Below are 56267 nucleotides of genomic sequence, written 5' to 3'. Positions count from 1 at the left end.
TCTCGAATCTCACCAGCATCGAATAATTCAGTTTTATCGTACGGAAAGCATCGTAAGCTTCTGACTGTGATGAACTCACATTGCTCTGAGCTGCAAAATACCGGGGATAACCTGCACTTTCCTGCGGTTCGACAATGCGGATGACATCTCCCAGGCGTTTGCCTAATGCTTCCACCAAATATCCTGCTTTCTTTTGTGCAGCTTTCAGTGCCTCTATCTTACCTTGTTGCCGATAAACCTGCATATCTTTATTCTTCAGTTCTCCGATGCGCATGTAGCTGATGCCTTTCATATCGATAACCTTTAGAATCTCATCAATCTGACTAAAATCGGTCAACGTAATATCAAACCGTTTAGATACCAGGAATTCAAATCCGCGTTCACGCCAATAATCACCTACCTCTTGTGTACGGATGGCGTCTTCCGGAATCCCAATCTTTCGCAAGGCAGCTCTCAAATTTCTCTCTATTCCGATCAATGGCACTTTAGTCCGATAATTCTCCGGTTTGGACTTTCCGTCAAATTCCTCTTCCCAATATTCTTTAATCTCGATAAGATAATGAATCTCGTCGGGCACAAGAGTTATTTCCGAAGTTCCGGTAACTTCGATATACTTCGCATTATCAGCCTCCTGACTGAATGCAGTGCTACAAACCAATAGAAATACGGCAAATAATAAAAATCTAGTTTTCATAATAGTATGTTCTTTTGAGAATTATACTTGCAATGATACAAAAAAAGAGGATATTGTGATAATCATCTACTCTCATTTCAAGAATTCATACAAGAAATGTGATATCCTGAGATAACGGCAGAGTATTTTTAGTTCTTATTTTTAATTGCCCATTCTTTTTCGATAGCTTGGCGAATCATTTCCAGATTATCCCAATTCCTGCCACCGGAAGCGTGCCAACGATTATTAGTAGGATTACAACGGCTATTATAAGCCATGTGCGGATTTCCGAAAATGACGACAACACGTACATGCCAACGCATACACATATCATCCGCTACAAATTGTCGCTTATTGCACAGAATTATTTTCCAGCGATTTTCCTTTGCCAGTCGCATCAATACATTTTGCTGTTCTTGCGGAGTAAGAGCTGTGTTGATGTAATGCAGTTTGAGTGTATTCTTCTTATTCCAATAAGTGATGTAAATGACCGCAACAGAGACGGCAGGAAACAATACGGAAAACCATAAAAACTCCGTTTCTATAATCTCCCCCTTGAGCCTTGCCATCAATGGCATTAGCAGTACGATAGCAGAAGCAAACAAGAGAATAAAAAGATTCTCTTTAGGATAATAATCCTTTTTCTCCTGATTCGTCAGTTCTATCCGGCGGTTCTTTAGTGTTCGTTCTAGTAATTCCTGATTCATATCGGGTTCTTTGATTTACAAAGTTACGGATATGACAGGGAAAGGACAAATTTCAATCAGAAAAAGATTATAACTGGAACTTGTTTTTACCATGAACGAGGTAAACTGACGTTAATAAATAAACTACCAATGTTCTCTTGAAAAAACTTTTTCTTTTTTTCTACGCATTTCTTAATTAAATGATTTCTTTTAGAGGAATGAATTAAGTCCATAAAAAGATCTGAAATCTTAACATCTAAATTAACTCATTAATAACCGCAAACAACGTTTTTAAAGAATAATCAGAACGTTTTTTAAGAACGTATCCAATGTTTATTAACAGCACAGAAATATACTTTCAATCCCAATTTAAATATATATCAACAAAAGAAGGTGGCAAATCCTTGTGAGGAAATACCACCTTATCTTCTTTTTTGCCTATTATTATTCCAAAAACGAAACGTCTGAAATAACTATAATCGATTTAATTTGTTACCGAGTAAATCACCCATAGGTATCCGGCAGACAGCCTGCTTTAGATGAAACATTTGTCAAATTAATGCACCATCCAGAAGTGCTCCAAAAAGAAAGAATAACTTTTGCCATTTCACCAAGGGTTTAGGTTTATAATAAAACTTAGCTTAAAACGTCTACAAATATACGACATTGTAAAGGCAAAATCAAGTGTTTCAACCGATACTTTACACTTTACCAGCTATCTTCCGATTTGTTTTTCCCGATAAGTACCATCACCCGTTTTTTATAAAGGTCCGCTGCCAAGGCAATATTCTTTTCCGCATCGGGTGTTCCCATACCATACACCACAAAAGGAGTCTGCCATATCATTCCTGCATGTACAGCACCACACTGATAAGGACGCAAAAGTTCATCCACCGTGAAGCGGTTTCTTCCTCCGCTTCGGTACGCATCAAATTCGGAACCGGTAGTGGTGGCTACCAGTAAAGGCTTACCAGCTACTGCCGGAGTTTTTGCCAAATAGGTAAATATCCCGTCCTGCCATTTCTTTAATAAAGACGGTGCCGACATCCAATAAAATGGGAATTGATATATCACTGCATTGGCATGAGATATAATCCGGCTCCATGCATCCATATTAAGGATATTCTCATCCGGCATCTCATATAAATTGAAAATAGCCACATCATCCATTTCCTTTATGGCATCAAACAGGGCTTTATTGGCTTGTGAGTTTTCCATGTTGGGGTGTGCCAGAAGCACCACAACCTTTTTTAGATCTTTGTCCATACTATTATTTTTGATGTTTTGGTGAATAATCAATTACGACAGGCAAAAATAGTTTTTTTCTATTCAATAATATCTTTTCTCTAACTTTTTTGTAACTTTGCACCCTTAAAATAAGGAGGGTCGCTTTAGCACGTCTCAAAGTACCCCCTTAATCGTTAAATTGTAAATAGTTAAATTGCAAATAAGATGGGTAAGAAGTTTGCCGAATATTCGCAGTTCGACCTCTCAAAGGTAAACGCGGAAGTGTTGAAGAAATGGGACGAGAACCAGGTTTTCGCCAAGAGTATGACAGAACGTGAAGGCTGTCCTTCTTTCGTTTTTTATGAAGGACCGCCCTCTGCCAACGGTATGCCGGGCATTCACCACGTAATGGCTCGCTCCATCAAAGATATTTTCTGCCGTTACAAAACCATGAAAGGTTTCCTGGTGAAACGTAAAGCCGGATGGGACACACACGGACTTCCTGTGGAACTGGGAGTGGAAAAAGCAATGGGTATCACCAAGGAAGATATCGGTAAAACGATCTCCGTAGCCGACTATAACGCTGCTTGCCGCAAAGATGTGATGAAATTCACCAAAGAATGGGAAGATCTGACTCACAAGATGGGGTATTGGGTAGACATGACCGATCCTTATATTACCTACGACAACCGCTACATCGAAACCTTGTGGTGGCTGTTAAAGCAACTCTATACGAAAGGGTATCTTTATAAAGGATATACCATACAGCCTTATTCTCCCGCTGCCGGAACAGGTCTGAGCTCACACGAATTGAACCAGCCCGGTTGTTATCGCGACGTGAAGGATGTGACCTGTGTGGCACAGTTCAAGATGAAGAACCCGAAGCCGGAAATGGCAGAGTGGGGGACTCCATATTTCATTGCATGGACCACCACTCCATGGACATTGCCTTCAAATACCGCGCTTTGCGTAGGTCCGAAGATAGATTATGTAGCCGTACAAAGCTACAATGGATACACCGGAGAAAAAATCACCGTTGTACTTGCCAAAGCTTTGCTCTACACACACTTCAATAAAAAAGCGGAAGACATCGCTCTGGAAGATTACAAACCGGGAGATAAGCTGATACCGTTCAAAATTGTAGGAGAGTATAAAGGTCCGGACCTTGTGGGTATGGAGTATGAGCAACTGATACCGTGGGTAAATCCGGGTGAAGGTGCATTCCGTGTAATCTCAGGTGACTATGTGACTACGGAAGACGGTACAGGTATCGTACATATCGCTCCGACATTCGGTGCGGACGATGCCCAGGTAGCGAAAGCCGCCGGCGTTCCGCCTTTGCAACTCATCAATAAGAAAGGTGAACTCCGCCCGATGGTGGACCTGACTGGTAAGTTCTATAAATTGGACGAACTGGATGAGAACTTCGTGAAAGAGCGTGTAAACGTAGACTTATATAAGGAATATGCAGGCCGTTTCGTGAAGAACGCTTACGACCCGAATCTGACCGATCAGGACGAAAGTCTCGATGTAAGTCTCTGCATGATGATGAAAGCCAACAACCAGGCGTTCAAGATAGAGAAGCATGTGCACAATTACCCGCACTGCTGGCGTACGGACAAACCGGTATTGTATTATCCGTTAGATAGCTGGTTCATCCGCTCTACCGCTTGCAAAGACCGCATGATTGAACTGAACAAGACAATCAACTGGAAACCGGAAAGCACCGGTACAGGACGTTTTGGCAAGTGGCTGGAAAATCTGAACGACTGGAACCTGAGCCGTTCACGTTACTGGGGTACTCCGCTGCCTATCTGGCGCACGGAAGACAACAGCGAGGAAATCTGCATCGGTTCGGTTGAAGAGCTTTATAATGAAATAGAGAAATCCGTAGCTGCCGGATTCATGAAGTCCAATCCTTATAAGGATAAAGGTTTCGTACCCGGTGAGTACAATGGAGAAAATTATGATAAGATAGACTTGCACCGTCCGTATGTGGATGATATCATCCTCGTATCCAAAGACGGCAAGCCCATGAAGCGTGAAGCGGACCTGATAGACGTATGGTTCGATTCCGGTGCCATGCCGTATGCACAAATCCACTATCCGTTCGAGAACAAAGAATTGCTGGATAGCCATCAGGTTTACCCCGCCGACTTTATCGCCGAAGGTGTGGATCAGACTCGCGGTTGGTTCTTTACGCTCCATGCAATCGCTTCAATGGTATTCGATACTATCTCCTACAAGGCTGTTATCTCTAACGGATTGGTACTTGACAAGAATGGTAACAAGATGTCCAAGCGTCTGGGCAATGGTGTAGATCCTTTCTCAACTATCGAGAAATACGGGTCCGACCCCTTGCGCTGGTACATGATCACCAATTCTTCTCCGTGGGATAACCTGAAATTCGACGTAGACGGCATCGAAGAAGTTCGTCGTAAATTCTTCGGTACATTATATAATACGTATTCTTTCTTCTCACTCTACGCCAATGTAGACGGATTCGAATACAAGGAAGCTGACGTGCCGATGGCTGAACGCCCTGAAATCGACCGTTGGATACTCTCTGTACTGAATACACTGGTGAAAGAAGTGGATACTTGCTATAGCGAATACGAGCCGACAAAGGCCGGACGTCTGATATCCGACTTCGTAAATGACAACCTCTCCAACTGGTATGTTCGTCTGAACCGTAAACGTTTCTGGGGTGGTGAATTTACGCAGGATAAGTTATCTGCTTACCAGACTCTGTACACTTGTCTGGAAACCGTTGCCAAATTGATGTCGCCCATCGCTCCGTTCTATGCCGACAAGCTCTATATGGACTTGGTTACTGCAACGGGACGCGACAACGTGGTATCCGTACACTTGGCTAAATTCCCCGAATATAAGGAGGAAATGATAGACAAGGAACTGGAAGTCCGCATGCAAATGGCACAAGACGTAACTTCTATGGTATTGGCTTTGCGCCGCAAGGTGAATATCAAAGTACGCCAGCCGCTGCAATGTATCATGATACCGGTAGTAGACGAGGAACAACGTGCCCACATCGAAGCTGTAAAGGCACTTATCATGAGCGAAGTGAACGTGAAGGATATCAAGTTCGTAGACGGTGCCGCCGGTGTGCTGGTGAAGAAAGTGAAATGTGACTTCAAGAAGATGGGACCGAAATTCGGCAAACAGATGAAAGCCGTAGCTGCTGCTGTAGCAGAAATGTCACAGGACGCTATCGCCGAACTGGAAAAGAACGGTTCTTATACTTTGCAACTGAATGGTACGGATGTGCTTGTGGAAGCTACTGACGTAGAAATCTTCAGCGAAGACATTCCGGGATGGCTGGTTGCCAACGAAGGAAAGCTGACTGTTGCCCTGGATGTAACCGTAACAGAAGAGCTTCGCCGCGAAGGTATTGCCCGTGAACTGGTTAACCGTATTCAAAATATTCGCAAATCAAGCGGTTTGGAGATAACAGACAAAATAAAGATTACATTATCAAAAAATCAGCAAACAGATGATGCGGTAAACGAATATAAAGACTATATTTGTAACCAGGTTTTAGGAACCTCACTGACGCTGACCGATGAGGTGGAAAACGGCACGGAACTTAACTTTGACGATTTCTCTCTGTACGTAAGCGTTGTAAAAGAATAATAATACTAACGATTTAACACGTAAAGTTATGGCAGAAAAAACAAGATACTCGGATGCTGAATTGGAAGAATTCCGCGCCATTATTAATGAGAAGTTAGAATTGGCACAACGCGATTATGAATTGCTGAAAGCCAGTTTAACCGGAGCCGATGGTAATGATACTGACGATACGTCTCCTACGTACAAAGTTTTGGAAGAAGGTGCCAACACCTTATCCAAAGAAGAAACGACACGCCTGGCTCAACGTCAGTTGAAGTTTATCCAGGGTTTGCAGGCCGCATTGGTACGCATCGAGAACAAAACGTATGGTATTTGCCGTGAAACAGGTAAGTTGATTCCTGCCGAACGTTTACGTGCTGTGCCTCATGCTACACTGAGCATTGAGGCCAAAAATAACAGTAAGAAGTAAGGATGAACAAATACCTCACGAAAGGTCGCATTGCGCTGCTCGTTATTTTCTCGGTATTAATTGCTGACCAGATAATCAAGATCTATGTCAAGACTCACATGTATTGGCATCAGAGCGAAAACGCCATAAAATGGCTTTATGAGAAGCTGGGCATGGTAGATGCAGAACCGCCTACATGGTTTTATATTTACTTTACCGAGAATAACGGTATGGCGTTCGGTATGGAGATTTTCGGTAAGTTATTCCTTACCTTGTTCCGTATTGTTGCAGTAGGAGCGATAGGGTGGTATTTAACGAGAATAATCAAGCAGGGCTTGAAGACAGGTTATATCGTATGCGTATCTCTTATTCTTACAGGAGCGTTGGGTAACATCATCGATAGTGTGTTCTATGGTGTGTTGTTCAATGAGAGTACACATTCGCAGATAGCTTCATTCCTGCCGGAAGGCGGAGGATATGCTCCTTTGTTCTACGGAAAGGTGGTGGATATGTTCTATTTCCCTATCATTGATACGAACTGGCCTCAATGGATGCCGTTTGTAGGTGGGGATCATTTCATATTCTTCAGCCCGATATTCAACCTTGCCGATGCCGCTATCAGTTGTGGTATCATTGCCCTGTTATTATTTTACAGCAAATATTTGAATGACTCTTATCATGCAATAAAGAAATCATGAAAGGTCTGCATCGAATTCAATGGTTTAGCATATTCCTGTTAGCATTTTGTTTGACAGCCTGTCAGGTGAAAAGACCGAAGGTGGTTATATCGGATGCTAAGATGGAAAATGTGCTTTATGACTACCATATAGCAAAGGCTATGGGGGAAGAAGTCCCTTATACCGATGGCTATAAAAGGGTGTTGTACATTGAATCGGTGTTTAAAAAACATGGTATTACGCAAGCCGAATTTGACTCTTCAATGGTTTGGTTCACGCGTAATCCGGAAGTACTCACCAAGATTTATGAGAAAGTAAATGCAAGGCTGAAAGCGGAGCGGGATGTTGTCAATCATTTAATTGCCATACGTGACAATAAACCGAAGGAAAGTCTTCCGGGGGACAGCATTGATGTATGGGCATGGCAACGTATCTATCAGCTGACAGGTATGCCGATGGACAACAAGATTACTTTCGTATTACCCTCAGATACCAACTTTAAAGACCGCGATACTTTGCGGTGGAACGTTCGTTTTCGCTTCCACAACGGTGCGCCAGATTCCTTATATGCTCCCGTCATGGCTATGCAGATTGTTTATAAAGACAGCATAATCAGTGATATTCAGAAAGTATACAAATCGGGTATGGAAACGGTTTCCCTCTTTGCCGATACGTTGGGAGAAATCCGGGAAATACGTGGGTATATCTATTATCCTGCAGCACAGGCTACCCATACATTGCTGACCGACCGCATTTCACTGATGCGTTATCATGCTACGGATACACTGTCGTTTGCTAAGAATGATTCTATTCAGAAAGATTCTGTTAAGACAGAGAAAATAGAACCTCAGGAACTCAAGAAAGAGGAACTGAAACCTGTGGAAGAGAAGATAAATGATAATCCGCGCAGACGTGATGCTGCCCGTCCTCGTCCATCTTCGGAACCTACACTGAAGAAGTTGGATAATCCAGAGCACGTTCAATTCCGTAAAGATAACCCCTGATGATCAAACGATTTGCTTCACACTTTATTTTTCTGCCCGGACATGGTTATCTCAAACAATATGTGGTAGGGGTGGAAGAAGGACAAGTTGTGTCCGCCTTTTCCTTGACAGAGGAGATTGAAGGAGTGGAATGGTTTCCCGGAGTCATTGCTTTATTGAATAATGAAGAAGATATTTCCGAAGGGTACTCCGGTATATTTCAGAAAGTAAATGAAGTATTACAGGAACTTCCGGAAATTTTCTGCCAAGAAACGTTTCCTTCCGGAATAAATGCTTATCTACTTTATCCTTTCGATTTTACAACGATGCTGCCTGTCGACGGAACTCGGCACAGACTACTGCGGTAGCAATTGCCACATTCAGTGACTCGGACGTTTCCCTCTCTGCGGGATAATTGGGAATATAAAGTTTGCGGTTAATGAGTTGCTCCACTTCTTTCCCGATTCCTTTGCCTTCATTACCCATCACAATCAATCCGTTGGATGATAATTTCTGTGTGTACATATTTTCTCCATCGAGGAAAGTGCCGTAAACTGGTATATCCTTCAGGCTTTGAATGAGGTCGGGCAGGGGAGTATAGTGCAGTTTCACACGGGCAATGCCTCCCATGGTGGCTTGAACCGTCTTTGGATTATATACATCTACGGTGTTCGGGGAACAGAAGATATGCTCTATTCCAAACCAGTCTGCCAGACGAATGATAGTACCCAGATTTCCCGGATCTTGCACATCGTCCAACGCCAAGCAAAGCGAGTGGCTGATGACGGAAGCATCCGTTTCATATTCCGGCTGCTCGAATATGGCAAGTACCTGTTGGGGAGTTTTCAATAAGCTGGCACGGGAAAGGTCTTCATCAGACACTTCCGAAACATCTTCTACCGGAAGCTTGGGATGTTGCGATAACCATTCGGGCGTCGCTGCCAGAAAGCGGCAGGGAAAATGTCCTAACAAATCTCCTACCAGTTTAGGACCCTCTGCCAGAAAGACTTTTTCTGTTTTACGATTCTTCTTCAGCTCCAACGAGTGGATATATTTGATGCGGTTTTTGCTCAGTGCCATAGCTTAAATGTTATCGTTTGGCAAAAGTACGTGATTATTTCTATATAATCAAAAAACGGAACACACTTCATCCGGTTTTTTATTTCGGAAAAGAAAAAATAGATTTATATTTGTAGTCAATTATGCGCAATTTATTAATTCTGGTATGAAGAAAGGCTTCCACTACGCACTACTTACTGCTGCCATACTTACATTAGCTTCCTGCTCGACCACCAAATATGTGCCGGATGGTTCATACTTGCTGGATGAAGTGCGCATACATACTGATAATAAAAATGTGAAGCCTTCTAATTTGTCCATATATGTGCGGCAAAATCCGAACTCCAAATGGTTTAGTCTGATTAAAACCCAGTTGTATGTCTACAACTGGTCGGGACGTGATTCTACCCGCTGGGTGAACCGGGCTTTACGCAGGCTGGGAGATGCCCCCGTTATCTATAGTAAGGAAGAAACCGAACGTTCACGGGAGGAAATGACGAAAGCCGTTCAGAATATGGGGTATATGGGTGCTACCGTAGAGTACGTTCCCAAAATCAAGAAGAAAAAGGTAAAACTGGCTTATAAAGTAAACACCGGAGAGCCGTATATTGTCCGTAACCTGAAATATGATGTTCAGGATGAAAAAATCTGGGAATATATGCAGAAAGATTCTGCATCGACCTATTTATCCGAAGGTATGTACTTCAATGCCAACATACTGGACAGTGAACGCCAACGGATCACGGGCAACCTGCTTCGCAACGGTTATTATAAATTCAACAAAGATTATATTTCTTATACGGCGGATACGGTACGTGGCACATATCAGGTGGATCTGACCTTGCATCTGGCACGATACAGACAGCATTCCGGTGCTGAATTGCAGGACCATCCACAGTATACGATTAATAAAGTGAATTTCATTGCGGACTATGACGTCCTGCAATCTTCAGCTCTCAGTAGTGTGGAAATCAATGATTCGATACACTATAAAGGGTTTCCCATATATTATAAGGATAAATTGTACCTGCGTCCTAAAGTATTGACTGATAATTTGCGGATAACTCCGGGAGATCTTTACAACGAACAGGATGTGCAGCGCACTTACTCTAACTTCGGACGTCTGCCGGTATTGAAATATACCAATGTACGTTTCTTCGAAACACAGGTAAGTGATAGCGCAAAGCTGAATGCCTATGTTATGCTGACGAAGAACAAACATCAGTCTGTATCTTTCGAACTGGAGGGAACGAACTCTGCGGGTGATTTGGGTGCCGCGGCATCTGTATCTTTTCAGAATCGCAATGTATTCAGAGGTTCCGAAACTTTCTTGGTTAAGCTTCGGGGAGCTTACGAAGCTGTTTCCGGTTTAGGGTATAAGAATGACAACTATACGGAACTTGGTGTGGAAACCAGTATAAACTTTCCCCGTTTCATGTTTCCGTTCATATCCAATGACTTCAAGCGGAGGATAAGGGCAACCACGGAATTCGGGCTGCAATATAATTATCAGATGCGTCCCGAGTTTACACGCATCGTTGCATCCGGTTCATGGAGTTATAAATGGGGCTTGCAGAGACAACGTTCGCAGCATCGTATAGACTTACTGGACATCAACTATTTGTATATGCCGTGGATAGAACCCGAGTTTAAAAACAATTTCCTGAACGATGAGAAGAACTATCTGCTGGAGTATAACTATAAAGACCGTTTGATTGTCCGTACCGGGTATAGCTATATCTATAACAGCGCAGGACAAGCATTGATGAACAACGCAGTGATTGGTAATTCTTATAGTATACGTTTCAACTTTGAGTCTGCGGGAAATCTCCTGTATGTGCTTTCTAAAATGAGTAATTTAAAGAAGAATGATCAGGACGAATATACCATCTTGAATATTCCGTATGCACAATATATAAAAGGTGACCTGGACTTTGCCAAAAACATCGTCATTGATAACCGTAACTCCATTGCATTTCATATTGGAGGAGGTATTGCCATTCCTTACGGAAACGCACGGATGATTCCTTTCGAGAAACGTTATTTCTCGGGTGGAGCAAACAGTGTACGCGGATGGTCGGTACGTAGTCTTGGTCCCGGTACTTTCTCCGATGAAAAAGGTAACTTCATGAACCAGTCGGGTGACATCAAGTTGGATGCCAGTATAGAATACCGCACACGTTTATTCTGGAAGTTCAGAGGTGCTTTGTTTGTAGATGCGGGAAATATCTGGACGATTCGCGAATATCAGGATCAGCCGGGGGGTAAATTCAAGTTCGACCAGTTTTATAAGCAAATAGCCGTAGCTTACGGTGTGGGATTACGTCTAGATCTGGATTTCTTTGTACTTCGCTTTGATGGTGGTATGAAGGCTATTAACCCTGAAAAGGGAAAGGATCGTTATCCCATTCTGCGTTCTGACTTCGGACGTGACTTTGCTTTCCACTTTGCAGTAGGTTATCCATTCTAAAAAAACGGAGGGTATAAAAAGCAACGGGCGAATGATTACTCATCCGCCCGCATATTCAAATTCTTTTCTTAATTAGCGTGCAGCGTAATAAGTGTTGATCATCGTTGCCTGACGAGCAGCAGCTACGCCTTGTGCATCCAATGTCACATTCATTGCTTCACCATTCGGCAGATACATATGTGCAGTACCGTCACCGTTCATTTGCAACAATTCAGTGCTAACACCTTCTGCAACAACATTCCAAGTGTTCAATTCTTTGTCGTAAACCAGCTCCATAGCAGTGGTCTCACCTTCTTTTGTGATAGAGTAACCGTTCTCCAATGTTTTTACGAGATAGTTTCCGTTTTCACCTTTCACTTTCTTCACATCACCCACGTTAGCCATCGGATTGGAACCGCTCCAGAATTCAATGGAGTTGATTACCAACGCATCTGCCAGATAGCAAACAGGATATACGGGGATAATGTTGCAAGCCAGATAAACAAGCTCATTAACAAACTTTGTACCGATACTTTGGTTCCAATTTACCAATTTACTGTGCAGGCCGAAAGAACCAATACAAGAACTGAAAAGAAATGCGCCACAAATCATTACGGTTGCAGCCAAATTCAAATTACTCTTTTTCATAATTACTTTCTTTTGTTTTACTGAGTTTATTGATTTAACTCTTTGCTCTTTTTTTCGGGCAAATATAAGTGCTTTTTGTGAAAAATACACTTAAATAAGAGACAAAAACAAATTTTCAGTTAAACAGCCCTGGTAAAATTAAGGCTTTTTGGGAGTCAAAGCCTTACCCAGCCAGTGGTCTACGGCAAACTTTCCGGGACCGATAATATACATCAGTACGTATACCACCAGATATATGAAAGCTAGTTCTTTGACCGCAAACGGATCGTTTCCGTGAATGACAAAGAATGCCATCCCCATTGTAAATATCATCGGCAGCATTGCCAGACGATAAAGGAAACCAATGATAAATGCCATAGAACAAGCCAATTCACCGAATATGGCTAATCCCAGTGAAAGAGGACTGCCCACACCCAGCGGGTCGGGAAATACAGCAGATAACTCCTGATAATTAGACCACTTTTCGATACCGTGATTCATTAATAACACACCAAATATAATTCTCACTATTAATAATATAGCAGACGTTGCTGCTCCATCCGGTTTAGACGGAAATAAAAATTTGTAAAGCATAGTCGTTCGTTTTAAACATTTATATTTAATATAACGAAAAATAAGGTATTATGGTTTATCTCTGCGCAAAGGTTTTATAATTACCCGCAAAGAAGGATCGTATGTAAAGTAACTCCACATCCAGTCTACAAAGATAAACAGACGGTTCTTTACACCGACAATACTCATTAAGTGGATGAATAGCCATACTGCCCACGCGGGGAAACCACCGAAACGAAGGTTTTTCAGTTCCACCACTGCGTGATTACGTCCTATGGTAGCCATGGAGCCTTTGTTGTGATAAACAAAAGGTTGCATTTCAAGTCCCCGTTCCTTTCTATCCAGATTCTGGATCAGATTACGGGCTTGCTGAATGGCTGGTTGAACTACTTGTGGATGTCCTTTCGGGTATTCCTTGGAAATCATAAGTGCAGTGTCACCGATGGCAAAAATATTGTTATAACCCTGAACACAGTTGTAAAGATCGACAAGGAGACGATTACCGGGACCATAGGCTTCCTCTGCAAGTCCCTCTATGCTGTTGGCGCGTACACCTGCAACCCAAAAGACGTTCATTGTTTCCAGAGTACTGTTATCACTCAGTGTCATCGTTCCATTCTCATAATTCGTAACTTGCACACTGGTTATGATCTCTACGTCACGTTTTAATAAGTAATTTGCCACTTCTTCCGAAGATTTTTCAGAGAAAGCGGAGAGCAGACGGAGAGCACCATCCACAAGAATAATGCGCATCAGGTTCATATCAAGATCGGGATAGTCTTGCGGAAGCACAAATTTTTTCATTTCTGCCAATGCACCGGAAAGTTCTATACCCGTAGCACCGCCACCTACGATGACAAATGTCATGAGCCGTTTCCTTGTCTCCAGATTGCTGGTATTCTGTGCTTTTTCAAAGCTTTCCAGAATCTGGTTGCGATTAAACAGAGCTTCTGCAGTGTTCTTCAGGGCCATCGTTCGTTGAGACAGCCCATCATTACCAAAATAGTTGGTACGGCATCCGGTAGAGACAACCAGATAATCGTATGAAAGAGCTCCGATGGAAGTCTCCAGAATATTATCTTCGGGAATTACCCGTTGCGCCTCACAAATACGTATATGGAAATGTTTTCTCTTTTTAAATATCTTGCGGTAAGGAAAAGAAATTGCACTCGGTTCAATACCGGCGGTTGCTACCTGATAGAGTAGGGGTTGGAAAATATGATGATTATTCTTGTCCAATAACACTATCTGGAATTTATCACTTCTCAATTTTCGTGCCAACTTCAATCCACCGAAGCCACCACCCACAATTACAAGTCGTTTTCGTCCCTCTTTATCGGGAATATCCATTTTTGTTTTCATAATGAAGTTCGTTATTCGTTCTAAAAGGATAACGTTAAAACGGGAATAAAGTTCTGAAATTCTTATTTCTTCCCCCTTTTTTCTTAATGGAAGAAGTTTGAACAAAACACTTCACAAAATTGTTGTTATATGGTTAAAATAAAACTAAATTTGCCGACGTAGTTTTCTACAGGTATAATCATGGACGCTAAACTAATGAAATGGGTATTACCGGTGCTGTTATTGATAATAGCCACCGATATATGGGCACAAGGTCCCACAGGAACAGATGTTTCAGTCGAATCTTCTGTGTCTGTAACTGACACTTTACCACAAAAGAAAAGTTTCTTCAAGAAATTCCTGGACTATTTTAATGATGCCAACAAAGAGAAAAAAAACAAGAAGTTTGACTTCAGTGTTATCGGAGGACCTCATTATTCCAGTGACACCAAGTTCGGTATCGGCCTGGTAGCCGCCGGATTATATCGTACAGACCTGAATGACACCATCCTTCCGCCATCTAATGTATCTTTATACGGCGATGTATCTACGGTAGGTTTCTATTTGTTGGGGGTACGTGGAAATCATCTCTTTCCACAAGACAAATACCGTCTGAATTACAATCTTTATTTCTATTCGTTCCCCAGCTTGTATTGGGGAAAAGGATATGAAAACGGTTCTAATGACGATAATGAAAGTGATTACGACCGCTTCCAGGCACAAGTAAAGGTAGACTTCATGACTCGTGTAGCGCGCAACTTCTATATCGGTCCGATGGCTGTCTTTGATTATGTCTACGGCCACGATTTTGAAAAGTCCGAACTGTGGGAAGGAATGAAAGCACGGACTACCAATATAAGCCTCGGATTCTCATTACTCTATGATTCACGGGATTTCCTTACAAATGCCTATAGTGGCTATTACCTGAGAATAGACCAACGATTCAGCCCCGCATTCCTCGGTAATAAATATGCTTTCAGCAGCACAGAACTGACTACCAGCTATTATCATCCTGTATGGAAAGGGGGAGTATTGGCTGGGCAATTCCATACGTTGCTGAATTACGGTAATCCGCCTTGGGGATTGATGGCAACATTGGGGAGTTCTTATTCCATGCGTGGCTATTACGAAGGGCGTTACCGTGATAAATGTGCCATGGATGCGCAGATAGAGCTTCGTCAGCACGTCTGGAGGCGAAATGGCATAGCTATATGGGCAGGAGCGGGAACCGTGTTTCCTAAATTCTCCGGCTTCGAAGTTAAACACATCCTCCCTAATTATGGTTTTGGTTATCGGTGGGAGTTCAAAAAGAGAGTAAACGTAAGGTTAGATTTAGGGTTTGGAAAAGGCCAGACCGGATTTATATTCAACATCAATGAAGCTTTTTAAAAACATAAAGAAATGGTTGGAAAATCAGGAGCATTTGTTCTATCTGTTCCTGCTGATCCTGATAGTACCCAATATCATCCTCTGTTTTACAGAGCCGATGCCTGTGGTGGCAAAAGTGTGCAATGTACTGTTGCCATTTGCTTTCTATTATCTATTAATGACTTTGTCGAGAAACTGTGGAAAGATGTTCTGGATACTTTTCTTATTCATCTTCTTCGGAGCTTTCCAGATAGTACTGCTTTATCTCTTCGGACAGTCCATTATTGCTGTGGATATGTTCCTGAACTTGGTAACCACTAATTCGAGTGAAGCTATGGAGTTGCTGGATAATCTTGTTCCGGCATTAGTGAGTGTGATTATCCTTTATATACCGGCATTGATTCTGGCTGCAATCTCCATTATAAAGAAGCGGAAATTATCTTCGGAATTTATCCGTCGGGAACGGAAAAAGGCATGGATTGCCTTGCTCATAGGTTTTATTTCACTGGGCGCCGCTTATGGACTGGATAAACGTTACGAGCTGAAATCGGATTTGTATCCTGCCAACGTGTGTTATAATGTAGCACTCGCATTCCAGCGTAATGTCCAAACAAGGACGTATCACCGCACATCAGAGAACTTTACTTTTAACGCCCAACCTTCCCATCCGGAAGACAGACGGGAAATTTATATTATGGTAGTGGGCGAGACATCCCGCGCCCTGAACTGGAGTCTTTACGACTATGATCGGGATACGAACCCTGAACTTTCTAAAATAGAAGGAGTAACTTCTTTCTGCCATGTTCTGACGGAATCGAATACTACGCACAAGAGTGTACCCATGCTGCTTTCTCCTGTTTCTGCACAGAATTTCGATTCCATTTATTATCGGAAAAGCATCATTACCGCTTTCAAAGAAGCCGGTTTCCAGACAGCCTTCTTCTCAAACCAGCGGTATAATCATTCTTTCATCGACTTCTTCGGAATGGAAGCGGATACTTATGATTTTATCAAAGAAGATTCGCAGGATTCCCAATACAATCCTTCGGATGACGAACTGTTAATGTTGGTAGAAAAAGAACTTGAGAAAGGAAATCGGAAACAGTTCATTGTATTGCATACTTATGGATCCCACTTCAATTACCGGGAACGTTATCCGGAAACTGCTGCTTTCTTCTTACCGGATTTCCCCGTAGATGCAGAAGTGAAATACAAAGATAACCTGATGAATGCCTACGACAATTCCATTCGGTATACGGATAATTTCCTGGCACGTATCATCCACCTATTGAAGCAGCAGCAAGTAGATGCCAGTATGCTTTACACGTCCGACCATGGGGAAGATATCTTCGACGATGGCCGACACCTGTTTCTTCATGCATCCCCCGTTCCGTCCTACTATCAGCTACACGTACCTCTCCTGCTGTGGACATCCGACAGTTATAGGGAAGAGTATCCCGGGATAGAGAAAGCTGCTTCGATGAACCGACAGAAAAATATATCTTCCAGCATTTCTTTCTTCCAGACCATGATGGAATTGGCCGGAATAGAAACTCCGTATCGCAATGACAGTCTATCTGTCACCAGCCCTCTCTATACAGAGAAATCGAGGGTTTATCTGAACGATCATAATGAACCGCATTCACTGGATGATATAGGAATGAGAAAAGAAGACTTTGAGATGCTGAAAAAAAGAGGTATAGACGCACAATAATACTATTTACTTTTTCTTCCTGAACTCCTCTTTCTCCAGATTTCTAACAGAAGGAATACACATCATCAGAATTGCAGTCACCATAATGGCAAAACCACAGTAGATAAATATGTTGCCTATTCCCAAAGAGTCAGCTACAAAGCTTGTGACAAGCAGACCGATGATAGAAGGAAACAAACTTATACTGTCGAAAAGCGAGAATACGCGTCCTAGATAAATCGGCTTGAACTGCGTCTGCAATAGAGCGGTAAAGGGACCGGATAGAAATGGTACGATAAGCCCTTGTACCACTGTCAGTATGGCAAAAAAGACATACCCATTGCCGGGCAACATACCACATATAGCCAATGCCAGACCAAGTACCGCATAAGAGAACGCAATCATCAGTATCTTCCTAATCTTAGGATTCCAAATCCCCAATAAAGCCCCTCCAGCCAACATACCCGCCCCGAAAAGTGTTTCTATCAAACTAATCTGATAAGCTGTTCCGGAGAAAGTATGCAAAGTCATCAACGGCATCAGGGCGACTATCGGCAACACAAAGAAAGTAATCAGGATTTCTGTAACCATCACCCAACTAACTCCTCGATTACGCATAATCACATGAAAACCGTCGCGCATATCGTTCAATACACTCTTAGCTGAGATATTTTCCTTCTTCGGATTCGGAATGTAAACAAACAGTAGGGAAGTGCAGGCAATGATTGTGCCTGCCACATCCAATAACATGACTAGACTCATATCGAATGCCAGAAGCAGAACCGCTCCCAACGCAGGGCCACCGATATTACAAATAGACTGGATAGCCTGGTTAATTCCCGCAATACGTGTCAGTTCCTTTTCCGGAGCCAGCAATGGAATGGATGATTTCATTGCCGGTGAATGGAACGAACCACCAATGGAACGAAGCGCCAATAATATATAGATATGCCACAATTCCACAATATCCAGGTAAAATAACAAAGCAATGACACCGGAACAGAGTGCAACGAAACTATCTGCACCTATCATAGTCCATTTCCGGTTCCAGCGATCCACATATACGCCTGCAAATGCCCCTAACAAGGCTTGCGGCAACAAGGCAGCAATCATGGCAAAGGACAAAACTTCCGCAGAACCCGTTTTGAGACTAATCCATAAGACGATAGAGAACTGAGCGATGGAACTACTTAATATAGAAAATAGTTGCCCGCTCCATATTATGATAAATTTTTTCTTCCAATTATTCATGATGAGAGTGAAACAAGGTGAGATTAAAAAAGGTTCTGAAACTCAATTGTTTTCAGAACCTTATCTTCGTACACCCTCAGGGACTCGAACCCTGGACCCATTGATTAAGAGTCAATTGCTCTACCAGCTGAGCTAAGAGTGCATCGTTTTTCTTATTTGCGGGTGCAAAAGTAGTCCTTTTATTTTATTCATCCAAGCAAAATAAAATCTTTTTTTCGATGAAAGCGGCTTTTTTTAATCAAACTCATACAGGTCGGAGGGAGTGCTACGCTTTAAAGCGCAGAGTTGCACATCTTTACCTACCAATATACCTTTACTCTTTAATTTCCATTCCACCGTCTTGTAAGCAAGTTCCGGATGATTATTGTCTTTGCTCAAATGACAAAGCCAGATATATTTCAGATCTTCCGTGATATTTTCAGCCAGGAACTCGGCAGTTGCAATATTGCTCATGTGTCCCGTACGGCTGGTGATGCGCTCCTTTAAATACTGCGGATATGTACCCATACGCAGCATTTCATCATCATAGTTAGCTTCCAGTATCAGGTAGTTCGCTTTACGGATAAACTTGGCAGCAGTAGGGGTGATTTCACCAAGGTCGGTAAGGAACGAGAATACTTTTCCGTCGATTTCAATGCAATAACCCACATTGTCCGTACCGTCGTGGGGAACTTCGAAAGACTCAATGTGAAAATCTTCCAGTACCATCGGTTCTTCTTTCTCCAGATAATGAACGGAAGAGTGGAGCTTCTCCGTCATGCAATAACTTTTGTTGATTCCTTCGTGGATACGTGCAGTTGTGTAGACAGGGATGTGCAGTTTCTCACCCAGTCCGCCTACAGCTTTGATATGGTCTGCGTGGTCGTGTGTAACGAATACCGCGCGTATCGTCTCCATGCCGACACCCACCTCCTTCAATGATTTCTTAATAGTACGTACCGCTATACCAGCGTCAATAAGTATTCCGTATTTTTCAGTGCCTATATAATAGCAGTTGCCACTACTTCCGCTCGCAAGGCTTATAAATTTTACTTTCATTATGTTCTCCTCAATTTAGAAAAAGCCGCCACTTTTATGGCAAAGTGACGGCAAATATACATAGAACTCGCAAAAAAACGGCAAAATTTGGATAAATAAAGTAAGTATTTGGTATTGAGGAGAGTTAAGCCAAATTCTTCTATGCCTTTCCAAATCGCTAAAATGCAGGATAATGAAAGGTTAAGAGAAAGATTTGCTACTTATCCGTTGCCTTTTTTAGCCCCGGATAATCCGGCAAAATAACGCTTGACCACCTGCGGTTTTACCGTTCACCATGCAAAGAACCCTATATTTTGCCCGTAAAGATAACCGTTTTTTTCCGTTTTTCATGGAAATACAGGTTATGTTACCGGCATCCGGGGTTTTATTCTTTGTTCCGCTATAATTTTCATAACTGTAAATAACTCTATATCAAGTAATTTTGCAACATAAAAAATAGAGTTATGAAACAGACGGATGTAACGGTTACGTTCTACCTCAAAAAGAGCGAAATGAATGACGAGGGACATTGCCCGGTCATGGCGAAACTTGCCGTCGGCAAATTTTCAGAAGCGGCTTTTAGCGCGAAAATGTCCGTACCCGCTGCACTGTGGGCATCCGGACGTGCCACGGGTAAAAGTAACGCCGCACGGGAAATCAACCGGCAACTGGACGATTTGCGAGCTTCAGCCATTGCCATTTATGACGAACTGTCAGCCACCCGTGAGAATGTAACGGCTGAAGATATAAGGAATCTGTTGTTGGGGACGGCTTTCGGGCAGGAAACCCTGTTGGGCTATTTCCGGACGTTCATCGAACATTTCGAGAAGCGTGTCGGCGTGAACCGGGAAAAGGGAACAGCGCAATCTTACCGCTATGCTTGTAACTGTGTGGCTGCTTTCATCCAGGAGAAATACAAGTTGTCGGATGTTCCTTTCACGGCCCTGAACCGTTCATTCATCGACAACTATGACCTCTACCTACGCACGGAGCGCCGCTTTGCCCTGGGAACTATCGTGTTGCTTGTCACACGGTTGAACACGATTGTCGGGGAAGCCATCGCGGAAGGGATTATCACTGCCGACCCGTTCGCGGGTTATGAAGCCGAACATCCCGAGCGGGAACAGAAATACCTTACCGCCGCAGAGTTACAACGGCTGATGACCACACCCCTGCACGACCCGAAACTCTACCATATCCGCGACCTGTTCCTCTTCTCCTGCTACACGGGTATCCCTTACGGGGACATGTGCCGCCTGACGACGGAGGATCTGGAAGTGGCCGAGGACGGTGAGGTATGGATCAAGACCGCCCGCAAGAAGACGAAAATCGACTATGAAGTGCCGTTGCTCGACATACCGTTGCTCATCCTCGACAAGTACCGGGATATGGCCCCGGAAGGAAAACTGCTACCGATGTACAGCAACAACGAACTCAACCGGACATTGAAACGTATTGCCGCCATTTGCGGAATTGAACGGAAGCTCGTCTTTCACTGCGGACGCCATACCTACGCCACCGAGATCACGCTTTCGCATGGTGTCCCGCTTGAAACCGTCAGTAAAATGCTGGGGCATAGCCGCATTTCCACGACGCAGATTTACGCCAAAGTGACCGATGACAAGATCGACATGGATACCCGGTCTTTAGAGGAAAAGATTGCCGGCCGCTTCTCCGTAGCTATTTAATCTATCATTGACAATCAAATTCACAACGATTATGGAAACGAATAATAAAGAGATAAAACGTCGCAGCACGTTCTCCCTGCTGTTCTACATCAACCGCACGAAAATCCGCAAGGACGGAACATGTAAATTGTTATGCAAGGTAAGCATCGACGCCAAGTCGGCCCCGATCAATATCAACGCGTTTGTCGATCCATCGCTTTGGAATCCGGAAACCAAAAGGGCGAACGGACGAAGCGAGAACGCCCGAACGGTAAACCTGGCAATAGAGAAACTGACCGAAAAAATCACCGGACATTACCGTCATATTCGTAAAAGCCTCGGTTTCGTGACGGCCGAGCTGGTCAAAAACGCCGTGGAAGGAATCGGGCAGAAACCGTTCACCCTCCTTGCCTTGTTCCGCGAGCATAACGAGGAGTTCCGCAAGCGTGTCGGCGTGGATCGCAAGGAAGAAACTTATGAAAGTTACGAGAACTCCTATAATATTTTAGCCTCCTTCGTGAAAAAAAGGAAGGAAAAGGAGGATGTAGCGTTGCGGAGCCTTGACCGGGAGTTCTACGATGATTTTGAAATATTCCTGCGTACAGATCGTGAAATGAAACCCAAGACAGTACACGAGCATCTTTACCGGTTGAAGAAAATGACCAAGCGGGCTGTCAGTCAGGGTACACTCCGGCGCGACCCTTACGGGAAGCTGCACCCGGAACTGCCCCGGCGCAAGAGCCGCCATTTGAAACTCGAAGACCTCAAAAAGCTGATGGAAACTCCCGTCGATAAACCCAACCTCCAGCGGGTGCGGGACTGGTTTCTCTTCGCTACCTTCACGGGGTTGTCCTACGCCGACCTGAAACGCTTGTCCGAAAAAGACATCACGCAGTCGGACGACGGAACGTACTGGATACACATCCGGCGCCAGAAGACCGAAACGCCCTCGGCCATCCGCCTGCTGAACGTGCCGTTGCAGATCATCGAGAAATACCGCCACGAGCGTAAAAGCGACAGGATTTTCAACCTCTATTGCCGGGGGTATCTCATCAAGCTCACCAGAGAACTGGGACGGACATACGGCTTCGACATGACCTTTCACAAGGCGAGGCACAATTTCGGGACACATATCACGCTCTCGTTGGGAGTGCCTATCGAAACTGTCAGCCGCATGATGGGACACAAGAGCATTTCCACCACGCAGATTTACGCCAAAGTGACCGACCGCAAGGTGGACGAGGACATGAAACGGCTGAAAGAACAGACCAAAGGCCGGAAAATAAATCTCTACGAGGAGTACGAACCGGAAACGGCAGATATTATAACGGTAAACGGTTGAACAGTATAACAAAAATTGATAAATTTGTATGACTATGACGACAAGAGAACCTATCAGCATTGAAAACGGGCGGGTGGAAATCCACGCGCCGGAGAACCGTGTATGGCTCACGCGCCACCAGATTGCCGACCTGTTCGGAGTCTTCGTTCCTGCCGTGGGGAGCAACATCCGCTCCATACTCAAAAGCGGCATACTCTGTGAGGAGAGGGTTTACCGCCGGGAGCGCAACCGTGACGGCGGTATTGTCGAGCTGTATTCGCTCGAAATGATCGCCGCGCTGGCTTTCCGCTTAAAATCCGGGAATGCCGAAGCCTTCCGACGGTGGCTTGTCCGAAGGGCCACGACGACCGCCGTCGTCTGGCAGCTCCCCGGCATGAACACGATATTGAACTGAAAAAGAAGAACGGCCGTGATGGCCGTTCTTCTTTTATACCCATTCCTGTCCCCCGATACATTTCTTCCGGGAATCTTCCAGAAGTTTCTGTATCTCGGATTCCATGTATAGTACCTTGCCCTGAATCAAATAATAGGGAATGATCCGCGCCGTGCGGTATTCCTGCAATGTACGCCTGCTGATTTTCAGCAGCCGGGACAATTCCTCGTCGGTGACGAACCGCTCTCCCTTGAGTGTCCGGCCTCCGGAGGATTCCAGTTTATCCAGTGCCTTGCCGGCCTTTTCCAAACGCCGGAAGAGATCCGCCACACGCGGATCGTGCTTGTCGATGAAATAATGGCTCATAACGCGGCGGTATTAGGATAGTGCGACGATTGCAGCAGTTTCCCGACATCTTCCGGTTTGTAGAAGATTTTGTGACGGATGCGGCTGAAAGGCAGCAACCCTTTCTCCCGGTAGGTTTGCAGGGTACGTTTCGATATACCCAGCACGTCACAGACATCCTGGTTGTCCAGCCATTTTTTCAAACTCACGTCCTCTTGCCTGCGGCATAACGCCTCGGCTTTTCTTTCAATGGCTTCCACGTGCCCTGCCAGCGCGTCGAAAGCCTTCACGTCCATACTTATTATTTCCATGTTCTGTTTCATTTTTTGTTTCCCGGATGCCCAAAAGTACACAAATGGACAGTATCTTGTTATCAGCCGGTGGCATATGGACGTATCCGTCTTAAAAGTGGCAGCGAGTGGCGCCACGTCCGGCGGAAACGATCCTCCGCCGATACGGGATCGGCACGCTCCGATACGCCAATCGCCCGTGAAAGGAAATGCTCGCGGGCGATTTATCATTCCATGCAGGGTGAGCCGTGAACCGACTTTCGCGAGCGTTCACGGCATATCGTTTTCTCCCCGTTTCTCTCCCATAACCTTTTCCTCTCTTTTTTTCATGCCGCGGAGCGCGGTATGGAAATCTGTTGTCAGTAGCAAAGGTAGTTACGGGGCTCACGCTGCTGCAAGATCGGGCCGCGGGGCGGTTTGCCGCAAAATCTTCCTCTTTCCCTGCGGGCGAGCGTATTTTCCGACAAAATCTTGCAGCAGCTATCCCCGACACCTTTTGATGCTACCGAAACAGATTCCATCCATACCGGCTCCGCTACGGCATAAAAAAAAAGTCAAAGGTTATGAGAAACGAAGAGAAAAATAAATGGAAACAGAAATCCTCCAACCTTCCACTTGGCATAAAGGCAAAGGTCGGGTTGGCGGTAAAGGTCGGGGCGGTGGCTTTGGGCTTCCACGTGTGGGGTATCGACTTTATTTGGGTCGTTTTGGGCTTCATGTTCTGTTATGACATCCTGCGGGGCATTTTCTCCTGCCTTGTTTCTCTCGTGGCTCTAACCGGCTTTTTCTATTTCCTATTCACTCACATCTTCTAAATTATTACAGGTATGACAAAGTACATTTCATTATTCGGAGCGACTACCACGGACACGCAGGTGCAGGTAGTCAAGGAAAACCAGGTTATCATCGGTATCGGTGCGGGTGCGAGCAGAAAGCGTTACGTCGTTTATAAGGTGGAACACACCGCCCGTGGCTACGTGTACCACATGGTCGATACCGAAACAAAGGAAATCAGCCAAACGGACATTTTACGTCCCCTTTCCCAAGAATTCGGTATCGGCAGGTACTACGACGACGTGAACCCCGAGTTCATGGACGCTTTCGAGGTGGCTTTGCTCGTGAGGCAGGCGGAAGAGCAAGCCACGGCGCAGGCCATCGCCGCCGCCAAAGAGAAAGCCGAGCATGACCGCATAGCGGAAATAGGGGCGCAGAGGTTACGCCGCATCATGCCCGAAGGGGTGCAGGGCGTAATCATCGCCGAACTCAACGAAACGGAATACACTGACCCCTCTTACGAGTGTTCGACCACCCGAAGCGTGCGTACCGTCATTCTCGGCTTTTCGGCCACCTCCCGCAACGGCTTCGGGGAGTTGAGAAAGGCGGCGGCCAATTTCCCGCAAACGGCGCACCTCTCCGAATACGACCCCAAGAACGAACACCGCTATCCCGTTTTCACGCTCGGCAAAAGTCCGAAATACGGGTGGAGTGTCTGCAAACTGACCCACTACACCCGTGAAGGGTACATCGACAGGCTGGCATATATCGCAGGAAACGAGGAGAATATATGCCTGCCCGAGCCGAAAGACGAAAAACGGGCGGAACGCACTGAAACGAGCGTGCAAGGCGGGTTTATCATCGTGGACTATTCCGAGAAGGCGATAGCCGTATTCGGGGACACCAAGCCCGTCAAGGACGCCCTTCACGCACTCGGGGGACGCTTCAACGCACGGCTGACGCATGACGGGCAGAAGAAAGCGGGATGGATTTTCCAAAAGACCAAAGAGGACGAGGTGCGACGGCTTCTCGGAAAGGACGAATAAATGTTGAACACGGGGCGGCTCGCCGCCCCACAATACCAAAAAATCATGGCACAAGGAACAGATTATTTCAAACTGACGATACAGAACTATCTCGACGCACGGGCACGGGAGGACGAACTTTTCGCACCCCGATACGCCAACCCGAAAAAGAACATTGACGATTGCTGCACTTTCATCATCAACCAAGTACGGCAGAGCGGTTGCAACGGGTTTGCCGACGAGGAAATATACTCTATGGCACTCCACTATTACGACGAGGAGGACATCGACATCGGCAAACCCGTCAGTTGCAAGGTAGTGGTCAATCACACCGTCGAACTGACCGAGGAGGAAAAAGCCGAGGCACGGCGGAACGCCATACGGAAGGCCGAGAGCGAAGCCTACGCCAAGTTGGCGAAAGCCAAGTCCAAACCCAAGAAAATCGAAGATAACAAACTAATGCCCAGTCTATTTTAGTTATGAAACCGAGAACAAAATTCCAACAGAACGTCGTGGCGGCAAGCAAACACCTGCCGCCGCTTACCCCCGCACAAATCGAATGGGGGTACAAGAACTGCATCGAGCATATCGGACGCCGCACGCCGAAAGGACTTATCACCTGCACCGAGTGCGGCCACACGTGGCAGAGCGAAAACGGAGAACTCACGGACAATCTGTTAGGGTGCGAGTGTCCGCACTGCCACACCACGCTGAAAGTGGAAACCACCCTGCGCCGCAAGTTCAACGATTACGAGTATTTGTGTATCGTAACCCGCTGCAAGGGTTTTCAAGTCCTGCGCTTCGTCTATATCGAGTGTTGGGCGAAAGTGGGACAGACGCCCGTTTACACCCATATCGAAGCCGTACAGCGGTGGATTGCCCCCGACGGACGCTCCGCAACCTTCGCACGGCTGCGCCCGATGGGCTTCTTCGTTCACGGGTGGAGTTGGTCGAGCGCATTGGAACTGCGGGCGGAGAACGACGGGAAATACAACATCACGCCCACACGCATCTATCCCCGGCAACGGCTTATCCCCGAACTGCGCCGAAGCGGTTACGGCAAACAACTCCCCGATGTAACCCCTTTCGACCTTATCCACCTGCTGCTCTCGGAGAACAAGGCCGAAACGCTGCTTAAAGCGGGACAAACGACACTCGTGCGATTTTTCGCCCGTTCCTCCCGCAATATCGCAGACTATTGGCCGGCCATCCGTATCGCCATCCGTAACGGGTACGCTATCGGGAAACCGACGGAATGGTGCGACTACATCGACCTGCTGCGATTTTTCGGGAAAGACCTGCATAACGCCCATTTCGTGTGTCCCGCAGACCTGCCCGCAGCGCATGACCTCTACATGGCTAAAAAACGGCGGCACATGCAAATGGAACGGCGGCAGGAGGAACGGCGCAAGGCGTTGGAACAGGAAGCCTCGTTTGTCAAAGCCAAAGGACGGTTTTTCGGAGTGGAGTTTTCCGACGGGGAAATCCGCATCAAGGTATTGGACAGCGTTGAAGCCATACGGCAGGAGGGCGAGGCCATGCACCACTGCGTGTTTACCAACGAATACTATCTGAAAGCCGACTCGCTCATACTCTCGGCCACAATCGACGGCAAACGTATCGAAACGATAGAGGTGTCCCTAAAACGCATGGAGGTCGTGCAGAGCCGTGGCGTGTGTAACAAGAATACCCCATACCACGGGCAAATACTGAAACTGATGAAGGGGAACATGTCCCTTATACGGAAACGAATGACAGCATAAAAATCGGGGCGGCGAAAGCCGCCCGCAAAAACAAAATAGAATGAACCAAATAGCATATAAATTCGTGTCGTGGGACGTTCCCGCACTCGAAAGCCTTGCAGGCTCAAAAGCGTACATATTACGCAAACGGCTCAATGACGGGGGAACGCTCACCCGTGAGGAGAAAGACTGGATTACCCGTGAGGTAAACCATAACACCTATTTCAAGGACTCCATTCTGCTTTTAGGGTATCGTTTCAACTTTGTCGATGTACTGAAAACATTCGTGGTAAAGCAGTACGGGCATTACACGGAATACAAGGGCGTGGACAAGACGAGCATACGCTCCATGTTGTACGGCAGAGTGGAAAGGATTGTCGAATTATAAAATCGGGGCGGCGAAAGCCGCCCTACAAAAAAACATAACAATGAAAATCATCTATAAAAGCTACATGGCACGCCCGCTCAAACCCTTCGGGGAGTGGGATTGGGAAGTTCGGGAAGCAGTCAAGACGGCCCTTGCGCTCGTCGAGGGGAAAAACGGGTTCAAAACCCATTCCGAGATATGGCGAAGGTGCAACCTCGTCATTACCGTGGGACACAACATCTACACCACGAGTATCGAGATACGACCACCCGAGCAGGACGTGATACGCCGCAGGAGCAACTGGCATAACGGCTACGCCTACTACTGCAACGGCGTGTTCTGGGCGAACATGAGCAGGGTTAAAGTGGAACTTATCTGATTAAAAAATTTCGGGGCGGCAAAAGCCGCCCGTAAAAAGCGAGAATATGAAAACGAATGAAGTAAACAAGGAAATCTCCTATGAAACGCTGCTCGTAACCTTCGGCGAGGGTATCGGGCGGCTCGACACCATGTTCGACGACCCGCAGGTGTGGGGCGTTGCCACGCTGAAGCAGTGGATCGACGGGTATGAAACTACGCGCTTCACCGAAATCGACGACCGAACGGCGGTTATCACATCCGAATACAACATGGACAGCGTGAAGGAATGGCTGCAAAAGAACACACCGATTATCAACCTGGAAAAACGATAAAATCATGCGCAAGTACAAATTATTCATCGGCTACCGGCTGCTGGGAGAGTTTTCCGGTATATGGGAAGCCAAAAATTTCGCCGCTGAAAGCGGCATGAGCGGAATTTTCTCGCTCGTGGGAGAAAATTACCGGGACAGTTGGTACGAACCAAAAAAACAGGACAAGAATGGAAACAAAGATTAAAGACATCACGGGAGCGGAAATAACCGTTACCGACTTAAAAGAGGCGGTACGCCAATGCCGGGAGTGCCTCGCAAGTCCTTATCTGATGCCCTCGGGGCATACCGTGGGGGAAAACCATGCCTACATGTTGCGGCAACTGCTCGCCCTGCAAAGGCGGAAACGGGAACACGGCAGGCAACGGCCGTGAAAATACGACGCGAAAAAAATCGGACGATAACAACCGTCCGATTTTTTTGTTTCCCGTCAATCGACCGCCGTATGGTCGCCCAGCTTCCCGTGCAGTTCACGCCCGATATGTCCGGCAATGCCACGGGGAGAAATTTCAGAGATTGAACCCCACCCGCCATGCGTGTATATGCACGTCTTGAGCGGTTCGGTACGGGAAAGGTAGAACAGATAGCCGTTGCGGAGCAGGATGCCCACGAACACCGAGCCGACCTCGATGTCGGCGATCTCGTCAAAACGTATCTTCCCGTCATTGTATAATACTGCCGTGCCATCCGCATCGGGAATGACGAACAGATCGTCTTCCATGACAATCCCGTGCAACTCGATTAGCGACCCCAGGCATTCACTCGCCGATACCCGGTCGTAATCACCCTTTACCTCATTTGTCGATTTCGTTTCCATATCGCTTTTCTTTAGGTTCAGACAAATACCATACGAAAAAGGCGTGAGAATACGTTAAATACCGGCATTGAGGTACAGCCAAGCACCCATCCACTCGATAGATAATTTCTCCCCACGCCGCTATCGCATACGCTTGACGCATATAGACACGACGATGAAGAAGAGAACTACCCATTATTTTGCGAGCGGATTAAAATTTGGCTGTTTTCAATGCCCCACCATAATGTGTTCCTTCCGTATGTAAATCGCCCGGCGGCACGCCGCCGGAGGATTCGATTGCAAATATAACGATTTCATCCGGGTATCGGCGACAACACGTGCGATTTTTAACAACCTTCCTGCCAAAGAACTACCCGCCGTCCTACAATTTCGGCCCCCGGGCGGGTTTGCGGGGCGCGACCTTCGGCTGCGCCTTCTTCTCCCTGGGCGGTTCGACGATCCGCAGTTTGAGTTTCTCCGTCTTACGGTCGTAACGCACCTCGCAGCAGTCAATCTCACCCGCAACCGACGTCCACACGTTGTTCACACGCACCGCGCCGCCCGAGTAGAGGGTCTTGTATTGTTCATATTCGAGCGGCTGCCGCAATTTCGCGTCCACCTGACGGTGGAACGAGTAGATATTACGTCCCTTTGCTATTTCGTCGGGAACGTAAACCCGCAACTCGGGATGGGCGGCCTCGGCATAGAGGCACAGATCCGCCGTGCGAAGCTCCCTCGGAACCCACTGGATCATCCTCGGGTCGCCCCGCACGGCCGTATCGGCCACGAGCGGCGTGATGGCCGTCTGGGGAATGTCGTACAGCACCCCCGCATCCTTGCGAACGGCCTCCAACGCCACCTCCTCCGTTACAAGCCGGCGGTTCAGGTGCAGGACACTCATCAACCGGTGTATCTGCTGCGGGTCGTCCTGTTCGCGGAACACCTGCAAGACCAGGGCGGGGTCGCTCAACGCGCTGATAACCGAGAAATCGGTTTTGTCCTTCCCGTAGGTACGCTCGAAAGCCTCCCGGCTCATCTCCGGCGTCCGGGCTTCGCGGGGGACGCCTTTCAGGTTTTGCGGGTTCTCCCGCACCAGGCTCATGTATAGATCCGGGCTTTTCATGCTCTCGGGCAGGTGGGCGATGGCATAGGGACTGCGCCGTATGGCCTCCATGCACAACTCCGGCGTTTTCCACTTCTCGGGGACATATTGCAGGTAGCTCCCGTCGTGCCCGACGGCCCGGCGGCACATCTCCTCGTTCTTGGCGTGATCGGGAAGGTTGTAGAACAGCTCCGGCTCCAGGGCGAAAATTTCCCGGGCCACCCTCGGCGTGAGGAACCAGGGGTTCATGTTCTCCAAAAAATCGAAGGTCTTATCGTAATTCGTGCAATAGAACCCCAACACTTTCAGGTGTATCTCCTCGAAGGGGATATAGCGGAGGACACGCAGGTCGTCGGTACGGGCCAACGCCCGGTTGCAGACCTCCGGCGTGAGCTGTTCGGGGTTGAAAAAGCGGATGGCCAGGGGATCGCGCTCCAGCGCCATCCCGCACAGACGGTCGGTTTTCAGATGCTTCGGAACGTACTCCAGTGCCAGGTAGTTCGAGGACACGGCGGCCTCGCAGACCCGTTCCGTGCGTAATTCCTCCGGCACTTCATGGAGCAGGATGCCGTCCCCGCTGACGGCACGCAGGCAGACTGCCTCCGTGCGCAGTTCCACCGGCACGAGCGAAAGGCAGGACGCGTCCATCCCCACGCCGTGAAGGGCCAGCTCCCCGGTCATGACCTCCGGGGCAATGGAGGCGAAAATCTCGAACTTGTCCACGAACGACATCCCGAATTTTTTCAGCCCTTCCAGGCATATATCGGGATACGGAATGTAAGGGAGTATCTTGTAATCGGCACTGTCCACCGCTTTCAACGCCGCACGGCATATTTGCGGCGTCCTCAATTCCCCGGGAACGACCTCCAGCACCAGGCCGTTGCGCTTCACGGCCGCCATGCACAGTTCGGGGGTCTTCAACCCCTCCGGAACGTAATACAGCGCGTAGCTGTTGCTATCGACGGCGGCACGGCACATTTTCGGTGTCTTCAGACGGTCAGGGACGAATTTCAGTGTTTCGCCCCGGTGGCCGGCCGCGGCAAGACAAAGTTCCGGCGTTTTCATCGCTTCGGGAACGAACTCGATGTTGAAAGCCGATTTCTTGATGGCGAAACGGCAGACCTCCGCCGTTTTCCGATCCTCGGGCAGCGTCTCGAAAAGGTTCTCACGCCACGGGTTCTCGTACACCCCCGTATCGAGATAGGCTATATCTATTCTCTCTTGCTCTGTCATGGTTTTCAGTATTTATGGAAAGCGCCCGGGTGACGGGCGCTTCTCTTGGTTAGACATATTCCGTTATCGTTCCGTTTCCTCCGTCCCGTTCTCGCTCTGGAACGTGAAGGAGGTCTTCACGACCTGACCCGTGTTGTCCTCGACATAGACGTCGATGGCCTGCTGGTCATCGCTGCGCGATGTGTAATAGAGGCGGAACACCTCACGGTCGAGCGGATAGCGGTCGTTGGGCAGGAACACCGTACCGTCGTCCATCCTCAACTCACCGCGCCCGTCGGGCTGGAAATAGCGGATCGTGTAACGCGCGCCGTCATATCTCCCCTCCCGCACGAGCGTGCAGCGGATTTCAGCGGTTTCACCAACGGAGATTCGCTTCTGAACGGGCATCGTTTCCAGAGAGAACGTGTACGCCTGCTGTATATCCAGCCCGTTGTCGCAGGATGCGCATAAAAGACCCAGGGCGACGATCCAGACCGCCAGGGCCAATATCTTTTTCATCTTTTTCATGTCGCTTGCAAGTTTAATGGATTATGAATTTCACGCCCAGGCCGAACTGCGCGTGGAAATGTCCCGTTGTAGTGCCCCATAGGATACGCTCACGCCCCGTCAGCGAGAGGATAATCCTGTCGGTCAGGTACGCATCGACCTCCAGCGTGACGGCCCCGCCATAGAGGAAACGGTCGCGGTGGCGGAGCGTAGAGCCGTCATAGAGCCGCCTCTCGCCCCGGTTCACACTCTCGTAACCGGCCAGCGCCGAGCCGCCGAGGTAGAAGAAAAAAGTCCTGGACGGGTCGGCGAGGAACTTGTAATAGTAACCGCCCTCGGCCGTGAACTGCGCCACAGGGATACGTTCCGACTTGTAGGGGTAATAACGGTTCAGGAACTCCGCGCCGAACACCCACTTGTCGGCATTCTTCGCGTAGCGGCTCATGGCCATCCCGAACCAGTAGCCCGTTTCGCTGCGGCTGTCCCGGGTATAGAAGCCGTCGGTCATGCCTCCCCGTATTTCCAGCCCGCGCATGGCGGGCAGGGCACGCTGGGCGTGCGCCCCGTCCGAAAGGAGGAGGCATAACCCCAGCGTGAGAATGAATATCGCCCGTTTCATATCACTTTACCTTTAACTCGTTGATAACACGTGCGCGCACCAGGTCGGCATTCTCCACCGTGAAAGTCTGGTGTCGCCCGCCCTGCTGCTCGTGCAGTTCCACGACCAGCTGCTTGTCGTCGGCCAGCGTGAACTTCGGGAGCGTGAAGACCATGCGCTCGGTACGCTTGCCGCCGATGACCTGCACGTTGTTGTACGCACGCACGGGCCATACGACCTGCTCCTGGATGGCCGTGCGTTTGGCCACCTTCTTGTCCGTAATCTTGAACGTCAGGTAGTCCACGTTGAAAGGCACGTTGGAGGAGTTTTTCAGTTGGAGGTGGAAATAAAGCAGGTCGTTATGCACGTAGATACCTTTGAGGAGGTATTGTACCCCGAAACGCTTGCAACCGATATGCTTGATCTCGCGGCGGTCATTCTTGTAAATGGACTGCATGATCAGTTTGACCAGCAGCGGAGATTCGCATCCCAACTCCTGCAAATAGATGTCCAGCGCGTTATTGGGGCGGTTTACCGCCTCCCCGTCATGCAGGAAGTCCGCCATCTCGACCGACAGTTTCACCGGCTCGTCGGCATACTTGACATTGAAGCTGTAATAGGCCCCGTCCTCGGTAATGACCGAAAGGTTGCTCTCGCGCGAGAAATCACGCAGGGCCGCCTTTACACGCAGCACGTTTTCCGTGCCGTCGGCTTTCGCCGCCAGAAGATCCGAAGACCCCAGATCGACGTAACGGATGGCCGAGGGGAAAATCACATGCACGGTCTTGCTGAACGTCACCTCCAGCGCGTAGGGCGGGATAACCCGGTTGAAAGTCAGCGGACGGGTAAGACCGTCGTACAAATCGCCCGTGGAGGGCTTTTCCTGCGCGTGGGCAGCGAACATGCACCCGATAAAAGCGAGTGCCAGAAGAATCTTTTTCATACTCGATAAATTTTTGATTGTTGATAAAAATGGATTTTTTCAGTGGTGTACGGAAGTACGTCGTTTGTACCCTTATTGAAGGGGCGGGAGCAGCAGGACGCTGTAACCGGCCTTGAGCGTGACCTTGACCGAGCGCATCTTCTTGCTCACGTATTGCGACACGCCCTGGATGGCGCTGCGCCCCAGGTCGGAGAGCAGTTGCGAACCGGCATCGTCCGTGATCGTGATACTGCTGCCCATGCCCGCGCCCATATTGGCGGCGATCTCCTTCACGGCATTGAGTTCTTCCGACCCCGGCACGGGAATACCCTCGTTGCCGTTCGTGTCATAGACCGACAGATCGACCGGAACGACCGCCCCGCCGTGCTGGACAGCGCTGACCTTGACCGTCAGCCGTTCGCCGTTGATCCTCGCCGTCCCCGTTACGGGCGTACCCGAGGGGATGAGCAGATCTCCCGCCATCATCGGTTCCAACAGCCGGAAAGTAACCTCCCCGCCATCGGTGAGCGTCACGGTTTGCTGCACGGCGGCACGGATACTGTTGCGCTCGGGCTCGCGAAGGTCGCTCCCCACCGTGTTGAAACCCCAGTTCCGGGGCTTGACGAACTCACGGGCGAAGACCGAATCGGGCAGCGGGGCGGCGAGCAGCGACACGATGTTACGGCGCACCTGGCGCACGGGCTGCACGGAAGCCTTGCCGGAAACGGAGGTCTTCTGACGCGGGGCTTCAGGGGCCTGACCGCCATTCATATAGCGGGCGGCGATCTCGTAGGACTTCTCCAGCAGCGCCACCTGCTCCTCCTGGGCCGTTTTCTGCGCCTGCTGTTCTTCCAGGCGGCGTTCCAGTTCCTCGATGCGGGCCTGCATCTCGCGCTCTTCCCCCGTTTCACCGGCGGTGTCCTCGTAGAAACTGCCTAACTGGCGGTTGATGTCGGCATAGGCGGCACGGGAAGTCCGGAAAGCTCCCGACGAACCGCCGACAGAGCCGGAAGACTTATCCGGCACGGCAGCGGGCATGACGGGCTCTTCCTCCTCGTCCTCCATCCCGAACGCGAAATCCTGCAAGGAGCGCATCTTTTCCCGCTCCCTGCGCCGCATCTCCTCCTGCACGTAGGCATCACGCTTGTCCGAGAGAATACCCTCCGATTCCGGGGTCGGCAGCTCCGTGTTGAAACCCGCCGAAGGCTCCTCCCGTTCTTTTTCGCCGGGGGAGAAGATCAGCCACATGCACCCGGCAAAGGCCAGGAAAAAGAGCGGGAAGACCACCATCTTCTTCCGCATCTGTATCTGCCGGGGCGTGAGTTCCTTTTTCCCCGCCTCCGGCTGTTTATTCTGTTTTTCGTTCGTCGTCATAATTGAAATCTTTTAGATGTTTTACACTGTCGGCCTCCTGCCGTTGTCTTAATTCCAGTTCCAGCCGCTCGATATGCCGTATCTGCATCCGTTCCCCGGCTCCCTTGCCGAAGCGGTAGATGGAAGACACGGTAAAGTAGAGCGACAAGACGGAAAAGAACAAGAGCAGCGTGAGGATCACGATAATCCGCTTATCGGGCGAGAGCGCCCCGCAAGCGCGGCGCAGGTGGTCTTCGACCCACTCCCCGAAAGCCTTTATTCTCTTCTTTGCCATAGCCTTATCTTTTTAATGTACGTAAATCGCGGTTCTCCAGAATCTCGAATTTCTCCATGATGAAACCCTGCGGGTTATTGTCCGAACGCCCCGAGTTGATCAGCTCGCAGCGCGTGACCAGCGAACGCTCGGTGATGTTGCTCTCGCGGACAATCATTTGCCGGGCATAGGTCATGGCCCGGTAGGGATAGGCGTTGAAGTCGCACACCACGGAGTCCACCTCGATACGCTGGCTGATGTTCCCCGACACCACACGGTTGTAGTAACCTTTCTCCTGCATGTCCTGGTAATAGGCGAAGGCGCTCTTATCGACCAGGAACAGCGCGCGGTTGATGTTGCTCTCGATGGCCGCACGGTCGGGCGAGAGGGTGAAGAACAACTCGTGAAAACGCCGGATATGTTCGCGCGCCTCCACGGGGCGGTTCTGGCTCAAATCCTGCGAGAGCGCCAGCATCAGCGACTTGCCCCCGTCCAGGACGTAGATCTTCTCGCGCTGCTTTTCGGCGAAACGGAAGCTCGCGACCACGCTGAACACGGATACCAGCGCGCACAGGCAGAGGAACACGATACCGAAAAGCCGAATCTGCCTGAAACTTGTTTCGATGTTTTTTAATGACTTGAATTCCATTGTCCAAATTGTTATGAATGATTATTGTTACCTTGTGTTGCCAGGTTGCGCCCGTTGGGGGCACTGCCCGAAGCCGGGCCACCGCCGCCGTTACCGGAGGAGGAACCGCCACCGCCGCGACGCCCGAACGTGCGGCCGATCATGTTGCCGGCGATACCGCCCGCGACACCCGTGGCGAATGCCCCGGCCTTGTTGATACCGCCCATAGCCCCGCCGGCTCCGCCCGACTGGATCACCCACTCGGCAACGGTGGGGATCGTGAAATAGCCTATGATACCTATAATCAAAAAGATAATATAGACACCGCTGCCGCTGTCGGGAATGTAGTTGGGGTCTTGCAGGGCCAGGACGTCCGCCTGGAGCATCAACGTCTGGATCTTGGCCAGCACCGCGGAGAACAGGTCGGCGATGGGAAGCCAAAGGTACACGCTGATATAGCGGGAAATCCAGCTCGCGAGCGTCGAGTGGAAGCCGTCGTAAATGGAGAGGGCGAACGACAAGGGCCCCAGAATCGACAGCACGACTAAAAAGAATGTCCGCAGCGTGTCGATGGTAAGCCCCGCGGCGTTGAACAACAACTCGAAGAAGTCCCGGACAAGCTGCCGGAAACCGGCCTTGATGTCGTACCACGTGCGTTCGGCCCACATGCTGATAATCTCGCCCAAGTCCGTGATACCCATATCCGCAAGCCGTTGTTCATACACCTCGTCGTCCACTAACCAAGCCTTGCCCTCGCGCCTGCGGGCCTCGGCTTCCAAATCGTCCTTCTGTTGCTGGTATGCCTGCAAATCCAACGTCTGCCCCTCCAGTATGGCGTGCGTGCCCTGCACCACGGGCGACATCACGGCGTTGATCGTCCCCAGAACCACGGTGGGAAAGAACATCACGCACAAGCCGATGGCGAAAGGCCGCAGGAGCGGGAACACGTCGATAGGCTCCGCATTGGCCAGTGCCTTCCATACCCGGTAAGCCACGTAAAAGAGCGCACCCAGGCCGGCGATACCTTTCGCCACCCCGATCATGTCGCCGCATAGCGGCATCATCTCCTGATACAGGTTCCGGAGAACCTGGTGTAAATTGTCGAAATCCATGACTGCCTCCGTTTTCAGGTTACCAATATCTGTCGTTCGGGTTCCCGTAAAGTGCCAGCACCCGGTGCGCGTCGCCCTTTTCGCGGCTGCGGATGAAGGACACGGAGATGGTCTTGCGCGTGTAATAGCGCGTGAGGTTGCGGTACTCCAGCATCTTCGTGTAAACCTGATCCACCACGTCCATCCGCTCCTTGTCCGAGAGCGAGAGGCCGTTGCCGCCGGTTATGACCGTCTTGAGTTCCGCCACCAGCGCACCGCCCTCCTCCAGCAACCGGGCGTAACCCGCCGAGATCGCCGCCAGCTCGTCCACCGTGAAGTTCGGGTCTGAAACCATACGGTTGAATCCCGAGGTGTAGATTTCCGTGATCTCGCTGACCATTTCGAGCGTCAGCTTCACCTTCCGGGCATCCTTGATGATGTTATGCACCGATTTGAGGGCGTCGTAGTAAGCCTTGCTCTGGTTATAAATCTTGATACTCTCTTGCAGCGACTTGACCATGTTGGTCGCCGTGGTCGAGCTTTGAACCGCGCTCTTGATGTTCTGAACGAGGTTCGACGGGTCGATGACCGTCCACTGCGCTTTTGCCTGGTACGTGAAGCAAAGAAGCCCCACGAACAGCGTTAAAATCAATCGTTTCATCCTTTTCATTATTTAATTCGTGAATACTTGGGCGGTCATTCCGACGCCCGGTAATAATCCCCGTAGGCGGAGAGCTGGAGCACTTCGCGCCCCGCATCGTAGGCCAGGGCGACATACCCGTAGAGGTCGAAGTAACGGATACCTCCCCAATACTTCCTCACGGGACGGGAGAAGCGTGTCCCGTCCTTGTAGGACACCTCCACGTAAAAACCGCCGCCCCGGCGTCCCGGGTTGCGGTAGATGCGAACCCGGGGAGAACCCGAGCGGCTTTCCCACTCGCCCGCCACCTCGTACAGCGCGAAGTCCAAACGCGCCGCCGTGGGGTCTGATCCGATACACTTGCGATACATGGCCTGCCCTCCCTTTAACGTTTGCCCTCGGCGAGCTGCCTGATCGCCAGTTCCATATCACCGCCCAGCTCGCCGGCAAGCCGCTGTACCTCCACTTTCTCCGTTTCCTCGGTCGTGTAGGCCAGGTACTCCGGGACGCTGACCTCCGTGGCATAGACCGCCGACTGAACGCCGCCCAGACCGATCCAGACCTCCTTGTATTTACGGGAAGGGTCGTTGGACTGGTTGATCGAGAGAATCTGCGCCTTCTCCTTGTCGGTCAGCCCCAACAAGGACTGAATCGCGTCGAAACGGTTCATGAACTTGCGCTGGTCGAGCAGGATCTTGCAGTCCGAGTTGTTGATGATCGCCTCCTTGACCACCGGGCTGGAAATGATGTCCTCGACCTCCTGCGTCACAACGATGGCCTCACCGTAGTATTTGCGGACGGTTTTATACATATAACGCAGATATTCAGCCATATTGGCCGTAGAGAGCGCCTTCCAGGCCTCCTCGACGATGAGCTGTTTGCGTACCCCCTTGAGCCGTCTCATCTTGTTTATGAAAGCCTCCATGATGATAATGGTGACCACGGGAAAAAGCTCCTTGTTTTCCTTGATGGAATCCACCTCGAAGACCACGAAGCGCTTCGAGAGCAGGTCGATGTTGGCCCGGGAGTTCAGAAGGAAGTCGTAGCGTCCGCCCTTATAATACTGCCGCAGGGTGATGAGCATGTTGTCGATGTTGAAATCCTCGCGGCTGACCCGGATCTCCCGCTCCTCCAGCTCGCGGCGGTAGTCGTCCCGCAGGTACTCGTAGAAACTGTCAAAACACGGCACGATATTCCGGTCGGCGCGGATACGCTCGATATAGGCGTTCACGGCACTGCCCAGCTCGCCGCTCTCGGTCTTTGTGATCTTGTCGTCCTCGGTTTTCCAGAGTGTCAGCAGCAGCGTCTTGATGCTGTCCTTCTTCTCCACGTCGAAATAGTAGTCGTCGGTGTAGAACGGGTTGAAACTGATGGGATGTTCCTCAGTATAGGTAAAATACACGCCGTCCTCACCTTTGGTCTTACGCCGGATCAGCTCGCAAAGACCCTGGTAGCTGTTACCGGTATCCACCAGCACGACATGCGTGCCCTGCTCCCAGTATTGGCGGACTAAATGATTCATAAAGAATGACTTGCCTGACCCCGAGCCGCCTAACACGAATTTATTCCTGTTCGTAATGATCCCTTTTTTCATCGGTTCGTCCGAGATGTCCAGGTGCAGGGGCCTGCCGCTTACGCGGTCGCACAGCTTGATGCCGAAAGGGCTGGACGAGGATTTATAGTTGGTTTCCTCCGTGAAGAAACAGACTGCGGGCTCGATGAACGTGTAGAACGATTCCTCGGCGGGGAAATCCCCCGCGTTGCCCGGCATACCCGCCCAGTAGAGCGTGGCGGCGTCCACGGTGTTGTGGCGCGGGCGGCACTCCATCAGAGCGAGCTGGCTGCCCACATCATTGCGGATATGCCGGAGCTCCTGCACGTCGTCCGACCAGGCCAGCACGTTGAAATGGGCCCGGACGGATTGAAGACCGAACGAGTGCGCCTCGTTGAGATACTGGTCGATGTCGAGTAGGTCAGCCCCCTTACGGGAGCTTTCCCCTCTAAGAACCGTACGTGAGAGTTTCCCCTCATACGGCTCAAGCAATTCAAAACTTTTATTTGTAACTAAAAGCCGGCTCATAGTAACTTCCATTTATTTCTGTTAGTAATTCGGCTGCAATGATCATGTATTAGGACTTTCGCCTTTCTACTGCTCCCTGTCATTTCAGTAATTTTCCAGGGAGTTTCCCGCGTGATGTGCTTGCCACACACAGGGCAACATTGCATTTGCTGATTCCACAGGCGATAGATATATTGCTTGCCGTCTAAGTGTGCAAGCATTCTTCGGGTCTTGTATTGATCGAAGAAATCTTTCCAATCGGCATTATATGGGTTGGCCTCACTGCGGATTTTGATATGTCGCTTTATTTTCGTATCCGACAATCTCACAAGAGTGTGGTATTTATCCACTTTCCTGTTTTCAAGCGGTACGGCAAAAGTCCAGCTTCTACCTCTTACAGTGTGATAATACTTGTTGGCAATCCATCGTTTACCTTTTTTGGGATGTCTTCTGCGAGACCATCGCCATAGTTTGTTGAAAATTTGTGCATCTGTTTTACGGAAAGTTTCCGATGCAGAACACCCCTTGTAGTAGTTCGCCCATCCTCTAATGACTGGGTTTAGCAATCGTATCAAAGATTGTTGCTTAGAAGACTTGTTCTTGTCCACTATTTCACGAACCTTATCTAAAAATCTCTTTCGACTCTTCTTGGATGGTTTTGTGATAAACTTGCCTTTATATTTTCTGATATTGAACCCAAGAAAATCAAACCCTTCTTCTATATGAGTTATCTTAGTCTTTTCTTCTGATAAGGTAAGCCCTCTTGCTTGAAGAAACTCAATGACTAATGGTTTAACATGGTTCTCCAACAACTCCTTACTCTCTCCTGTGATAATAAAATCATCCGCGTAGCGAACAAGATTTATCATAGGAGTATAGTAATTTTTCTTCGAGCGGTTTATCGGAAAGCTATCGGCAAGCAGTTTTTCCAGTCCGTCCAAAGTCATATTTGCAAGAGTTGGGGAGATGATGCCGCCTTGAGGAGTTCCCTCCTCTGTCGGAAAAAGTTGCTTGTTGAAAATAAATCCACTTTTCAACCATTTACGGAGCAAAACTTTATCCATAGGGATATTGTCAAGCAACCATTCATGACTGATATGGTCGAAACAACCTTTGATATCACCTTCTAAGATCCATTGTGGGGATGTCGTCCTTGCCAGGTCATTGAAGCATTGTTGAACGGCATCTGCCGTGCTCCTTTCTTTTCTGAAACCATAAGAATTGGCATCAGCCGTTGTTTCAGCTACGGGAGCCAGTGCCATCAGATACAATGCCTGCATAGCCCGGTCTTTCATAGTTGGTATACCCAATGGTCTTAATTTCCCGTTACTCTTTCTGATATGTACTCGTCTCAGAGGTTGGGGTGTATAACCTCTCCTTTTCAGTTCGGTTATTGCACACACTTTAGCATCTGGCGTTTTCCATGTTACCATATCGACGCCAGCCGTTTTACTCCCATTATTGGAAGTTACACGTCTTACCGCTAATGCTTTAGCGTAAAACGAGTGGGTCAGTGTCCACTGCAAGGCTTTGACCTTGTTGTGGCGACCCTCTTTTTGAGCCTTTACAATACGCGCTTGTAGCTTTTGAACCGCAGCTTCGCATTTGAGCCAATTTATACTGTCCCATTTGCTCTGCGTTTGGTCAGTCGATGCACACGATTTTTTAATTTCGTTCATTTGCTTTTCTCCTTTTAAAAGTTCTAAAAGTTTCTTGTAAAGAATCACCTACCGCAGAAGTCAGCCTGCTTTCGCAGCGGGATGATGTTTCAATCCCTATTCACCCCATTACAGGGTGGCATTCGCTTTTTCTGCAATCCTATACCCGCACTCCATTCGGCATTCCTTACGGTCTGCTTACCTGTCATTGGCAGGAGAAATACGGGCTTACTACGTTCCGTGCAAGTAACTTATAAGTGGGTTAGGTTCTGTCTATTACACCGGCAGTACTCTGTTCGTGTATTCCCAGAATGGAGAGGAATAACCGACTGCTTCCCTTTTGGGCTGAAGCCTATCAGTATCTTTGGCTTCTTCAACCTTACGACGTTTAGACGACAGTTCGCTTACGCTAACCATACCACCCAAGCCAAGCTCCCTGACTGTATGATACTAACAGCCATTGTCTTTCCCTCACGGTTCTGACTGCTCCTTTCGGAAGGGCTACCTTGTCTGGACAGCTTTGATACAGTATATTACTATTGGTGCATCTGTCCATAGGCTACCGTTGACGAAACAACGGGTTAAATCTAAGTTTAACAATTACTTACACAGCGACGTATCGCACCCACTCCTTGTTTATCTGGTTCCCGCGGGAGTAGCGGGAAAGGGACTGCATGTTACGCGCACGTTTCTCGAACATACGCAGGTTTTCGTCGCTGTCTTCCAGGAACACGTACTGGTTGTAAAGGTGGTCGCAGGAAAGCAGAAGCCCCACGGGGGCCGCGAACGAGAGCAAGCAGTCCGAACGGTCGGTGGAAAGACGCTCGTAACGGGTGTCCGTACCCACGCGCCCCGGCAGGTCTTCCGTGTCCGAGAGCGTGTGCAGGCACACCCGTTTGTTGCCCACGCGCAGAACCTCGGCCCCCAGCTCGATGTCCTGAAGAGAAGTCGTCTCCGAGAGCGAGAGGGAAAAGTACCGTTCCAGCAGGCCCGGACAATCCGCCGTACCCGTGATCTCGTCCCCCGTGAGGCGGACAAGGGTCAGGAAACCCGAATCGTTCAGAATACGCTCGAACTGTTCCGCCGCCTCCAGGAATTTTGTCGCCGATTCCCGGTTTACCTCTTTGGGAATGATGTTGCCCCGGCAGAGGGTCGAGAAGTCTGAACGCATGTGCATACGCTCCCTCGTCGTTTTTGTCAGGTAGAGGAAGCAGGCGTGGGTCAGGAACGGACGCTCGTTGAAATGCCGCTCGTAACTGCGGGAGAGGAAACTCATGTCCCCCTCGCCCGTGGCCGGGCGGTAACGCTCGCGGATGAACCAGTCCTGCTTGTGTACCACGCTGTATTCGGGCAAGACCTTCAGGGCCTTGCACCAGGCGGCGTGGATCGCCTCGTACTCGGCGGACGTGACGGTGAATAGCTCCGGGAGTTCGACCCGATAGACGACCGTTATGTCCGCATCCTTGCTGATGATACAACCGCCTTCCACGGCCAGGAGCGGGAACTTGCTTTCCAGCGTGGTGGCTTTCAAGAGGTTTCTCATACGCGGCCCCCCTTTCTTTTCAGCAACCGGCGCAGGGACTTGCGGTTGAGCAGGTAGCGGGGATGCCGGCGCGCGGCGAGCAGCTTCATCAGCCCGTGTTCCCCGTAACGGGCGTTCAGGCGGAAGGTAAGCCAGACCAGCACCGAAGCCGCCGCAACGCCGAAAGCGATACATATCCACTGATCGACCCCTGCCATGTAGAGGATGACGAACACCACGAAGACGGCCAGCAGGCCGCCCGCGAAGATGAAGAGGTACTGCGCCTTCAGACCCCGGAACTCCACGCTCTTGCCGATTCCCTTGTTGATTCCATATTCCATAATTATTTGCATGACAGGTTGGACTACAAGAAGAAAGAGCGTAGGATCGTCGCGGCGACAATCAGGAAAATACACGCGCCGAACCAGCTCGCGGCGGTCTTCGACGTGTCGGGGTCGCCGCTCGAAAACTTGTTATAGACCTTGATGCCCCCGATAAGGCCGACCACAGCCCCCACAGCGTACACGAGTTTCGTGCCGGGGTCGAAGTAGCTGGTTACCATGTTGGTAGCCTCCGTAATGCCGGCGATGCCGTTGCCCTGCGCGAAAGCGGAGGAGATGGCGGCAAAGAGAAATGCCGCCGGAAGAAGAATCTTGTTCTTTCTCATAACTCGATAATGTTTGAATTGTGGCGCGGGGATGGATAGGCCCCGCACCGGGTTAAACTTCTTGATTCGGATTTTTTCAGTGGTTCGAGGATAGCCTCACGCGCTACCCGTAGTCTTTTTCTTTCATCGTGATGTCATTATGGGGTTAAACAAACTCACGGACGTCGAAACCCGTGGGAACCGAACCCTGCGGAGATGGGCTTTCCGCAGACCTCTCGGACATACGCCGGTGAAAGGCCGAGAGGTAGGTGTCGATCAGGGATTTTACCCTGTCGTTCCCGTCGGGGCAGCCCGAAACGATGACCTCGAACATGTCGGTCTGTTTCAGGCCCAGGAGGACACGTCCCGTTTCCTCCCTTTGCTCGTCTGTTGAAGGTGGATCATGTACCACGTGGCGGTAGGCTTCGCCCATCTGTTCAAAACTAACCCCCTGGGCAAGCGAGCGGCCCAAAAGGGGCAGCTCTTCGGTGTCGTCTTCATCCTCGTCATAATCCGGCTCCTCCGCGTCCGCATCCGGGAAAGATTCATCGTACAGCGGAAAGTCGATTTCCAGAGGTTCGTTAGGCTCCCCCTCGGGAGCGACACCGAACACTTCATCCAGGTCTTCCGGCGGAATCTGCCGGGGGTGTTCGGGTACATTCGTGGGCACAAATATATCGGCTTTTTCCGTAACTTTTTCAGTTTCAGATTCTACGGCAGCTTGTGGCCGGGAGTGGCGCGGGTCGAGGACAAAGCGGCTCCTGCCGATGATCTCCTGCCGGCAGGGAGTGTCTTCGGCAACGATCCCGTCTGCCGGTTCGTTGCGTTCCATCCGCCACAGGCGGAAAAACGCCCACAAGGCATACCCCACGGCAAAGAGGGGCAGCAGCCACAACGCCCCGTTCATCGCTCCTCCGCTTTGGGTTGCCGGGAGGCCACGGCCTCACGCTCCTCGAAAAGCCGCTCGATGGTTTCCCGGTTATCGTCCAGGTGCGCCTTGAGAACCTTGTCTACGTAGGCCGTGATCGTCACGTCGCCACGACCGATGACACGGGTGATCTCGCGGATACGCTCGTGATACGACGGACGTATCTTCACGTGCTTGTTACCGGCGAAAGGCAGCCGCAGCAGGCAGATGTAACGGGCCAGGTACTCGGCCTCGGGGGTGGGGACAGTCCCCACGGCGACCTCCCCCGAAGGGCCGTCGGGGACGATAAGGGTTTTCATCCTGCGCCGGTAGCGGCACACGCGGAAGATGAAGGGCACGGCGACGCAAAGGACGGCCGCCAGGATAACAGATAAAATAATTGCTTTGTCTGACATGATGGATTGTTTTTAATAGGTTGTAAATATTGGGTTCATAACTAAAAAATATCGGAGTTCCGTTTCTTGTAGAGTTCCGAAATTTCCTCCTGATAGGTCGCGAAATGCTGCTCCAGCACATTGTCCAGGTAGCTATACAGCGAGAGTTCGTTCTTACCGATAACCTGCACTATCCGGGTTATACGCTCGTGAAACTCCTTGCGGATATACACCGTTTTGCCACTTCGGGTATTGGAGGGGGCGTTCCGGATAAAAAGACGCTCGTAATCCTGGCCTTTCCCTCTTCGGCGGCGTCCCTCCTCTTTCGTAGCCGGCGAGGCGGCGGCCTCGCCGGACGGTTCCGATAGAGCCGATGCCTCCTCCTCTTTTTCCGGCGTGTAAGGATGTAATGGCCGGTTTCGGCTTTTGGCCTGGCTGATGATGAAGGAAGCGTCCAAACCGTCGTCATGTTCTTTTCCGCTCATGAGATCCTACTTTAACAGTTCGATCAATTCATCCACGAGTTTATCCAGGTTGCTGCCCCGGATCAAAGAACGGTCTGCCGGGAAGAGCGTGGAGCGGAAGACAGAGCGACGGCTGGCGTTCTGCTCACGACGAAAACGCTTGGTGTCAGGCAGGAAGGTCTTCAGAACAGGAAGATCCAACTCTTTCATTACCGCCTCGTAAACCTGATATAACTCTGTCTTTTCACGCCCGTCCACCATGTTCCATAGCATATACAGCCCTTTCATCCGGGACTTCTCGCGGCCCATGATATGCTCCTTTACCACAACCGCGTAATTCAGGGTGCTTTCCATGACAACCCGGTCGGCACTGATCGGGGCGACGAGATAATCCATTCCGGCCAGGGAATGAATCAGATCCTCGTTATTGATCGTACCGGGAAGGTCGAAGAACACATAATCGAAATCACCTTGCGGCAGGAGGTAGTCGGCATCGGCCAACGCCTCTTTCGTGTTGCTTTCCACGACAGGATAGGCTTTCTTTTGAAGCCGGGTGAATTGTTCGTAAGCTAACCTCTTGTAATGTTCGTCTTCGAGGGCAAGCTTCAGGTCACGTTCCCGCATCTCCACGATGGAGTGTTGGGGATAATCGCAGTCGATGACCGCGACATTGAAACCCTTTACATAGTGCAGGTAAGAGGCTGCCAGCACCGTGAGGGTGGTTTTGCCCGCTCCGCCTTTCTGGGTGGAGAAGGCCACGAATTTCGTTTTCTCTTTCATTGTTCCATGCGTTTTTAGTTATACAATCGGGTAATCGTTCATCTCTTCACGTATCCGGGCAAGTGACGGCATGAGATTTTATGCAGGTATGCCGGCACGCATATATGCTGGTGCGCTGGCAGGCTGTTACGCCGGTATGCCGGTGCATGGGCGCGTGTCCGATTTTATACTCATGCGCAACCGCATTTGCTTATCCGGACAAAGACCCGCTTTTTCCTCTGCACACGGTGTTTTCTGCATCCGTCCGCACGTGTGCGGACAGGGGGATGTGTCATTGCCCGTATCCGTTCTCACGTGCAAAGTAAACCCTTAAAAACACGGGTTGTATGCTCTTTTTCCGCTATGGCCGCGTGTGGCGTCAAAGTGGACGCAAGTGGCGTAATCGCTTATGGCACAAGTGATTGAATAGGTCGGTATCTTTGCCTCGTGAACGATCCCGACGCTAATGAAGCCGTCCTTGCCCCGTTTTACGGCGGCTCTTTCAATGTTCTGTCCGCGAGCGGGCAGAAAGTATTTGCAAAGGGCAAATAGCAAGCTGTGTTTTCTGCTGCACGATTCTCGTTTTGCAGCAGAAAACAGCTTGCCCGCAAGGGGGAGAAAGCACCTCCGGAGTCGGTGCTTTTCAGAAGGGCGGCAAGCCGCGAAGGGATCGGAATTTTCAGGAACCGGGAGGCCCTGGCCTCTCCTTAAAATTTCGATGCGATGGAAAAGAACAGAAAACCCCGAGGGGGCAAAGGGGGACGACCCGCGAAAAACGACCCGGCCGTTTACCGCTTTTCGGTAAACTTTTCAGCCGTGGAACATGCCCGTTTCCTCGACCTTTACGAGCAGTCCGGGCTATTGTCCAAAGCCGCTTTTATCAAAGCGAGAGTGTTCAACGAGGCGTTCCGGGTGGTAAAGACCGACCGGGGAACGCTCGAATACGTGGCGAAGCTGACCGCTTTCCACGCCCAATTCCGTGCCATAGGAACGAATTATAACCAGGTGGTGAAGGAGCTGCACGCGCATTTTTCCGAGAAGAAAACACTCGCGCTGCTCTATAAACTGGAGAGAGCGACACGTGAACTGGCGGCCGTCGGGCAGCAGGTCGTGTCGCTCTCCGAAGAGTTCAAACAGCGATGGTAGCCAATATCACCACCGGAAAAGACGTGTACGGCGCGCTGGCGTACAACCAGGAGAAAGTCGATCGGGGCGACGGGAAGGTACTGCTGACCCACATCGTGAGGGAGCCGACGGATGGGCGCTTCAACGTGGCCGCGACGGCAGAAGACCTCCTGCGCTGGATGCCCTCGCACTACCGGACGGAAAAACCCGTCGTGCACGTATCGCTCAACCCGGCTCCCGAAGACCGCCTCGACGACGGGCAGCTCGCGGAGATAGCCGGGGCCTACATGGAGCGCATGGGTTGGGGAGGACAACCTTATATCGTATTCAAGCATACCGACATCGGACGGGAGCATATCCATATCGTGTCGGTGCAGGTGGCCCAGGACGGGCGCAAGATAAACGACAGCAGGCGCAACGAACGCAGCGTGGCCGTTACCGAGGAACTGGAACGGGAGTACGGACTGCATCCCGCCAAAGGGAGAAAGCGGGAGAAAGGGCAAGGGATCGTCCCCGCCGATTACACGCGGGGCGACCTGAAACGCCAGGTGGCAGCGGTAATAAAACCGGCCGTGGCGACATACCGCTTCCAGACCCTCGGCGAGTTCCGGGCATTGCTGTCCCTATATAATATAGGTATAGAGGAAGTCCGGGGAGAGCGGAACGGAACCCCCTACCGGGGATTGCTCTACACGCTGCTGGACGAGAACGGGGACAAGGCAGTGGCCGCGCCGCTCAAATCCTCACTGTTCGGTAAAGAGGTCGGGTATGACGGGCTGGAACGGCACATGGAGCGCAGCGCCGAACGGTTCGGGAAGGACGACACGAGGAGGCAAATCCGTGGCCGGGTCGATAAAGCGCTTCGGGGAGAACCCACGGAGGAAGAACTGCGCGAACGCCTGCGAGGAGCCCGGGTGGATCTCTACATACGACGCAACGAAAACGGCCGCATCGTGGGTGTGACCTTCATTGACCACGAAACACGGACGGTCGTGAACGGATCACGGCTGGGAAAGGCATACTCGGCCAACGCCTTCGAGCTGCGCTTCGGCGGAAAACGGAATCCCGGGGAAAACACGAGGGGCTTGTCCCCGAAACAAGCGCCTGCCGGACGGGACGGGCAACGGAAGCGGAATACCTCACGACGGAGGAAAGTATAACATCTCAATTATCATTCATTTATTAAATCTTACGGTTATGCAACAGGAAGACGACCTTCGGGGTCTTGCAAAAACAATGGATTTCATGCGGGCATTGAGTATCTTGTTCGTGGTTATCAACATCTACTGGTTCTGCTACGGGCAGATACGGGAATGGGGAATCAATATCGGCGTGGTCGATAGGATTCTGCTGAACTTCGACCGCACCGCGGGGCTGTTCCGGAATATACTATGGACGAAACTTTTCGCCGTCGTGTTCCTCGCCCTTTCATGCCTCGGGACAAAAGGAGTAAAAGAGGAGAAAATTACCTGGCGGAAAATCACGGCATCGCTGGCCACGGGAGGCGTGCTGTTCTTCTTCAACTGGTGGCTGCTGGACTTGCCGCTGACGGCAACGGCGAACGCGGCTTTCTACATACTGACCCTATCGGCCGGGTATATCTGCCTCTTGATGGGCGGCGTGTGGATGTCCCGCCTGCTGAAGAACAATCTCATGGATGACCCTTTCAACAACGAGAACGAATCATTCCAGCAGGAAACACGCCTGATCGAGAACGAGTACTCCATAAATCTGCCGACGAAATTTTACTATAACAAACAGTGGAACAACGGGTTCGCCAACGTCGTAAACCCGCAAAGGGCTTGCATCTGCATGGGAAGCCCGGGCAGCGGGAAGAGTTATTGTGTTGTAAACCAGTTTATTAAACAGCAAATCGAAAAGGGCTATACCCAATACATCTATGACTACAAGTTTCCCGATCTTTCGGAAATCGCCTACAACCACCTGCTGAATCACCAGAAAGGTTACAAGAAAATCCCGACTTTCTACGTCATAAATTTCGACGACCCGCGCCGCTCGCACCGCTGTAACCCCATTCACCCGGACTTCATGACCGATATTTCGGACGCCTACGAGAGCGCCTATACCATCATGCTCAACCTGAACCGAAGTTGGGTGCAGAAGCAGGGCGATTTTTTTGTGGAAAGCCCCATTATCCTTTTCGCGGCCGTGATCTGGTTCCTGCGCATCTACGACAACGGGCGGTATTGTACCTTCCCGCACGCCATCGAGTTCCTGAACAAGCGGTACGAGGATATTTTCCCGATTCTGACATCCTACCCGGAACTCGAAAACTACCTCAGCCCCTTTATGGATGCCTGGCTCGGAGGCGCTCAAGACCAGCTCCAGGGCCAGATAGCATCGGCCAAAATTCCGCTTTCCCGCATGATTTCGCCCCAGCTATATTGGGTCATGTCGGGCGATGACTTCACGCTCGACATCAATAACCCGGACGATCCCAAGATACTCTGCGTGGGGAACAATCCCGACAGGCAAAACATTTACGGAGCGGCTTTGGGATTGTATAATTCCCGGATTGTCAAGCTCATAAATAAGAAAGGCCAGCTCAAATCGGGCATCATCATCGACGAGCTGCCGACAATCTACTTCAAGGGACTCGACAACCTGATCGCCACGGCCAGAAGCAACAAGGTCGCCGTGCTGCTGTGCTTCCAGGATTTTTCACAGTTGAAGAGGGACTACGGGGACAAGGAGGCCGCCGTCGTGATGAACACGGTGGGCAACATCTTCTCCGGGCAGGTCGTAGGTGAAACGGCCAAAACACTCTCGGAACGGTTCGGTAAGGTATTGCAGAAGCGGCAGAGCATGACGTTGAGCCGCAGCGACAAATCGACATCCATATCCACGCAGCTGGACAGCCTGATCCCGGCCTCGAAGATCTCGACGCTCACGCAGGGAATGTTCGTCGGGGCCGTGGCGGACAATTTCGACGAACGTATCGAGCAGAAGATTTTCCACTGCGAGATTGTCGTGGACAACGAAAAAGTGAAAGCGGAAACGGCCCGGTACAAGAAGATACCACAAATTACCGACTTCACGGATGAGAATGGGACGGATCACATGAAACAGGTCGTGCAGGAAAACTACGAACGTATCAAGGCAGAGGCCGGCCGCATCGTCGCCGAGGAACTGGAACGTATCAAGAACGACCCGGTGCTTTGCAAGCTCCTGCCGGAACAGAACTAAATGAACACAAACACCCCCGCAAACAACCTCCGTGACCTTAACCGGGGCTGTTTCCTGGTTTTATAACCGTACAGCCGGTGTTTTGGAGCATAAAGTAGTGATTATGTGAACGGAAAACATTATTTTTGTGTTCGGAATCCTTTTAATTATAAGTATGACAGTTACCGATATATACGAAGCAATGAACAGCAAGGCGGAAGCGTTTTTCGAGTGGTTGCAGGCTCACCCGAAATACGGGTTGCTGTTTGGTGTCGGGTTGCTTGCCCTATGGCTTGCAGGGTTGCTGTTCCGTTGGAAATGGGCGTGTCATTGGCAGTTTAACAGCAAACTGTGGTTATTTGATGATTGCAAGCCTGAAACACGCCGCAGGGTTCAGATTGTGTTGGTCAGCGTTCTGATTATACTTATATTGGTTGGTTTCTTTGTATGGAGATAACGGTATGGAAAAGGACAATCGCAAATACCGGATCTGCTTCATCGACTATATGTGGTATGTAGCCGAGATATGGCACGAAAGGGAGCGTACCAATCTCAATGGACGTATGCTACTGTTTTGGTGCTGGCTCTTCGTCCTACTCATACCGCTTGGGTTTCCGCCGATATTGCGCCTTTTCGGCTGGATGATTGGTTTGGCCATAGTGATTCCTCTCTGCTTTCTTCCCGATTTATTCTGCAAGCTACGCTATACAGCCGGACGGCGTGAAGCACTCCGTGAACATTACGGGAAGATGAAACATCCCGGCAGGAAGCTCGCCAAAATAGTTCTTATCGCTATCGCCCTGATCGTGGCAAATGTAGCGCTGATGTTCCACCTCGGATTTATACATTGGGCATGATGAAACGGCAGGAGAATAAGCAACGGTTTTATCTCTGGGACTACCTCTGGTGGATGGGGGAGAAATGGAAGCAGGCAAGACGAACAGGCAGGGTCGATGGCGAAATGATGCTCTCGATTTATATCTTCGCTCTTTTGATATTCCCTATGATGACTGTTACTATCCGGCTTTTTCCAGGTGTGTCGGCATTGTTGCCATGTGTCGTTTTTAGCATTGTCACATTTGCCGTTATGTCGCTCGTCAGCAGGATTTACAAATGGCGAGGCAAAGCAGTGATGTCTCACTATGCCAAGTGCAGGTTTAACGAACTCCTTGCGGTTCTGTTATTTTTCCTTGCGATGGCCATTATCTGCTTTATGATGTATCTTCTTGACAAAAAGTGATACATACTTTGATACGGACTCCGGGCCGTTATATCGAATGGTCTAACTCGATGTACCAGTTTCCCTTGATGGGCTTGTAAAGCGTGGTGTCGTTGTACGTCCTGCGGTAGATCTCGTTCAGGTCGCCATGTTCGGTGATACGGATATTCCGACGGCTTCTCAATCCGGGATCGTAAACGAAACTCTTGGACGTTCCGGCATCCACGATGCCGTGGGAGTAGTACGGCATAACGAGGCTCACATATACCGAATCTGCCGTTCCCCATTCCCTGCGATCAACAAGGATAAAACCGCATCCAATCTCTGATAACAGGGAGTCGAGTAGGATTCGCTCCGGCTTCAACAGTCCATATACCGGGATGTCTTGTTCATCATTCGTTTCATGGGATGTATCGCTTTGCTCCATTGAATCAAGTATAATAACCTCTTCCGGAGAAAGCGGCGGGTAGTGAAAACTACCTTCTGAACTCTCTGCCATGATTTCGTACACCTTACGGAACGCCACCTCGTGCGTGGTGAAATGGCGTATCATTTCCTCGTCCGACGGCGGCATGGGAGGCTCTCCGCAGCTTACGGCAAGCAGGATTACAAATAACAGGATTATGACTGGTGTTCTCATTTTCTAATGTTTAATGTTCTGTGGCTAACCAATCTTGTTTAGGGAGTTGAGCCATTTGTTAATAGCATCCAATCTGTTATTCTGTTTAATGGTATCTTCATTTCTACATAATTTGATTTGCCGAATAACAGAGTTCTGCATAATTGAATCGGATTTGAAAAGCAGTTCTAAAACGGCTTCATAACATTTGGAATATCTGGACAATTCATCCAATATATTTGCGTCTTTTAGAATATACAGGTTGAAATTGTACACAAATGACTTGTAACTGAAAATCTCCGACTGTAATGCTGCTGCATCAAGACAAGTATAAAACAATTCCTTATCGTGCTGATATAGCCACATATAATCAGATGGGTTCAGGTTGTAGTGCAATAAAGTTTCCGAACGGACAAATGGAAGCCCCGTATTTGAGCCTACCAGATAACGGTATGTCTCATTGACTATTGACTCAACTATTTCAATGGATTCTGATTGTTTGTCCGATTCCCGTATTTCTGTAAATGTATCGGCAATAAGAACTTCCACATCCTGCGATTTGTAATATATACCGTTTTTTTGCCAGCGGAATCTACGGATATATTCTTCAGAAGTCGGACAACAGAACAGTAAAGTATTTAACAATCGGTTCAGATATATTCGCTTATCTGGAATATGACAACGGTGTAACCCTATTATGGAGCCATAAGCGTATAGCTTTCCAAACTCGTTTTCCTCCGAATTTGAATTTTTAGGCATGTAATACAACCGCACAATATTGGAAATGAAATAATATATATCAAGATATTTCAATGTATCAGCCGATTCTCCATATTTGTTAAGTAAATGCCGCTCCAGTTTCTCGCCATACCATAAGTAGCCATCGGGATTTATTTGAAACAACCGATGAAACTTAGGTCTTGATAATGAAAAGTTCTTGTTTCTACTTTTCATTCGTTCCAGTAAGGCGACAATAATTCTATTCGTTATATCCATAGCTGTAATGTTCAATAGCGTTCCGCTTTAAGCAGTAGTGCTGTTTGTTACTAACGAATTCATTCATTAATTGATGCTTTCATTTTTTCTACAATTACATCAATATATTGTTGTGGAATGTTTTTATTTTTATAGTTCTCAATAGCATCAAGAATACTTTGTTTCAATATCTCAACACATTGAGAATCATTTGCTGTTTCAAATTTATCAAATGGGAGTAGAATTTCCAATTCTATCCGATTACGTTTTTTCGAATATCGACTTAATGGATTTGTAGTAAATCCTTTTAAGCAGAATACATAGAAACTTAGTTCATTAATATATGAAATATCACATAGACAATCCATATATTCTATTACAGAGTTTCTTGCTTTACGAAACTTATCAGAAATACTATGTTCCAATTCACCTCCAATAAAAACTTTCATACAAATTTGTTATCGTTAGTAATGTCCGGCAGCGTTCCGCCTTTGTTCAGTCGGGTTGCAGCTTGTTAGCATCGTTTTTTATTTACGGTTTTTATACTTGTTTCTCAGAAATCCCGTAGTTCTTCGAATCTATCCAGCAATCTTGCCTTATCAATTATTGGATTATTCATGTAGTCAATTATTGAACACAATACCTCGTATACCAGATCCCGTTCATCAGTTTCGATACATCTCATTCGATTAAATGTCTTTGTATATTCCTCTACCGCAGCAATTGCTTTAGTCTGCGCCTCCGGATCATTTTGAACATTCAGGGCGAGTAACTCGTTTCGTGTCTTCCTGTACTGGATAATGGCCTTTTTGGCGGAGGAGGGTGAGATATAATCACTGTCATCCCAATCTCTGAATGGATTATCCATATTTTCTTTTATCCACTCTGGTTTTCTTGCCTGCGTGACGGAAAGATTCATTCCTTCGTTTTTTCGCTTCTTGTATAATTTTTTTATACATTTTGCCGCATCTTCTGGCAAACTTGTCATCCAAAGCCAGTTTAGATGTTCCATCCGTTCTGGCACAGGAATATCCTCTGAACTGAAGCCAAAAAGATTCCTCGTTGCGAAAACTTCAATGTTCCTAAAACTTTCGAGTACCGAGAAGTTTCTGATATACCCGGGTTTTCCCCATAACCAGAGTTCTTTCAGATTAGGGTAAACGGAGAATATATCGTTCATATCCACTTCATTAATTTCTATGCCATGAAGACTGTTGAGATTGGAAAGTTCAGGATAGGGGTGAAATATTTTACGGTATTGTAAGAGAAGGTTAGCCCCGTTATCTCTTGCATGAATGACACATGGACTAATTTTATCATTCAAAAGATATAACTGTTCCATTTCATCATTCAACCATAGTTCATCAATTTCAGTCAAATCTATGAGAAGTTTTCGTAGGCTTGTACCACGAAAATCAAGACTTCTTTGTCCTTTACCCTTATATGTCAGTTCTGTAATAAACGGTGTATTATCCAAATATTCAATGAGCCCCTGATGATATTCTTTAAGAACCAGCGTAGAAAGACATGGGAATACTTTTAATTCATCTGCTTTGGAAAACGGGCAATGGGCGTCATCTACATAGTGCGAACTTATTTTATATTCAGTTCCATTAAGCCATACTGTTTCCTCACTTTTCATTGCAATCTTAAACGCTTTTCTCCTTTCTTCAGGAATCTGTTGCCATTTAATTTGCCTATATACATCATACCCATAATTCCCTGTACCAAAATATGAGTTTTCCTCGTTTGTAAGAGGAGGAATATTACCTACAAATATAAAATAAGCTGGAACATCTATATCGACATTGGCTATACATAATTGCCTCTCCCAATACATGAAATCCATATAAAGAGGTTGGAGATTTTCCATCTGTACTAGATGAAGAGGCGATTCTCCAGTCCAATCCAGGTAAAGACAAATTGCGTCGCCCTTATCCTCTATTACGTTTGTAATCTGACAGGCTGTATAAAGCCTTAAACGATTATTATAGATAGTATAGACATCTCCTATCTTTGCTTTCATATTGGTTTAATTATAATTTTTCGATGCTAATGGTTTGACAGCGTTCCGCTTCAAGTGGTAGTGCTGTTTGTTAGTCGCTTCATTCTATATCGGTAGTGTTTTTTCGCTTGGCGCAAGCATTCTACCTCTATCATCATAAAGAGTAAATATTCTTTTGGATTCAGATAAAAGCATATCCTCGAATGAATCCCAAGCTAAAAGAGATGAAGCATCTCTACGTTTACAGAAATGAACTTTTCCATCTTCAGAGTCTATATAGAGCTTCGAACCATCATATCTATATCCGCCTATGAAAAAATAAGTGTCTTTTGCATTTTTAGGTTTTTCGTAAATGTTCGGCTCAAGTAAGCCAAAAGGCTCTGGAGTTGCATTTAAATCTCGGTTGTAAGATTTTCTTATTCCATATAAACTGAAATGGTGGAAAAGATGTAATCCATTTGTATCTGTCATTAAAAACGAGCGAAATTGAGACGGAATTTCTCTTTTCAAATCTCGTTCTAACTCAACAATATCATCTTCATTTAGCGTAGCAAAGACGCAAAAATTATATGCTTCAGGAGCAATGAAAGGTGCATGACCGTATTCTTTTGTCCCGTTTTCATATTCTTTACATCCATACTTTTCAAAAGTCCGAATGTATTCCATTATTTCTGTAAATGCACTCATATTTTTTCTTTTTATTTTTCAAGCGACTAATGTTTGGTGGCTAACCGACCTTTTTCAGGGGAGGTTAAGCCGCTTGTTAGTCGCACAATTTGTTCTTTTTTCAACTCAACTATTAGCTGCTCATATTTTTATCATCTTTACCATAAAAGGTTATGGCAGATAGACGACCTAATCTATACCATTATAATTATCCTTCGGCTTTAAACCATTCAAGATATTTAATGCCGTTGTAATCTACTAATTCCTCAATATGTTTTTTGGGAACATCAGAATCATCGTAACTTTTTTTCTTTATATAGATGTTCTGATTTTTCTTTTTATCTTTAAATCCATTAGGAATATAGCAGACTATACAATTCGATGCTGATACATGTTCTTCCTTGACGTAGAGTTCAATTACCCAATCAGGCACAAATTGATTGTTTATCATCCTTTTTACCATTTCAAATGGATTCTCAAGATGATCCAAAATTTCCACTTTCAAAAATTCTGGGTAATAGAACTTAATTCCTATGTCCTTGCAGAACTGACAGCGATGGTCGGGATTTGGGCGTTTCTTTGTACGACCTTCTTCGTAATCTCGTATTTCTTTCATGTATTCATCTTGATTGAAATACTCCATAAATTCTTCCCTACTTTTA

General features: G+C 48.5%; 62 protein-coding genes, 1 tRNA gene and 2 pseudogenes (2 of these 65 running past the window's edge). 27 read left to right on the top strand and 38 right to left on the bottom strand.

Features of this window, described 5'->3' with window-relative positions:
- The 3 genes from BACINT_RS10080 to BACINT_RS10070 all read right to left on the bottom strand — a co-directional run.
- Positions 1–694, bottom strand: the 5' portion of a protein-coding gene (locus tag BACINT_RS10080) for an SIMPL domain-containing protein (RefSeq protein WP_007662721.1). It extends 8 nt beyond the left edge of the window; 694 of the gene's 702 nt are visible here — the first part of the coding sequence; it begins with the start codon at positions 692–694; its stop codon lies off the left edge, out of view.
- Positions 695–822: 128 nt separating this feature from the next.
- A complete protein-coding gene (locus tag BACINT_RS10075) occupies positions 823–1380 on the bottom strand; it encodes a hypothetical protein (protein WP_007662720.1) in 558 nt (185 codons plus the stop codon).
- Positions 1381–2067: 687 nt separating this feature from the next.
- On the bottom strand, positions 2068–2625 hold the full coding sequence (locus BACINT_RS10070; protein WP_007662718.1) for an NAD(P)H-dependent oxidoreductase: 558 nt from the start codon (positions 2623–2625) through the stop codon (positions 2068–2070).
- A gap of 186 nt (positions 2626–2811) precedes the next feature.
- On the opposite strand from BACINT_RS10070, the gene ileS reads away from it, so the two are divergent.
- The 5 genes from ileS to BACINT_RS10045 are packed head-to-tail and all read left to right on the top strand — an operon-like array spanning position 2812 to position 8653.
- Positions 2812–6237, top strand: coding sequence for an isoleucine--tRNA ligase (gene ileS, locus BACINT_RS10065; RefSeq protein ID WP_007662717.1), 3426 nt, complete (start codon positions 2812–2814; stop codon positions 6235–6237).
- 28 nt (positions 6238–6265) lie between these two features.
- Entirely contained in the window at positions 6266–6646 is a 381-nt protein-coding gene (locus tag BACINT_RS10060) for a TraR/DksA family transcriptional regulator (RefSeq protein WP_007662716.1), read from the top strand.
- A gap of 2 nt (positions 6647–6648) precedes the next feature.
- Positions 6649–7323, top strand: coding sequence for a lipoprotein signal peptidase (locus BACINT_RS10055; protein WP_007662715.1), 675 nt, complete (start codon positions 6649–6651; stop codon positions 7321–7323).
- Positions 7320–8306 carry a DUF4296 domain-containing protein gene (locus tag BACINT_RS10050; RefSeq protein ID WP_007662714.1) on the top strand — a complete coding sequence of 329 codons (987 nt, stop codon included), beginning with the start codon at positions 7320–7322 and terminating at the stop codon, positions 8304–8306. The genes BACINT_RS10055 and BACINT_RS10050 overlap by 4 nt, the downstream gene beginning before the upstream one ends.
- Complete coding sequence (locus BACINT_RS10045) at positions 8306–8653, top strand: hypothetical protein (protein ID WP_052302176.1); 348 nt, start codon at positions 8306–8308, stop codon at positions 8651–8653. Before BACINT_RS10050 ends, BACINT_RS10045 begins: the two co-directional genes overlap by 1 nt.
- Here BACINT_RS10045 and BACINT_RS10040 read toward each other — a convergent pair.
- Positions 8604–9365, bottom strand: a complete 762-nt coding sequence (locus BACINT_RS10040) for a TrmH family RNA methyltransferase (protein ID WP_007662713.1) — start codon at positions 9363–9365, stop codon at positions 8604–8606. The genes BACINT_RS10045 and BACINT_RS10040 overlap by 50 nt on opposite strands.
- 145 nt (positions 9366–9510) lie before the next feature.
- On the opposite strand from BACINT_RS10040, the gene tamL reads away from it, so the two are divergent.
- Positions 9511–11814 (top strand): translocation and assembly module lipoprotein TamL, encoded by a 2304-nt coding sequence (gene tamL, locus BACINT_RS10035; protein WP_007662708.1) that lies wholly within the window; start codon positions 9511–9513, stop codon positions 11812–11814.
- A 72-nt stretch (positions 11815–11886) separates the two neighbouring features.
- On the opposite strand, the gene BACINT_RS10030 is transcribed toward tamL, so the two are convergent.
- The 3 genes from BACINT_RS10030 to BACINT_RS10020 form a co-directional block, all read right to left on the bottom strand.
- Complete coding sequence (locus BACINT_RS10030; protein WP_044154988.1) at positions 11887–12441, bottom strand: DUF3332 domain-containing protein; 555 nt, start codon at positions 12439–12441, stop codon at positions 11887–11889.
- 138 nt (positions 12442–12579) lie between these two features.
- On the bottom strand, positions 12580–13014 hold the full coding sequence (locus BACINT_RS10025) for a DoxX family protein (RefSeq protein WP_007218479.1): 435 nt from the start codon (positions 13012–13014) through the stop codon (positions 12580–12582).
- Positions 13015–13062: 48 nt separating this feature from the next.
- Entirely contained in the window at positions 13063–14355 is a 1293-nt protein-coding gene (locus BACINT_RS10020; RefSeq protein ID WP_007662697.1) for an NAD(P)/FAD-dependent oxidoreductase, read from the bottom strand.
- A 180-nt stretch (positions 14356–14535) separates the two neighbouring features.
- On the opposite strand from BACINT_RS10020, the gene BACINT_RS10015 reads away from it, so the two are divergent.
- Positions 14536–15723 carry a BamA/TamA family outer membrane protein gene (locus BACINT_RS10015; RefSeq protein ID WP_007662694.1) on the top strand — a complete coding sequence of 396 codons (1188 nt, stop codon included), beginning with the start codon at positions 14536–14538 and terminating at the stop codon, positions 15721–15723.
- Positions 15710–17416 carry a phosphoethanolamine transferase gene (locus BACINT_RS10010; protein ID WP_007662692.1) on the top strand — a complete coding sequence of 569 codons (1707 nt, stop codon included), beginning with the start codon at positions 15710–15712 and terminating at the stop codon, positions 17414–17416. Before BACINT_RS10015 ends, BACINT_RS10010 begins: the two co-directional genes overlap by 14 nt.
- A gap of 6 nt (positions 17417–17422) precedes the next feature.
- On the opposite strand, the gene BACINT_RS10005 is transcribed toward BACINT_RS10010, so the two are convergent.
- From BACINT_RS10005 to BACINT_RS09995, 3 genes are all read right to left on the bottom strand, one after another.
- A complete protein-coding gene (locus tag BACINT_RS10005) occupies positions 17423–18646 on the bottom strand; it encodes an MFS transporter (protein WP_007662690.1) in 1224 nt (407 codons plus the stop codon).
- Positions 18647–18715: 69 nt separating this feature from the next.
- Positions 18716–18788: transfer RNA gene (locus BACINT_RS10000), tRNA-Lys, on the bottom strand.
- 92 nt (positions 18789–18880) lie between these two features.
- A complete protein-coding gene (locus BACINT_RS09995; RefSeq protein ID WP_007214127.1) occupies positions 18881–19684 on the bottom strand; it encodes an MBL fold metallo-hydrolase in 804 nt (267 codons plus the stop codon).
- Between the two features lie 443 nt (positions 19685–20127).
- Between BACINT_RS09995 and BACINT_RS09990 the strand changes: the two genes are divergently transcribed.
- Genes BACINT_RS09990 through BACINT_RS09980 form a run of 3 tightly spaced genes read left to right on the top strand, consistent with a single transcriptional unit; the run spans position 20128 to position 23066 of the window.
- Positions 20128–21351 (top strand): site-specific integrase, encoded by a 1224-nt coding sequence (locus tag BACINT_RS09990; protein ID WP_007662687.1) that lies wholly within the window; start codon positions 20128–20130, stop codon positions 21349–21351.
- Between the two features lie 31 nt (positions 21352–21382).
- The gene (locus BACINT_RS09985; RefSeq protein WP_007662686.1) at positions 21383–22672 is read left to right on the top strand and encodes a site-specific integrase; all 1290 of its coding nucleotides are present in this window, start codon (positions 21383–21385) and stop codon (positions 22670–22672) included.
- A gap of 28 nt (positions 22673–22700) precedes the next feature.
- Complete coding sequence (locus BACINT_RS09980) at positions 22701–23066, top strand: hypothetical protein (protein WP_004289443.1); 366 nt, start codon at positions 22701–22703, stop codon at positions 23064–23066.
- Positions 23067–23099: 33 nt separating this feature from the next.
- Here BACINT_RS09980 and BACINT_RS09975 read toward each other — a convergent pair whose 3' ends face one another.
- Both BACINT_RS09975 and BACINT_RS09970 read right to left on the bottom strand, forming a co-directional pair.
- Positions 23100–23411 carry a helix-turn-helix domain-containing protein gene (locus tag BACINT_RS09975; RefSeq protein WP_007662685.1) on the bottom strand — a complete coding sequence of 104 codons (312 nt, stop codon included), beginning with the start codon at positions 23409–23411 and terminating at the stop codon, positions 23100–23102.
- Complete coding sequence (locus BACINT_RS09970; protein ID WP_004319131.1) at positions 23408–23701, bottom strand: helix-turn-helix domain-containing protein; 294 nt, start codon at positions 23699–23701, stop codon at positions 23408–23410. Before BACINT_RS09970 ends, BACINT_RS09975 begins: the two co-directional genes overlap by 4 nt.
- 542 nt (positions 23702–24243) lie before the next feature.
- Here BACINT_RS09970 and BACINT_RS09965 point away from each other — a divergent pair.
- Genes BACINT_RS09965 through BACINT_RS09925 form a run of 9 tightly spaced genes read left to right on the top strand, consistent with a single transcriptional unit; the run spans position 24244 to position 28651 of the window.
- Positions 24244–24495 (top strand): hypothetical protein, encoded by a 252-nt coding sequence (locus BACINT_RS09965; RefSeq protein ID WP_007662683.1) that lies wholly within the window; start codon positions 24244–24246, stop codon positions 24493–24495.
- A 12-nt stretch (positions 24496–24507) separates the two neighbouring features.
- Complete coding sequence (locus tag BACINT_RS09960; protein ID WP_007662682.1) at positions 24508–25500, top strand: hypothetical protein; 993 nt, start codon at positions 24508–24510, stop codon at positions 25498–25500.
- A 45-nt stretch (positions 25501–25545) separates the two neighbouring features.
- Positions 25546–25956, top strand: a complete 411-nt coding sequence (locus BACINT_RS09955) for a PcfK-like family protein (RefSeq protein ID WP_009132163.1) — start codon at positions 25546–25548, stop codon at positions 25954–25956.
- Positions 25957–25958: 2 nt separating this feature from the next.
- Complete coding sequence (locus BACINT_RS09950) at positions 25959–27242, top strand: PcfJ domain-containing protein (protein WP_044154986.1); 1284 nt, start codon at positions 25959–25961, stop codon at positions 27240–27242.
- 40 nt (positions 27243–27282) lie between these two features.
- On the top strand, positions 27283–27609 hold the full coding sequence (locus tag BACINT_RS09945; RefSeq protein WP_007559031.1) for a hypothetical protein: 327 nt from the start codon (positions 27283–27285) through the stop codon (positions 27607–27609).
- Between the two features lie 40 nt (positions 27610–27649).
- Entirely contained in the window at positions 27650–27967 is a 318-nt protein-coding gene (locus BACINT_RS09940) for a hypothetical protein (protein WP_044155186.1), read from the top strand.
- Positions 27968–28013: 46 nt separating this feature from the next.
- Positions 28014–28280 (top strand): DUF6956 domain-containing protein, encoded by a 267-nt coding sequence (locus BACINT_RS09935; RefSeq protein ID WP_004303780.1) that lies wholly within the window; start codon positions 28014–28016, stop codon positions 28278–28280.
- 4 nt (positions 28281–28284) lie between these two features.
- Positions 28285–28464, top strand: coding sequence for a hypothetical protein (locus tag BACINT_RS09930; protein ID WP_004295439.1), 180 nt, complete (start codon positions 28285–28287; stop codon positions 28462–28464).
- Positions 28448–28651, top strand: a complete 204-nt coding sequence (locus tag BACINT_RS09925; protein WP_004295440.1) for a hypothetical protein — start codon at positions 28448–28450, stop codon at positions 28649–28651. The genes BACINT_RS09930 and BACINT_RS09925 overlap by 17 nt, the downstream gene beginning before the upstream one ends.
- A 56-nt stretch (positions 28652–28707) precedes the next feature.
- Here BACINT_RS09925 and BACINT_RS09920 read toward each other — a convergent pair whose 3' ends face one another.
- The 20 genes and pseudogenes from BACINT_RS09920 to BACINT_RS09825 all read right to left on the bottom strand — a co-directional run bounded on the left by BACINT_RS09920 (position 28708) and on the right by BACINT_RS09825 (position 45831).
- On the bottom strand, positions 28708–29094 hold the full coding sequence (locus BACINT_RS09920; protein WP_004295441.1) for a hypothetical protein: 387 nt from the start codon (positions 29092–29094) through the stop codon (positions 28708–28710).
- A gap of 361 nt (positions 29095–29455) precedes the next feature.
- Complete coding sequence (locus BACINT_RS09915) at positions 29456–31408, bottom strand: DUF4116 domain-containing protein (RefSeq protein WP_007662678.1); 1953 nt, start codon at positions 31406–31408, stop codon at positions 29456–29458.
- Between the two features lie 63 nt (positions 31409–31471).
- The gene (locus BACINT_RS09910) at positions 31472–31915 is read right to left on the bottom strand and encodes a DUF3872 domain-containing protein (protein WP_007662677.1); all 444 of its coding nucleotides are present in this window, start codon (positions 31913–31915) and stop codon (positions 31472–31474) included.
- Between the two features lie 13 nt (positions 31916–31928).
- Positions 31929–32513: a conjugal transfer protein TraO gene (locus BACINT_RS09905; RefSeq protein ID WP_007662675.1), complete on the bottom strand. Its 585-nt coding sequence runs from the start codon at positions 32511–32513 to the stop codon at positions 31929–31931.
- Position 32514: 1 nt separating this feature from the next.
- Complete coding sequence (gene traN, locus BACINT_RS09900) at positions 32515–33435, bottom strand: conjugative transposon protein TraN (protein WP_004303795.1); 921 nt, start codon at positions 33433–33435, stop codon at positions 32515–32517.
- A gap of 72 nt (positions 33436–33507) precedes the next feature.
- Positions 33508–34788 carry a conjugative transposon protein TraM gene (traM, locus tag BACINT_RS09895; protein ID WP_007662674.1) on the bottom strand — a complete coding sequence of 427 codons (1281 nt, stop codon included), beginning with the start codon at positions 34786–34788 and terminating at the stop codon, positions 33508–33510.
- Positions 34763–35062: a TraL conjugative transposon family protein gene (locus BACINT_RS09890; protein ID WP_004295449.1), complete on the bottom strand. Its 300-nt coding sequence runs from the start codon at positions 35060–35062 to the stop codon at positions 34763–34765. Before BACINT_RS09890 ends, traM begins: the two co-directional genes overlap by 26 nt.
- Positions 35063–35066: 4 nt before the next feature.
- Positions 35067–35690 carry a conjugative transposon protein TraK gene (gene traK / locus BACINT_RS09885; RefSeq protein WP_004295450.1) on the bottom strand — a complete coding sequence of 208 codons (624 nt, stop codon included), beginning with the start codon at positions 35688–35690 and terminating at the stop codon, positions 35067–35069.
- 11 nt (positions 35691–35701) lie between these two features.
- Positions 35702–36781, bottom strand: coding sequence for a conjugative transposon protein TraJ (gene traJ / locus BACINT_RS09880; protein WP_007662673.1), 1080 nt, complete (start codon positions 36779–36781; stop codon positions 35702–35704).
- Between the two features lie 19 nt (positions 36782–36800).
- Positions 36801–37421, bottom strand: a complete 621-nt coding sequence (locus BACINT_RS09875; protein ID WP_004295452.1) for a DUF4141 domain-containing protein — start codon at positions 37419–37421, stop codon at positions 36801–36803.
- 35 nt (positions 37422–37456) lie between these two features.
- Positions 37457–37771, bottom strand: coding sequence for a DUF3876 domain-containing protein (locus BACINT_RS09870; RefSeq protein WP_004303798.1), 315 nt, complete (start codon positions 37769–37771; stop codon positions 37457–37459).
- 14 nt (positions 37772–37785) lie between these two features.
- Positions 37786–39363: pseudogene (locus BACINT_RS09865) on the bottom strand (TraG family conjugative transposon ATPase); the annotation flags it as partial.
- Positions 39364–39476: 113 nt separating this feature from the next.
- Positions 39477–41138, bottom strand: a complete 1662-nt coding sequence (gene ltrA, locus BACINT_RS09860; protein WP_198136854.1) for a group II intron reverse transcriptase/maturase — start codon at positions 41136–41138, stop codon at positions 39477–39479.
- 601 nt (positions 41139–41739) lie between these two features.
- Positions 41740–42660, bottom strand: a pseudogene (locus tag BACINT_RS09855) (TraG family conjugative transposon ATPase); the annotation flags it as partial.
- Positions 42657–42983, bottom strand: coding sequence for a DUF4133 domain-containing protein (locus tag BACINT_RS09850; protein ID WP_044155184.1), 327 nt, complete (start codon positions 42981–42983; stop codon positions 42657–42659). The gene BACINT_RS09850 and the pseudogene BACINT_RS09855, both read right to left, overlap by 4 nt.
- A 20-nt stretch (positions 42984–43003) precedes the next feature.
- On the bottom strand, positions 43004–43306 hold the full coding sequence (locus tag BACINT_RS09845; protein ID WP_004319158.1) for a DUF4134 domain-containing protein: 303 nt from the start codon (positions 43304–43306) through the stop codon (positions 43004–43006).
- Positions 43307–43451: 145 nt separating this feature from the next.
- Positions 43452–44192 (bottom strand): hypothetical protein, encoded by a 741-nt coding sequence (locus BACINT_RS09840; RefSeq protein ID WP_007662668.1) that lies wholly within the window; start codon positions 44190–44192, stop codon positions 43452–43454.
- Complete coding sequence (locus tag BACINT_RS23655) at positions 44189–44608, bottom strand: DUF3408 domain-containing protein (RefSeq protein WP_004295458.1); 420 nt, start codon at positions 44606–44608, stop codon at positions 44189–44191. The genes BACINT_RS09840 and BACINT_RS23655 overlap by 4 nt, the downstream gene beginning before the upstream one ends.
- Before the next feature lie 41 nt (positions 44609–44649).
- A complete protein-coding gene (locus BACINT_RS09830; protein WP_004319163.1) occupies positions 44650–45072 on the bottom strand; it encodes a DUF3408 domain-containing protein in 423 nt (140 codons plus the stop codon).
- Between the two features lie 6 nt (positions 45073–45078).
- Entirely contained in the window at positions 45079–45831 is a 753-nt protein-coding gene (locus tag BACINT_RS09825; RefSeq protein ID WP_007559008.1) for a ParA family protein, read from the bottom strand.
- 70 nt (positions 45832–45901) lie between these two features.
- Between BACINT_RS09825 and BACINT_RS09820 the strand changes: the two genes are divergently transcribed.
- From BACINT_RS09820 to BACINT_RS09790, 7 genes are all read left to right on the top strand, one after another.
- Positions 45902–46144 carry a hypothetical protein gene (locus BACINT_RS09820; protein ID WP_007559006.1) on the top strand — a complete coding sequence of 81 codons (243 nt, stop codon included), beginning with the start codon at positions 45902–45904 and terminating at the stop codon, positions 46142–46144.
- A 389-nt stretch (positions 46145–46533) separates the two neighbouring features.
- Complete coding sequence (mobA, locus tag BACINT_RS09815) at positions 46534–46956, top strand: conjugal transfer protein MobA (RefSeq protein WP_007662666.1); 423 nt, start codon at positions 46534–46536, stop codon at positions 46954–46956.
- On the top strand, positions 46950–48095 hold the full coding sequence (gene mobB, locus BACINT_RS09810) for a conjugal transfer protein MobB (protein WP_007662664.1): 1146 nt from the start codon (positions 46950–46952) through the stop codon (positions 48093–48095). Before mobA ends, mobB begins: the two co-directional genes overlap by 7 nt.
- A 37-nt stretch (positions 48096–48132) precedes the next feature.
- Positions 48133–50142 (top strand): conjugal transfer protein MobC, encoded by a 2010-nt coding sequence (mobC, locus tag BACINT_RS09805; protein WP_007662663.1) that lies wholly within the window; start codon positions 48133–48135, stop codon positions 50140–50142.
- Positions 50143–50296: 154 nt separating this feature from the next.
- Positions 50297–50578, top strand: coding sequence for an Imm17 family immunity protein (locus BACINT_RS09800; RefSeq protein WP_004295465.1), 282 nt, complete (start codon positions 50297–50299; stop codon positions 50576–50578).
- Between the two features lie 4 nt (positions 50579–50582).
- Positions 50583–50978 (top strand): hypothetical protein, encoded by a 396-nt coding sequence (locus BACINT_RS09795; protein WP_004295258.1) that lies wholly within the window; start codon positions 50583–50585, stop codon positions 50976–50978.
- Positions 50975–51361, top strand: coding sequence for a hypothetical protein (locus BACINT_RS09790; RefSeq protein ID WP_004319173.1), 387 nt, complete (start codon positions 50975–50977; stop codon positions 51359–51361). The genes BACINT_RS09795 and BACINT_RS09790 overlap by 4 nt, the downstream gene beginning before the upstream one ends.
- Before the next feature lie 28 nt (positions 51362–51389).
- Here BACINT_RS09790 and BACINT_RS09785 read toward each other — a convergent pair whose 3' ends face one another.
- From BACINT_RS09785 to BACINT_RS09760, 6 genes are all read right to left on the bottom strand, one after another.
- Complete coding sequence (locus BACINT_RS09785) at positions 51390–51980, bottom strand: DUF4948 family protein (protein ID WP_004295259.1); 591 nt, start codon at positions 51978–51980, stop codon at positions 51390–51392.
- Between the two features lie 24 nt (positions 51981–52004).
- On the bottom strand, positions 52005–52955 hold the full coding sequence (locus tag BACINT_RS09780; protein ID WP_007662662.1) for a hypothetical protein: 951 nt from the start codon (positions 52953–52955) through the stop codon (positions 52005–52007).
- 59 nt (positions 52956–53014) lie between these two features.
- Positions 53015–53383, bottom strand: coding sequence for an Imm44 family immunity protein (locus BACINT_RS09775; protein WP_004295261.1), 369 nt, complete (start codon positions 53381–53383; stop codon positions 53015–53017).
- Between the two features lie 104 nt (positions 53384–53487).
- Positions 53488–54960, bottom strand: a complete 1473-nt coding sequence (locus BACINT_RS09770) for a hypothetical protein (RefSeq protein WP_007662661.1) — start codon at positions 54958–54960, stop codon at positions 53488–53490.
- A gap of 84 nt (positions 54961–55044) precedes the next feature.
- Positions 55045–55626: an SMI1/KNR4 family protein gene (locus tag BACINT_RS09765; protein WP_007662660.1), complete on the bottom strand. Its 582-nt coding sequence runs from the start codon at positions 55624–55626 to the stop codon at positions 55045–55047.
- Between the two features lie 187 nt (positions 55627–55813).
- Positions 55814–56267, bottom strand: the 3' portion of a protein-coding gene (locus BACINT_RS09760; protein WP_007662659.1) for an immunity 22 family protein. The gene runs 443 nt beyond the window's last position; the window shows 454 of its 897 coding nt (coding positions 444–897); its start codon lies off the right edge, out of view; it ends in the stop codon at positions 55814–55816.

The sequence above is a fragment of the Bacteroides intestinalis DSM 17393 genome, assembly GCF_000172175.1.
Lineage (GTDB): Bacteria > Bacteroidota > Bacteroidia > Bacteroidales > Bacteroidaceae > Bacteroides > Bacteroides intestinalis.
This window is presented reverse-complemented; position numbering and strand designations above follow the sequence as displayed.

Coding starts and splice junctions, on each gene's coding strand:
- tamL (WP_007662708.1), top strand. CDS start 9,511: ATGAAGAAAGGCTTCCACTACGCACTACTTACTGCTGCCATACTTACA.
- BACINT_RS09975 (WP_007662685.1), bottom strand. CDS start 23,411: ATGAGCCATTATTTCATCGACAAGCACGATCCGCGTGTGGCGGATCTC.
- BACINT_RS09780 (WP_007662662.1), bottom strand. CDS start 52,955: ATGGATATAACGAATAGAATTATTGTCGCCTTACTGGAACGAATGAAA.
- BACINT_RS10005 (WP_007662690.1), bottom strand. CDS start 18,646: ATGAATAATTGGAAGAAAAAATTTATCATAATATGGAGCGGGCAACTA.
- BACINT_RS10070 (WP_007662718.1), bottom strand. CDS start 2,625: ATGGACAAAGATCTAAAAAAGGTTGTGGTGCTTCTGGCACACCCCAAC.
- BACINT_RS09990 (WP_007662687.1), top strand. CDS start 20,128: ATGAAACAGACGGATGTAACGGTTACGTTCTACCTCAAAAAGAGCGAA.
- BACINT_RS09930 (WP_004295439.1), top strand. CDS start 28,285: ATGCGCAAGTACAAATTATTCATCGGCTACCGGCTGCTGGGAGAGTTT.
- traK (WP_004295450.1), bottom strand. CDS start 35,690: ATGGAATTCAAGTCATTAAAAAACATCGAAACAAGTTTCAGGCAGATT.
- BACINT_RS09830 (WP_004319163.1), bottom strand. CDS start 45,072: ATGAGCGGAAAAGAACATGACGACGGTTTGGACGCTTCCTTCATCATC.
- BACINT_RS09995 (WP_007214127.1), bottom strand. CDS start 19,684: ATGAAAGTAAAATTTATAAGCCTTGCGAGCGGAAGTAGTGGCAACTGC.
- BACINT_RS09940 (WP_044155186.1), top strand. CDS start 27,650: ATGAAAATCATCTATAAAAGCTACATGGCACGCCCGCTCAAACCCTTC.
- BACINT_RS09770 (WP_007662661.1), bottom strand. CDS start 54,960: ATGAAAGCAAAGATAGGAGATGTCTATACTATCTATAATAATCGTTTA.
- traJ (WP_007662673.1), bottom strand. CDS start 36,781: ATGGATTTCGACAATTTACACCAGGTTCTCCGGAACCTGTATCAGGAG.
- BACINT_RS09790 (WP_004319173.1), top strand. CDS start 50,975: ATGATGAAACGGCAGGAGAATAAGCAACGGTTTTATCTCTGGGACTAC.
- BACINT_RS10020 (WP_007662697.1), bottom strand. CDS start 14,355: ATGAAAACAAAAATGGATATTCCCGATAAAGAGGGACGAAAACGACTT.
- BACINT_RS09935 (WP_004303780.1), top strand. CDS start 28,014: ATGAAAACGAATGAAGTAAACAAGGAAATCTCCTATGAAACGCTGCTC.
- BACINT_RS09785 (WP_004295259.1), bottom strand. CDS start 51,980: ATGAGAACACCAGTCATAATCCTGTTATTTGTAATCCTGCTTGCCGTA.
- BACINT_RS09775 (WP_004295261.1), bottom strand. CDS start 53,383: ATGAAAGTTTTTATTGGAGGTGAATTGGAACATAGTATTTCTGATAAG.
- mobB (WP_007662664.1), top strand. CDS start 46,950: ATGGTAGCCAATATCACCACCGGAAAAGACGTGTACGGCGCGCTGGCG.
- BACINT_RS09875 (WP_004295452.1), bottom strand. CDS start 37,421: ATGAAACGATTGATTTTAACGCTGTTCGTGGGGCTTCTTTGCTTCACG.
- traN (WP_004303795.1), bottom strand. CDS start 33,435: ATGAAAAAGATTCTTCTGGCACTCGCTTTTATCGGGTGCATGTTCGCT.
- BACINT_RS10025 (WP_007218479.1), bottom strand. CDS start 13,014: ATGCTTTACAAATTTTTATTTCCGTCTAAACCGGATGGAGCAGCAACG.
- BACINT_RS10015 (WP_007662694.1), top strand. CDS start 14,536: ATGGACGCTAAACTAATGAAATGGGTATTACCGGTGCTGTTATTGATA.
- BACINT_RS23655 (WP_004295458.1), bottom strand. CDS start 44,608: ATGTCAGACAAAGCAATTATTTTATCTGTTATCCTGGCGGCCGTCCTT.
- BACINT_RS09915 (WP_007662678.1), bottom strand. CDS start 31,408: ATGACAGAGCAAGAGAGAATAGATATAGCCTATCTCGATACGGGGGTG.
- BACINT_RS10055 (WP_007662715.1), top strand. CDS start 6,649: ATGAACAAATACCTCACGAAAGGTCGCATTGCGCTGCTCGTTATTTTC.
- BACINT_RS09905 (WP_007662675.1), bottom strand. CDS start 32,513: ATGAAACGGGCGATATTCATTCTCACGCTGGGGTTATGCCTCCTCCTT.
- BACINT_RS09820 (WP_007559006.1), top strand. CDS start 45,902: ATGAGATTTTATGCAGGTATGCCGGCACGCATATATGCTGGTGCGCTG.
- BACINT_RS10050 (WP_007662714.1), top strand. CDS start 7,320: ATGAAAGGTCTGCATCGAATTCAATGGTTTAGCATATTCCTGTTAGCA.
- mobA (WP_007662666.1), top strand. CDS start 46,534: ATGGAAAAGAACAGAAAACCCCGAGGGGGCAAAGGGGGACGACCCGCG.
- BACINT_RS09960 (WP_007662682.1), top strand. CDS start 24,508: ATGACAAAGTACATTTCATTATTCGGAGCGACTACCACGGACACGCAG.
- BACINT_RS10075 (WP_007662720.1), bottom strand. CDS start 1,380: ATGAATCAGGAATTACTAGAACGAACACTAAAGAACCGCCGGATAGAA.
- BACINT_RS09945 (WP_007559031.1), top strand. CDS start 27,283: ATGAACCAAATAGCATATAAATTCGTGTCGTGGGACGTTCCCGCACTC.
- BACINT_RS10060 (WP_007662716.1), top strand. CDS start 6,266: ATGGCAGAAAAAACAAGATACTCGGATGCTGAATTGGAAGAATTCCGC.
- BACINT_RS09765 (WP_007662660.1), bottom strand. CDS start 55,626: ATGAGTGCATTTACAGAAATAATGGAATACATTCGGACTTTTGAAAAG.
- BACINT_RS09965 (WP_007662683.1), top strand. CDS start 24,244: ATGAGAAACGAAGAGAAAAATAAATGGAAACAGAAATCCTCCAACCTT.
- traM (WP_007662674.1), bottom strand. CDS start 34,788: ATGACGACGAACGAAAAACAGAATAAACAGCCGGAGGCGGGGAAAAAG.
- BACINT_RS09845 (WP_004319158.1), bottom strand. CDS start 43,306: ATGAGAAAGAACAAGATTCTTCTTCCGGCGGCATTTCTCTTTGCCGCC.
- BACINT_RS09890 (WP_004295449.1), bottom strand. CDS start 35,062: ATGGCAAAGAAGAGAATAAAGGCTTTCGGGGAGTGGGTCGAAGACCAC.
- BACINT_RS09955 (WP_009132163.1), top strand. CDS start 25,546: ATGGCACAAGGAACAGATTATTTCAAACTGACGATACAGAACTATCTC.
- BACINT_RS09925 (WP_004295440.1), top strand. CDS start 28,448: ATGGAAACAAAGATTAAAGACATCACGGGAGCGGAAATAACCGTTACC.
- ltrA (WP_198136854.1), bottom strand. CDS start 41,138: ATGAACGAAATTAAAAAATCGTGTGCATCGACTGACCAAACGCAGAGC.
- BACINT_RS10010 (WP_007662692.1), top strand. CDS start 15,710: ATGAAGCTTTTTAAAAACATAAAGAAATGGTTGGAAAATCAGGAGCAT.
- BACINT_RS09795 (WP_004295258.1), top strand. CDS start 50,583: ATGGAAAAGGACAATCGCAAATACCGGATCTGCTTCATCGACTATATG.
- BACINT_RS09840 (WP_007662668.1), bottom strand. CDS start 44,192: ATGAACGGGGCGTTGTGGCTGCTGCCCCTCTTTGCCGTGGGGTATGCC.
- BACINT_RS10040 (WP_007662713.1), bottom strand. CDS start 9,365: ATGGCACTGAGCAAAAACCGCATCAAATATATCCACTCGTTGGAGCTG.
- BACINT_RS09980 (WP_004289443.1), top strand. CDS start 22,701: ATGACTATGACGACAAGAGAACCTATCAGCATTGAAAACGGGCGGGTG.
- BACINT_RS09910 (WP_007662677.1), bottom strand. CDS start 31,915: ATGAAAAAGATGAAAAAGATATTGGCCCTGGCGGTCTGGATCGTCGCC.
- BACINT_RS09950 (WP_044154986.1), top strand. CDS start 25,959: ATGAAACCGAGAACAAAATTCCAACAGAACGTCGTGGCGGCAAGCAAA.
- BACINT_RS10045 (WP_052302176.1), top strand. CDS start 8,306: ATGATCAAACGATTTGCTTCACACTTTATTTTTCTGCCCGGACATGGT.
- BACINT_RS09970 (WP_004319131.1), bottom strand. CDS start 23,701: ATGGAAATAATAAGTATGGACGTGAAGGCTTTCGACGCGCTGGCAGGG.
- mobC (WP_007662663.1), top strand. CDS start 48,133: ATGCAACAGGAAGACGACCTTCGGGGTCTTGCAAAAACAATGGATTTC.
- BACINT_RS09825 (WP_007559008.1), bottom strand. CDS start 45,831: ATGAAAGAGAAAACGAAATTCGTGGCCTTCTCCACCCAGAAAGGCGGA.
- BACINT_RS09920 (WP_004295441.1), bottom strand. CDS start 29,094: ATGGAAACGAAATCGACAAATGAGGTAAAGGGTGATTACGACCGGGTA.
- BACINT_RS09800 (WP_004295465.1), top strand. CDS start 50,297: ATGACAGTTACCGATATATACGAAGCAATGAACAGCAAGGCGGAAGCG.
- BACINT_RS09870 (WP_004303798.1), bottom strand. CDS start 37,771: ATGTATCGCAAGTGTATCGGATCAGACCCCACGGCGGCGCGTTTGGAC.
- BACINT_RS10030 (WP_044154988.1), bottom strand. CDS start 12,441: ATGAAAAAGAGTAATTTGAATTTGGCTGCAACCGTAATGATTTGTGGC.
- ileS (WP_007662717.1), top strand. CDS start 2,812: ATGGGTAAGAAGTTTGCCGAATATTCGCAGTTCGACCTCTCAAAGGTA.
- BACINT_RS09985 (WP_007662686.1), top strand. CDS start 21,383: ATGGAAACGAATAATAAAGAGATAAAACGTCGCAGCACGTTCTCCCTG.